General features: G+C 64.9%; 38 protein-coding genes and 1 pseudogene. 24 read left to right on the forward strand and 15 right to left on the reverse strand.

What is annotated here, in order from left to right:
* From NZL82_RS17980 to NZL82_RS17990, 3 genes and pseudogenes are all read right to left on the reverse strand, one after another.
* Nucleotides 1-130, reverse strand: a pseudogene (locus NZL82_RS17980) (IS5/IS1182 family transposase); the annotation flags it as partial.
* Nucleotides 131-173: 43 nt separating this feature from the next.
* Nucleotides 174-419, reverse strand: a complete 246-nt coding sequence (locus NZL82_RS17985) for a helix-turn-helix transcriptional regulator (RefSeq protein WP_261271121.1) — start codon at nucleotides 417-419, stop codon at nucleotides 174-176.
* Nucleotides 419-1,114, reverse strand: a complete 696-nt coding sequence (locus NZL82_RS17990; RefSeq protein ID WP_261271122.1) for a hypothetical protein — start codon at nucleotides 1,112-1,114, stop codon at nucleotides 419-421. The genes NZL82_RS17985 and NZL82_RS17990 overlap by 1 nt, the downstream gene beginning before the upstream one ends.
* 93 nt (nucleotides 1,115-1,207) lie before the next feature.
* Here NZL82_RS17990 and NZL82_RS17995 point away from each other — a divergent pair, with 93 nt between their 5' ends.
* Nucleotides 1,208-2,311, forward strand: a complete 1,104-nt coding sequence (locus NZL82_RS17995; protein ID WP_261271123.1) for a S8 family peptidase — start codon at nucleotides 1,208-1,210, stop codon at nucleotides 2,309-2,311.
* 108 nt (nucleotides 2,312-2,419) lie between these two features.
* Here NZL82_RS17995 and NZL82_RS18000 read toward each other — a convergent pair whose 3' ends face one another.
* Genes NZL82_RS18000 through NZL82_RS18010 form a run of 3 tightly spaced genes read right to left on the reverse strand, consistent with a single transcriptional unit; the run spans nucleotide 2,420 to nucleotide 4,808 of the window.
* Nucleotides 2,420-3,346 (reverse strand): esterase family protein, encoded by a 927-nt coding sequence (locus tag NZL82_RS18000; RefSeq protein ID WP_261271124.1) that lies wholly within the window; start codon nucleotides 3,344-3,346, stop codon nucleotides 2,420-2,422.
* A 5-nt stretch (nucleotides 3,347-3,351) separates the two neighbouring features.
* Nucleotides 3,352-4,500 (reverse strand): hypothetical protein, encoded by a 1,149-nt coding sequence (locus NZL82_RS18005; protein ID WP_261271125.1) that lies wholly within the window; start codon nucleotides 4,498-4,500, stop codon nucleotides 3,352-3,354.
* A complete protein-coding gene (locus tag NZL82_RS18010; protein ID WP_261271126.1) occupies nucleotides 4,497-4,808 on the reverse strand; it encodes a PadR family transcriptional regulator in 312 nt (103 codons plus the stop codon). The genes NZL82_RS18005 and NZL82_RS18010 overlap by 4 nt, the downstream gene beginning before the upstream one ends.
* A 305-nt stretch (nucleotides 4,809-5,113) precedes the next feature.
* Between NZL82_RS18010 and NZL82_RS18015 the strand changes: the two genes are divergently transcribed.
* The gene (locus tag NZL82_RS18015; protein WP_261271127.1) at nucleotides 5,114-6,073 is read left to right on the forward strand and encodes a ParB N-terminal domain-containing protein; all 960 of its coding nucleotides are present in this window, start codon (nucleotides 5,114-5,116) and stop codon (nucleotides 6,071-6,073) included.
* Nucleotides 6,074-6,103: 30 nt separating this feature from the next.
* Here NZL82_RS18015 and NZL82_RS18020 read toward each other — a convergent pair whose 3' ends face one another.
* The 5 genes from NZL82_RS18020 to NZL82_RS18040 form a co-directional block, all read right to left on the reverse strand.
* Nucleotides 6,104-6,424 carry a hypothetical protein gene (locus tag NZL82_RS18020; protein WP_261271128.1) on the reverse strand — a complete coding sequence of 107 codons (321 nt, stop codon included), beginning with the start codon at nucleotides 6,422-6,424 and terminating at the stop codon, nucleotides 6,104-6,106.
* 247 nt (nucleotides 6,425-6,671) lie between these two features.
* Nucleotides 6,672-8,315: a DUF6538 domain-containing protein gene (locus tag NZL82_RS18025; RefSeq protein WP_261271129.1), complete on the reverse strand. Its 1,644-nt coding sequence runs from the start codon at nucleotides 8,313-8,315 to the stop codon at nucleotides 6,672-6,674.
* 108 nt (nucleotides 8,316-8,423) lie between these two features.
* A complete protein-coding gene (locus NZL82_RS18030) occupies nucleotides 8,424-8,594 on the reverse strand; it encodes a hypothetical protein (RefSeq protein WP_261271130.1) in 171 nt (56 codons plus the stop codon).
* 179 nt (nucleotides 8,595-8,773) lie between these two features.
* Nucleotides 8,774-10,471, reverse strand: coding sequence for an AAA domain-containing protein (locus tag NZL82_RS18035; RefSeq protein WP_261271131.1), 1,698 nt, complete (start codon nucleotides 10,469-10,471; stop codon nucleotides 8,774-8,776).
* Nucleotides 10,468-13,299, reverse strand: a complete 2,832-nt coding sequence (locus tag NZL82_RS18040) for an AAA family ATPase (RefSeq protein WP_261271132.1) — start codon at nucleotides 13,297-13,299, stop codon at nucleotides 10,468-10,470. Before NZL82_RS18040 ends, NZL82_RS18035 begins: the two co-directional genes overlap by 4 nt.
* A 184-nt stretch (nucleotides 13,300-13,483) precedes the next feature.
* On the opposite strand from NZL82_RS18040, the gene NZL82_RS18045 reads away from it, so the two are divergent.
* The 10 genes from NZL82_RS18045 (at nucleotide 13,484) to NZL82_RS18090 (ending at nucleotide 22,398) form a co-directional block, all read left to right on the forward strand.
* Nucleotides 13,484-14,062 carry a TerD family protein gene (locus NZL82_RS18045; protein ID WP_261271133.1) on the forward strand — a complete coding sequence of 193 codons (579 nt, stop codon included), beginning with the start codon at nucleotides 13,484-13,486 and terminating at the stop codon, nucleotides 14,060-14,062.
* A 29-nt stretch (nucleotides 14,063-14,091) separates the two neighbouring features.
* Nucleotides 14,092-15,270 carry a TerD domain-containing protein gene (locus tag NZL82_RS18050; protein WP_261271134.1) on the forward strand — a complete coding sequence of 393 codons (1,179 nt, stop codon included), beginning with the start codon at nucleotides 14,092-14,094 and terminating at the stop codon, nucleotides 15,268-15,270.
* Between the two features lie 37 nt (nucleotides 15,271-15,307).
* The gene (locus NZL82_RS18055) at nucleotides 15,308-16,420 is read left to right on the forward strand and encodes a DUF475 domain-containing protein (RefSeq protein WP_261271135.1); all 1,113 of its coding nucleotides are present in this window, start codon (nucleotides 15,308-15,310) and stop codon (nucleotides 16,418-16,420) included.
* A 26-nt stretch (nucleotides 16,421-16,446) separates the two neighbouring features.
* Nucleotides 16,447-17,025, forward strand: coding sequence for a TerD family protein (locus tag NZL82_RS18060; protein ID WP_261271136.1), 579 nt, complete (start codon nucleotides 16,447-16,449; stop codon nucleotides 17,023-17,025).
* A 27-nt stretch (nucleotides 17,026-17,052) separates the two neighbouring features.
* A complete protein-coding gene (locus NZL82_RS18065) occupies nucleotides 17,053-17,628 on the forward strand; it encodes a TerD family protein (protein WP_261271137.1) in 576 nt (191 codons plus the stop codon).
* Nucleotides 17,629-17,699: 71 nt separating this feature from the next.
* Nucleotides 17,700-18,818, forward strand: coding sequence for a phosphoribosyltransferase domain-containing protein (locus NZL82_RS18070; protein WP_261271138.1), 1,119 nt, complete (start codon nucleotides 17,700-17,702; stop codon nucleotides 18,816-18,818).
* Nucleotides 18,809-19,567, forward strand: coding sequence for a hypothetical protein (locus NZL82_RS18075; protein WP_261271139.1), 759 nt, complete (start codon nucleotides 18,809-18,811; stop codon nucleotides 19,565-19,567). Before NZL82_RS18070 ends, NZL82_RS18075 begins: the two co-directional genes overlap by 10 nt.
* Nucleotides 19,557-20,666, forward strand: a complete 1,110-nt coding sequence (locus NZL82_RS18080) for a cysteine protease StiP family protein (protein WP_261271140.1) — start codon at nucleotides 19,557-19,559, stop codon at nucleotides 20,664-20,666. The genes NZL82_RS18075 and NZL82_RS18080 overlap by 11 nt, the downstream gene beginning before the upstream one ends.
* Nucleotides 20,663-21,589: an HpcH/HpaI aldolase/citrate lyase family protein gene (locus tag NZL82_RS18085; protein ID WP_261271141.1), complete on the forward strand. Its 927-nt coding sequence runs from the start codon at nucleotides 20,663-20,665 to the stop codon at nucleotides 21,587-21,589. Before NZL82_RS18080 ends, NZL82_RS18085 begins: the two co-directional genes overlap by 4 nt.
* 17 nt (nucleotides 21,590-21,606) lie before the next feature.
* Nucleotides 21,607-22,398: an AIM24 family protein gene (locus NZL82_RS18090; protein ID WP_261271142.1), complete on the forward strand. Its 792-nt coding sequence runs from the start codon at nucleotides 21,607-21,609 to the stop codon at nucleotides 22,396-22,398.
* A 6-nt stretch (nucleotides 22,399-22,404) separates the two neighbouring features.
* Here the strand turns inward: NZL82_RS18090 and NZL82_RS18095 are convergent, their stop codons facing one another.
* A complete protein-coding gene (locus tag NZL82_RS18095; RefSeq protein ID WP_192808149.1) occupies nucleotides 22,405-22,734 on the reverse strand; it encodes a hypothetical protein in 330 nt (109 codons plus the stop codon).
* Between the two features lie 194 nt (nucleotides 22,735-22,928).
* Nucleotides 22,929-23,741 carry a hypothetical protein gene (locus tag NZL82_RS18100; protein ID WP_261271143.1) on the reverse strand — a complete coding sequence of 271 codons (813 nt, stop codon included), beginning with the start codon at nucleotides 23,739-23,741 and terminating at the stop codon, nucleotides 22,929-22,931.
* Nucleotides 23,742-24,061: 320 nt separating this feature from the next.
* On the opposite strand from NZL82_RS18100, the gene NZL82_RS18105 reads away from it, so the two are divergent.
* Both NZL82_RS18105 and NZL82_RS18110 read left to right on the forward strand, forming a co-directional pair.
* A complete protein-coding gene (locus NZL82_RS18105; protein WP_261271144.1) occupies nucleotides 24,062-26,611 on the forward strand; it encodes a MobA/MobL family protein in 2,550 nt (849 codons plus the stop codon).
* 135 nt (nucleotides 26,612-26,746) lie between these two features.
* A complete protein-coding gene (locus tag NZL82_RS18110) occupies nucleotides 26,747-27,382 on the forward strand; it encodes a hypothetical protein (protein WP_261271145.1) in 636 nt (211 codons plus the stop codon).
* Between the two features lie 55 nt (nucleotides 27,383-27,437).
* Here the strand turns inward: NZL82_RS18110 and NZL82_RS18115 are convergent, their stop codons facing one another.
* Nucleotides 27,438-28,103 carry a hypothetical protein gene (locus NZL82_RS18115; protein ID WP_261271146.1) on the reverse strand — a complete coding sequence of 222 codons (666 nt, stop codon included), beginning with the start codon at nucleotides 28,101-28,103 and terminating at the stop codon, nucleotides 27,438-27,440.
* A 1,074-nt stretch (nucleotides 28,104-29,177) separates the two neighbouring features.
* Nucleotides 29,178-30,260, reverse strand: a complete 1,083-nt coding sequence (locus tag NZL82_RS18120; protein WP_261271147.1) for a S8 family serine peptidase — start codon at nucleotides 30,258-30,260, stop codon at nucleotides 29,178-29,180.
* A 522-nt stretch (nucleotides 30,261-30,782) separates the two neighbouring features.
* Here NZL82_RS18120 and NZL82_RS18125 point away from each other — a divergent pair.
* The 10 genes from NZL82_RS18125 to NZL82_RS18170 all read left to right on the forward strand — a co-directional run.
* The gene (locus NZL82_RS18125; RefSeq protein ID WP_261271148.1) at nucleotides 30,783-31,088 is read left to right on the forward strand and encodes a hypothetical protein; all 306 of its coding nucleotides are present in this window, start codon (nucleotides 30,783-30,785) and stop codon (nucleotides 31,086-31,088) included.
* 63 nt (nucleotides 31,089-31,151) lie between these two features.
* Nucleotides 31,152-31,670 (forward strand): hypothetical protein, encoded by a 519-nt coding sequence (locus tag NZL82_RS18130; RefSeq protein ID WP_261271149.1) that lies wholly within the window; start codon nucleotides 31,152-31,154, stop codon nucleotides 31,668-31,670.
* 59 nt (nucleotides 31,671-31,729) lie between these two features.
* Nucleotides 31,730-32,218 (forward strand): hypothetical protein, encoded by a 489-nt coding sequence (locus NZL82_RS18135; protein ID WP_261271150.1) that lies wholly within the window; start codon nucleotides 31,730-31,732, stop codon nucleotides 32,216-32,218.
* Between the two features lie 507 nt (nucleotides 32,219-32,725).
* A complete protein-coding gene (locus NZL82_RS18140; RefSeq protein WP_261271151.1) occupies nucleotides 32,726-34,270 on the forward strand; it encodes a GIY-YIG nuclease family protein in 1,545 nt (514 codons plus the stop codon).
* On the forward strand, nucleotides 34,156-34,977 hold the full coding sequence (locus tag NZL82_RS18145) for an RES family NAD+ phosphorylase (RefSeq protein ID WP_261271152.1): 822 nt from the start codon (nucleotides 34,156-34,158) through the stop codon (nucleotides 34,975-34,977). Before NZL82_RS18140 ends, NZL82_RS18145 begins: the two co-directional genes overlap by 115 nt.
* Nucleotides 34,974-36,827 (forward strand): endonuclease NucS domain-containing protein, encoded by a 1,854-nt coding sequence (locus tag NZL82_RS18150; protein WP_261271153.1) that lies wholly within the window; start codon nucleotides 34,974-34,976, stop codon nucleotides 36,825-36,827. Before NZL82_RS18145 ends, NZL82_RS18150 begins: the two co-directional genes overlap by 4 nt.
* A gap of 176 nt (nucleotides 36,828-37,003) precedes the next feature.
* Complete coding sequence (locus NZL82_RS18155; protein ID WP_261271154.1) at nucleotides 37,004-37,402, forward strand: hypothetical protein; 399 nt, start codon at nucleotides 37,004-37,006, stop codon at nucleotides 37,400-37,402.
* Nucleotides 37,403-37,522: 120 nt separating this feature from the next.
* Nucleotides 37,523-38,755 carry an ABC-three component system protein gene (locus NZL82_RS18160; protein WP_261271155.1) on the forward strand — a complete coding sequence of 411 codons (1,233 nt, stop codon included), beginning with the start codon at nucleotides 37,523-37,525 and terminating at the stop codon, nucleotides 38,753-38,755.
* An 86-nt stretch (nucleotides 38,756-38,841) separates the two neighbouring features.
* The gene (locus NZL82_RS18165; protein WP_261271156.1) at nucleotides 38,842-39,435 is read left to right on the forward strand and encodes a hypothetical protein; all 594 of its coding nucleotides are present in this window, start codon (nucleotides 38,842-38,844) and stop codon (nucleotides 39,433-39,435) included.
* A partial coding sequence (locus tag NZL82_RS18170; protein ID WP_261271157.1) for an ATP-binding protein occupies nucleotides 39,432-41,265 on the forward strand: 1,834 nt, incomplete at its 3' end. The genes NZL82_RS18165 and NZL82_RS18170, both read left to right, overlap by 4 nt.

Below are 41,265 nucleotides of genomic sequence, written 5' to 3' on the forward strand. Positions count from 1 at the left end.
CATTCTTGTTGACGAACACGATGCCGCTCAGCACCCGCTGGTCATCCACGCGCGGCTTACCATGGCTCTTGGGAAAGAACGGTCGCAGCCGCTCCATCTGCTCATCCGTCAGCCAAAACAGGTCGCTCATTCCAGTCTCCTTGCGGAGCCTGAATCAGATCGCGATGCTCACATCAATGGGTCCTGACCCTAGGATCCGGGCGAAGGTCGTCGTCGGACGCTTCATAGGAGAGGATATCGCCCGGCTGGCAATCGAGGTAGCGGCAGATAGCGGACAAGGTGGAGAATCGCACGCCCTTGACCTTGCCCGCCTTGAGCAAGGACAGGTTCGATTCGGTAATGCCGATCGCTTCTGCCAGTTGCTTCGACCGCACCTTCCGCTTCGCGAGCATGACGTCGAGTTGGACGATCATCGGCATCAGACGAAACGGTCCAGGTCGCGCCGTGCCTTCAACGCCGCCTCGACCGCCCAGATCGCCGCGTAAGCGGCAAAGGCGAGCAGAAGGCCGCCGGCAATCGGGGCGAGCAGGATCGTTGTGATGATCTGGAAGCCGGAGGGCATGCCAGGCGACAGCCATGTCTCCAGTGCACTTTGGTGAACCGGACCGGCGAGCGTCCAGACGATCGCCGCCAGCGAGGCGCGGCGGAGCCACGGCAGCGCCCTTTCGAGCGTATCGGCGCCGCTACCGCCCAGGCGCCGTAGCGCGACCCCGACGCTGCTGAGCAACGCCATGAAGGGCAAAAGGTCGATCGCCGCGATGGCAGTTAGCCCGATGCGAACATCGGTTCGCGCAACATGAGCGTCAAACTGGGCGCGAGCGGGCGGCGACATCTCGATCAACATCCGGCTTTCCTCCGGTAATAACGTCGCAGCCCGGGCGTTCCAGACGCAGCCATAGCCTCCGCCGCAGATCGGCCCGGCGCCTGGCGTCAAGCCTGCGGCCGCGATCACGACCGGCATGACGGCTGCACTCAGGAGGAATAGTACGCCTGCCAACCGGCACAGACGCGCCTTGCGCGGAGGAAGAAAATAACCGTAAGGCATGGACGACTTTCTGTTTGACGAAAATTTATCATCATCATACGGGGTATGCATTGCTTTTAACAGCGTCATGCGACGGGGGCCAATGTGATGATGCGGGACGGCAGCGACGGCGAGGCAACGACAGGGAAAGGAACCTCGTCGGCGGCACCCCGTCACCGTCGCGTGCGCCGCCTGTTCCTCTTCCGGGCAAGATGGCTTCATGTCTCTGCATTGATTCCGGCGGCGCTGCTCGCCGCGTGCGGCGGAGGCGGCGAAGGAGCCAGCGGGACGGTCGTGGTAGTGCCTGGCCCTTCATCCTCCGGCACATCGCCGACGCCTACCCCCTCATCTACGTCGCCCCTCACCGCTCAACAGATCGAGGACCAACAATCGAACTCCGCAGCCTCAGCGAACGCCGACGCCGCCTATCGTGCAGGCGCGACCGGCCGCGGCGTCAAGATTGCGATCATCGACACCGGCATCACCCCAGGTCTGACCGAGTTCAGCAGCCGGATCGATCCTGCCAGCGCCGACATGGCCGGGACGCGCGGTTTGACCGATCCCAGTGGTCACGGCACGCTGATGGCGTCTGTAGCGCTTGCGGCACGCGACAGTCGCGGCATGCATGGCGTCGCCCCCGAAGCGACGCTTGTGTCCTTAAACGCATCAAACCCGGCGACCTGTCGTTCCGCCGACGATTGCCCGGCTTCGGCCGAGTTGCTCATCCGCGCGATCGATGCTGCCATCGACGCGAAGGTCCGGGTCATCAACATCTCGGCGACGACGGACGTCACTCACGAGACCCTCATAGCAGCCGTCCGCCGTGCCGCGGCCGCCGGCATCGTCACGGTGATCAGCGCTGGTAACAACAACGGCGACGCACGTCAGCCGCTGCTCCTCTCGCGTTCCTTCGCCGAAGCGGCTCCAGGGTGGGTGATCATCGCAGGCGGGCACGACATGTCCGGAGCCTTCGACTATCAGCTCGCAAATCGGGCGGGGGGCAGTCCGGCGGCCGCCTGGTATTTGACGGCCTTGTCGCGGGACGTCGTGATGACCGATCGCAACGGTAGCCTCGTCCGCTACAGCGGCACCTCGCCGGCCGCCGCTGCGATCAGTGGTGCGGTGGCTCTGGTCGCGCAGGCGCGGCCCAACCTGACGGGCGCGCAGATCGTCACGTTGCTGCTCGCTAACACCACGGACGCCGGGACGCCGGGTCCCGATAACGTATTCGGCAGAGGCATTCTCAACATTGCCGCTATCTTCACCGCCCTACCACCGGCTGGATGAAAATTCTGGCGGCACACATAATCAAGCCAATCGACGTTTACTTTCCCATAAACGAACGGCCCGCGAGACGGCGCGGGCGTTCTCGGAATCGATCCCGATGGGAAAGCGTCAGGACAAAAGGAATGCTGCGAGCGATGCTGAGTCCGTGACGCAGTGCCCGCCATAGAGCGGGTGCCACTCCGTCTTGATCCCTCGCGCACGCGCCCGGTCGACCAGTCGCTGCGAACCCTCAAAATTGCCATAGGCGTCGTACAGGCCGTTCGAGAGATAGAGCGCAGGGTAGTTCGAACCAGCCCGCTCGATCAGGGTCAGCGGTGAGATGCGTTGCCATTCCGCATCGTTCGCCGCATATTTCCGCGCCAGCATCCATACCCCGAAGATCATCTTGGGGTCGGCACCAGTCCGCTTCGCCGTCGCGCGGATTTCAGCGAACGATGCAAAGGGTGACACCGTGTAGACGCCGGGGCAAAGCGCCGCGACCTTGGCGAAGCGCGATGGATGCGACAGGCCCGCGATCAGGACGTTGAGGCCGCCCATCGACTCCCCCATCAAAAGGCGACGGCGCGGACGGCCCGCCTTCGACTCGATCGCTGGCAGGCGGCGCATCATGTCGTCCAGCAAGCCGCTGTCGGCCTTCTCACCCTTGGGGGTCAGCAGCCAGGTCGGGCCATAGGACAGTTCGACGACGGTGGGCGGCAACGTGGTGCTGCGCTGCCACTCGGCCTGCACCATCGCGGTGAGATAGGTGTCGTCGTTCCAGCTGCGTTCGTCGAGGTTGCGGCCATGCAGATGATAGAGAACGTCGCCGTTCGTCCCGCGCTGGTCATGGTAGATGCAGTAGCGAAGCGGCCCATCGCTGCCGCAGCTCTGCGCGGCGGGACGGAACACGACGACCTGATTGCCGCGTCGCTGAGTCACCTGACCCCAGGCATAATAGAACACCGCTACGACCAATGCACCGATCAGCCAGTATCGGTTGGGGCGTCGGACGGCGAAAGCGGCTACCCGCTGGAGGCTGTTGCTGCGGTTCGACATGGCGATCAGGCCAGCGCGACGAAGAGGTCGAGGTCAGACGGCGATCGCTCCGCCAAATCTTGTGTACGCGCGCTGATTCGAGTGGGCACGGCTGTTAGCTTCGGCAGCGCGACGAGGCTCACCACGTAGCCGACGATCGCGCTGCCGCCGTAGCCGACGACCGGGGTCGGATAATTGCCGAGCGCCGCAGCGACGATCGCGGCAAACCAGGCCGCGCCGAATGCGGCGTACACCATCCGATTGTCAGGATCGCGGCTGAAACCGACGATCCCCGGAACGAGCATCAGTGCCGCGCCGCCCCACACCGCGAGGCCGGCGCCCGCGTGAACGTCGAACGAGGAATAGAGGATATGGTCGACATAGGGGACAGCCGGCAGCGTGTCGGCGCGCATCAGGGTTGCGGCGAACCCGGCTACGCCGGCCGCAAATGCGATGACGGTGCGTCGATCGCGGCGGGTGGCGGCGAGGATGGCGACGGATAGCGCGAGCATTCCGGCCATCGCCCTGTCGGGCTGAAGCGCCATCGCGGCTGCGGCGATGACGATACCTGTCGTCGCGGTCGCGCTGTGGGTGCGGGCGAAAGCGACGAGCAGCACCGGCAGCAGGATGAGGCTCGGTTGGATCGCCAGACCCGCAAGGTTCACCCAGCGCACCGCGCCATCGACCTTTGCACCGAGCAGCGCGGTCGCGAGCAATGCGCCTGCCATCGTGACGATCGCGGCGTCGGCCCAGCGTCGGTCTGCCGTCGTTGCGTGGCCGAGCATTCCCAGCATCGAGAGGCCGATCGCCAGTGCCCCGATGTTGATCCCGAGATAGCGCAGCGGTGCGCCGGCGATCGTCATATAGACGATCCCCAGCAAGGCCGCACCGATCGCGCATAGGACGCCGAGGGCCCGGGGACGGCGCATCGTGGCGTGGAGAAGGTTCATTGTAATCGATCCTTCGGCAAAGGGATGGAGCAGCTGTGCTACGATCGCGCGCGGCAGGAGGCCGCTCAGGCTGTCGAGGGTGAACAGGAGCGCCTTGGTGTCGTCCTGAATGCTGGCTGCCTCATACTGGACTGCCCACCCCCACGACTGCAACGAGGGGGGCAGGACAGCTTGCAGGAGACGGCAGGAGAGGATCGTGAGACCGCGGCGCAGGCCGATGCTCATATCGTTGCCCGCCCGCGGTGCGGCGCCGGACCCACCGCCGGTTCGGGGGGATTGGCACGGGCGAGCTGCACGCCGCTCGCCGTCAGGCGATAGGCGTGCCGTGGCGGCCGTCCCCCTTCGGTCGGCGGCTGCCATTCCGCTTCGAGGTAGCCCTGCGCTTCGAGGCGGATCAGGAGGGGATAGAGCGTGCCGGATTTCACACCGGCGAGCCGAACCAGTTCATAGCCGTGCGACCACTGGCAGCCGGCATCGAGGAGAACGGCCAGGATCGTCCGGGCATGGGGAGAGAGTGTGCGTGAACGAGGCATACGCCATAACTCTACCTAGCTCGACTTAGCGTCAAGTCCGATTCGATTTGTTATGAAAGCACGGACTAGGGGGTAGGTTTTCATGCCGCTCAATGCCGAGAAAAGGCGACGTTTATGAAGGCGTCATCTTTGCGGAACGTACCATCCGGTAAGCGGCGGAAAACATGAAACTACGCCTGTTTGCAGGGCCAAGCCCGGTCGCCTGGATCCGCTTGTCGCACTGCTTTGACATTGGCCATCCCAAGACGAGCACACTGATCCGGTCAATCAATTCCGTGCCGCATGTCGCGGCAAGGAGACGATAGATGGACCATCAGACCGACCTGGCGCTCGATCACGCAGACATCAATGGAGAGATAAGCAACTCTACAGAAGCCATTCCCGACGCTCTGCAGAGGAAGACGGTACTCCCGCTCGTCGACTTCGACATGCCAGAGGCCGGCAGCGTGCTTGGGCCGGTCATGTTCCGCGATCCGACAGTCTGTCATACCTTCGCCGGAGCACCGCGCGCAGGCTATCGGTATGACGAGCGGCGCGATGCGGACCTGGCAGCCGACATTGAGGCCCACGGGATTATCGATCCTCTCATCCTCACGATGATGCAGGGACGAACAGTGATCCTGTCCGGCAATCGTCGCCATGCCATCGTCATGCATCTTCGTTCGCGCGGCATCGAAGTGCGCTTGCCGGTGCGAATCGCAGACTTCAAGCGGCTGGAGGCGGTTGCCTTCGCCACGGCGTGTAATACCGGAAGAGCAGCACCGACAGCGATGGAACTGGCGCGCTCGGTGAAGTGGACGCTCGACAATGTTGAGGAAAGCCAGGCGGCGGTGGCGCGCGCGTTGGCGATGGATCAGGCCAAGGTGTCGCACCTGTGCGTCCTGGCGTCGCTACCCAATTGGGTGACCGACATCGTCACCGATCCCGAAGGCCTGTCCGAAAATTTCGCGGCGATGATCGGGCCGGGGTTGGCCGATGAGGAACAGCAGCAGGTCATGAAAGAGCGGGCTCAAGAGTTGGCGGCGGCGAATGTCACGCTGGCTGGTCCCGCTGTCGCGCGATATCTGCGCACCGGTGAGCGAACTGCAGCGGCGAGCGAAATCCGGGACGTACAGGGCGCTGTCTTCGGGAGCGTCAAGCGAGATCCGCGCAACGGTATCTCGGTGCGCCTGTCGCCAAAATGGCAAAAGGTCGGCGGCGGTCCGGCAGCCATCGTCACGCTGGTCACCGAGGCGCTCGTATCCGCGATGCACGGCGACACGTGATGGTTGATCGACAAGTCACGGCATGCGTCATCACCAATCCGTGATGTCCGGGGTGGCGGGACGCTGACGTCTCGCCGCTTCGCGGTGTTTACGCGCGGCGCGTTCCGCGCGGCGCGCCACCGCCTCTTCGATCAGGCGCAAGCTCTCCACCACTCTGCGGGAAAGGTCGGTGTGGATAAGTGCATCCAGAGCTAGGACGGACAGCGGTTGAGCCGATCTTTGCGCTCGGGGCGGCATGGCGGCCATATCGGGCAAGGGCGCCCATTCAATCGTAATGTCTTCCCTTCGATCGAGGATCGGCAACGGGAGACGGCCAGGAATGGCCGAGATCGACCGCACGACGGTCGGCACTGGAAATGTCCGCGATGTCCGGGACAGGGCTTTAACGAGCGGAGCATGGGGCAGAAGCAGGTCATGCCTCATGGCCCGTCCCACAGAGACAGGCTTGAGCGCCCGACCAGATGGGACCGGGGGTGCCGGCTCGAGTGATGTCGGGACTTGCCGATATCGCTCATCGATCGCCTTGCGTTCGGCACGTCGGCGCGCACGCTCGCGCGTCATAAGCGCTTCATTGGCAGCGATCCGCTGTCGGTTCCGTTCATTCGCTCCAACGATCTCGCCATCGCGCACCGCCTGGGTTAGCGCCGGTCCCAGCGGCGTGAGCGGTAACGCTGGCAACCCCCGTTCCGCGTTGGACAGGTGCGTGTAGATCCGTGCTGACGATAGCGTTGATGTAGCGGTTGAGCCGGCGGCTGGCCTCCTTGGTCAGCTTGCCGAAGGTGCTGGGGCGGAGGTCCGGAAACAGCAGTTCGCTCCCGGCGTCCTTCAGCGCGCTGACATACCGCTCGAAGCCGAGCGTCAGGACATGCTCGTGGATCGGGATGATCCGCCGCGAGCCCGTGGTCTTCACGCTTTTCTCGGGCAGGTTCGGATCGGCCTCGTCATCCATCAGATCGTCGATGTCGATGTAAAGGATCCCGCCATCGGCCTTCACGTCCTGGACGCGCGCCTGGCCGACTTCCTCGAGCCGCGCGCCCGAGGTGAGCCCGAGCAGGAATAGCCAGTAGAGTGTCACGTCCCTGATGTCGGTGCGCCGGTCGAGCAGGCGATCCGGCCGCAGGAACAGATCGGAGGCGAACAGCTGCGCCAGTTCGCCCGGCATAAAACTGCGGCGACCCCGCGCCACCCGGCTGAAGCCGGTGATCTTGACCCCGGTGCCGGCATTCTGGGAAATCCAGCGCTGCTGATGCGCGAAGCTGAGCAGCGCCTGGATCGATCCGACCCGCTTCTTCAGCGTTGGCGGACTGACGCGCGGCGTGCCGCTATGCGCGTGGCGGGCCAGGCGTTCGTTGAAGGGCAGGGCGCGGTCCGCGCGCGGCATGGTCGCGGGCAGATTCTTCGCCTCGTCGCGATAATCCATCAGCATGTCGGAGGTGAAGGATTCGACCGGGATGTCGCCGAGATAGTCGATCAGATCCTCGGTCGCGCGCTCCACCTCGACATAGGATTGCGGCCTCGGCGCGTTCTCCTTGTTCCACAGCTGCAGCAGCTCGCGGAAGCGGAGGTCCGGTCGCAGCCGCGGCTTGACGGCGATGCGGCGGGGTGCAGCAATGTCGGCGCGCAGGCGCTCATTGTCCTCCAGGACGCGGGCGTTCCACGCCTGCATGATGAGGAGGTCGTTGGCCGGGATGCGCTTGATCGGCGGGTCCTGGTCCTCGAACACGTCGACCAGAACCATGCCGCTGGCTTTAAGCCATTCCGCCGGCGGATACATACGGACGACGTCGAGCCAGCAGTCGCCGGGCACGGGCTGCCCACGCTTCGCCGCCAGCGCTTCCGGACTGTCGTCCATCGGTAGCCCGGCGAGGGGAAAGTCGGTGTTGAAGACACGGCGGGCGGTGTCCTCCAGCCACCAGACGAGACCCAGCGTGGGCCAGCGTGACCATCGACCCGACGAATGCCGGTCGCGGATGAAGTCGTCGACGATGATCTTGGCCCGCTCGGGCGAGATTTCGTCGGCGACTTTCTGCGCGGCGATCCGCGCCTCGGCGGCCGCCATCTCCTGTTCGAGCTCGGCATGGGCGAGGACGAAGAGCCGCTTGGCCTCCGCCGGATCGCGCGTCTTGAGCGAGCGGCGGACCTGACGCCGGCCCATCTCGCCCCGCAGATGCGGCGGCAATTCCTTGTAGAGATAGTAGATGCCGGTCTGGGGATGTTTCCAGGGTGTAATCATCTGCACCATGCGCTTCTATACCCGTTCGCTATACCTGCGGACGGTGAAGCTGGCGTAAATCCTGGATTTCCGCGCCTCGATGCGAGGATGATGACCCCTACGGGAGGGATGTCACAGTCACAAAAAGCGCAGATTTGCGGGCTTTTTGCGTCTTGCGATCAGCCACGCTGTACCTGCTTGCTGTACCAACGCGGTTGAGTTGCACAACATAGCAAGGCTTTCGCCTGCGGCAATATCAAAGGCCATATTCCCTTTATCGTCGATGCCATTGGCGTACTGAGGGGTCATAAGCCCTTATTTGTCTGGGATTTGGCAATGTTCAACAATATATCTTGGTTAAAAAACTCCGAAAGTAGGTTCTCTTGAGATCGTTCAAATACGTCGCGGTCAATTTACCCACATGATATTATGAGGAGATGCGAGCGGAAACTCATTTCTTCGAACCGCTATTAATTCTCGAGCAATATTCAGAATATATCCTCCGCAACAAGCCACGCGTAAGGAACAGGGTCCGATTGTTCTGGCGTGCTGCGCCATCGGCGGTGCTCCGTGAAGCGGCTCGGCGGGGCACCTTCCTCCCGTTGTGGCTCAATTCCGCGAGAATCCAGCAAAGCGATCAATTCGGCCATGACACCATCACGTTCGCGAACGAAACGCGAGGCGAAGCAGCGCCACACGGTCCAACCCGCTCGTTCCAGTATGCGTTGGCGGGCCATGTCGTACGGCCATTGATCGGGGCCGTGGTAACGGTCGCCGTCGCATTCGATCGCCAGTCGCCGGTCGTTCTCGCCCTCGACAACCAAGTCGATCCGCTTGGTACCCACCGGCACCTGCGTGTCGACGCGATAACCCCGTTCGACCAAAAGGTCGTACATTTCGATTTCGAATGGCGACTCACAGCGGGCTCGGCGATCGGCGACCATGGCAGTGTCGCCCGCAAATGGCGCATGGAAATGCTCGATCAGGCTTCGGCGGAGTTTGTCGGCCGCACGCAAATCCTCCAACTCCACCGAGCGGACCAGCACCATCCGGTCGCGCGCTCGTGATGCGGCGACGTTGAAGCGCTGCTCATAGCCCAGGCCGGACAGGCCGCTGCTCTTCCCATCCGCGACCAGCGAAATGAACATGATGTCGCGCTCGTCGCCCTGAAAGGCTGCGGGCTCGCCGACGCGAATGTTGTGACGCAGCTGGACTTCGGAGCCCAGCACCTGCTCGATCGCTGTCATGATCGCGACGGCTTGTTCTTGGCCGAGCAACGTGGTCACGCCGATCGAGCGCTTGTGCATCGCCGGATCGTCGGCGATGCGACCGATGGCATCGACGATACAGTCGACCTCGGGCGGATTGACCTTCCCCCGGCGATAGCCGTCCTCGACCAGAATATCGATCAGCGGCGGATCGAGCCGCTCGGACGCCGATGGCAGGCGCAGCGGTACTAGCTGGTGGCTGTAGAATTGCGCCTTGGAGTATTCGATGATCGGCCCGACGCAGCGGAAATGTTCCTTGAGCAGGATCGCTCCACCGGCAAAGACAACCGTACCCAGGTCGTATAGCGACTTTTCCTCGCGTAGCGCCGATCGATAGTCTGCGACCTGTCCACCCAGATGGCGGTCGGCCAGTTGGTTCATCCGTGCCTCTTCACGGAAACCTGCATCCGGACTGACCTGCCGATCATCGCCGACGATTAGGACTTGGCGGGCCCGTAGAAGGGCTGGAAGGGCGGCGACGGTCGATTGCGACGCTTCGTCGATCACCACCAAATCGAACAGGCCCAGTTCGGCGGGCAGCGATTCCGACACGCGGTAATGCGGCATGATCCAGCAGGGCAGGGCGTTCTTGGCGCGGTCAGCTGCGGCACGCGCATCGGCACGATAGCGACCCGCACGGATGCCGGTGCCGCGCCCCAGCTTTCGCATCGCTTGCGCATAGGAAGCGAGCGCCGTGCGAACCTGATCGCTGGCCTTCTCAGCCAGGCGGCACCAGGTGCGAAGTTCGATCGCCTCTTCATACGCGCGGCGCAACAGCGACTCCTGCTCGCCGCGCTCCTGCCCCAGCGCGCGCAGCCGATCGTGCCGATCGACCCGGCGCAGCCAGGTGGACAGCCTGCGTAGCGTCCAACGTTCGCGCCAGTCGCCCGGCGTCAGCGCGTCTTCGCTGCCTGTCACGGCCTCACTGCGTAGTCGCTCCGCCCAACCGGTGCGCCGTTTTCGGCGATCAGCGCGGTCAGATCGCGGATCGTCGCGAAGCTGGGGATCAGTGCACGCAGCACCGCCACCTCGCTCAGCGCCGCGTGCCACCGACGTTCGAGCAGATGAGCGTCGATGCCCTGCTGTCCGACCATGTCCTGCAGTATGGCAAGTATCTCATCACCGATGGCGCCGCCAATGGTGCGCGCCAGCGTCACCAGTCGGTCGCGCTCCTGTTCGGCGGCGGATAGGCGGAATACCAGCAGATGCTGGTCACACAGCATGATCAGCGCCTCGGTCGCGGCATCGTCGCCGGTCAGCGGGCGTCGCCATCCGGGCAGGACTGTCCGAACGCCATCGGCCAATGCCCGCTCTTCGTGCGCCAATGTGCGAAGGGCGGCGATGTGTGCAAGCTGCCGCCGCATGGCTTCGGCAGCGGCTGGCTCTTGCCCGGCCACCGGATCAACTCCGGCAAGCGGTCCCGCATGGTTCCACGCCGCCGCCAGCCGGATCGCCCGATCGCAGAGCGCGAGATAGCGATGAACCTCGGCCCATTCGCTGGCATCAGCGGGTGCGCGGCCCGAAAGCCGGACGGTGGCGACCTGCGTCTTGAGCTGTCGCGCGAACAGGCTCTGAAACAGGCCGAGATCCTCACCCGCCGCCGATCGACCAACGGTCTCGCGGAAAGCAGTATCGGTGAGGGCGTCATCGGGCAAAATAACTGGGCGGACTAGAAAGTGCCGCGCCTCGGCAGCAACCTGCCCGGCTTCCTCTGCCAATCCGTCGAGGGCGACCAGCGCGGCATCGTCGGCATCGGCTAACCAGCGGTCGCGTACGGTGGCCGACCAGGCAAAACCGCCCGCCATCGCCTGCCGCCGAAGGGTAATCAGAGCCTCGGCCTGCGCGTGCAAGGTGGCGACGGCCTCGGCACCGATCTGTCGTCCCAGTGCCTGATCGCCCCCGGTGCGTTCACCAAGCGCGCGGGCCTCGACCAGATCACGGTGTATCGCGCCAATCGCCGTCGCATCGGGCAGGTCGCCGGGCGGCGGCGGCTGGTCGAGCAGCGCGATCCGTTCGCCCGCTTCCTTGCGTGCCGCGCGCAGCCGGATGATCGCGGCATCGTCGAACTCGGGTTCGTGCGAGGCGATGATGTCGATCGCATCGGGCAGCCAATCCGCCAGTTCTCCCGCCGCAATCACGCGTCGTGCGGCATCGGCGGGTTCGATCGCTGCACCGTCAATGGTCGCACCGGTCATGGCCTGTCGACCGATATCCTCCACCTGCCGGTCGATGGTGGCGAGCTGGCGATGGATCGCTTCGATCCGGGCATCGAGCACCGCGATCTGCTGCGCCGTCTCCGTCGGGCGAGTGCGGTGCAGCCGGTCGGCAATGATGTCGACGGATTCCTGGAACTGCTTCAGTCCGTCGCGATCGCTGTCGAGAAGGCTGACAGCAAGCGGGCGGACGGCGGCGGGCAGCTTGTCGCGCAGGACCTTCAGCGCGGGTGCCTTTTGCGAGGTGACCAACACCCGTTTGCCGAGCGCGAGATAGTGACTGATGATGTTCGCGATGGTGTGGGTTTTGCCGGTGCCCGGCGGCCCCTGCACGACCACCCCTGGTCGAGTAGCAAGGCGCTGGATCACTTCCACCTGTTCGCGATTGAACGGCATAGGGAAGAACAGGTCATGGCCCGATCCGTCCGAGGATGTGACACCTGGAACCGTCGAGACGCCGCGATAGCTGGGATAGGCCTCCGTCGTCGCGCTGTCGGCGGGAGGTTGCAACAGGACACGGACGGCGGGGGGCAGAGCTTCCGGATTATCGATCGTGACAAGGGCAGCCTTGAACCGACGCAGATCGTCCATCAACTGTGTCGCCTGCCGCGTGCGTTCGATCAGGACCCAGCCACCATCGACCTGCAGCGTCTCTCCGGTCGGTGGGTGGCGTTCGCCGAGATCGGGCAGATAATGCCCGTCGGGATCGAGCAGCGCGACCGCCCGGCGTAGCGGCGGTGCAAAGCTTTCAGCATCGAAAGGCGATAGGCCTTCGCCCTCCATCGCGTCGAGATAGCGCTGCGTGCCTGCTTGCCACTCATCGACCGAGGGCGCGTCGAGTGCGTCGAGCGGGGCAGTCTCGATTCCCGATGGGGCTTCACTGCGCGGTCGAATGTCGATCCGGTGGGTAACCTCGTCCAGCGTGAGTTCGACCGGGACGGTGAGCAGTGGGTGATGCAGCCGTCCGAATGGCCGGGTCCAGCGTGCGACGCCGATGCCCCATACCAGTTCAACCGGCTGCTCCGACCCGCCGTCCAGCGTCTGGCGAAGTGCGAACAGGCTGTTGTAGAGGTCGATCGCTTGGCGGCGGGGCCGTTCTTCCAGCGCCCAGGCGGACCAGATTTCGCGTTTGTAGCCCTCCAGTGCCGCGTTCAAACGCGCAGCTTCAGGGTGATCGATCAGCGCCAAGCCGGGCGTTTCGATCCCGTCGCGTAGCGCGTCGTCGAGCATCTCTCGAGGCAGTTCGCGGCGCAGACTTGGCACCTGCGCGACATCGTCGCGCAGGTCGATCCAGCGCCGCAATTCTGGGTCGCTTGGCACCGGTGGCAGGCGGCGGACGAGGCGGTCGACACTCAACCAGCGATGATCGTCGCCGTCGCGCACATTGACCAAGACGCCGGGAAGAAGGATGATATCCTCACCCGATCGCCGAAACGCACGATAGTCCGCCATGTCGCTGACCGTGCGCAATCGATCTCGTTCGGTTGCCTCGACATATTCGATCAGTGCCGTCAAGCGATCCCGCTCGATCATAAACCCCCGTCGCCTTTGCTCGATGTCATCCCACCTTCACATGCCAAGCATAGAAAGATGAAGGGGCATTGGTCATCTTTTTTGCATTGAACAAAATGGATGAAAAAATTCGGGCGGTTGCGACCTTGACCTTGTGTCACTGTTCGCGCCACCATTGGTACATCTAACGGGGCGATGATCGTATATGGTTAGCTTGCAAAAGGGACAGACGGTTTCGCTCGCGAAGTCCGATGGTGGCAGCCTGACCAAGGTTGCGATGGGACTGGGCTGGGATGTCCGCAAGGGTAAGGGGCTGTTCGGAATGTTCAGCGGTGGTGGGGATATCGATCTCGATGCCTCATGCCTGCTGTTCGACGGCAACCGCCGCATGATCGACGAGGTCTGGTTCCGCCAATTGTCGAGCAAGGACGGCAGCATCGTCCATAGCGGCGACAACCGGACCGGTGCTGGCGATGGCGATGACGAGACGATCAATGTCGATCTGTCTCGCGTTCCATCCTCGGTTCAGACTTTGATCTTCACGGTCAACAGCTTTCAGGGCGACAGCTTCGAGCGGATCGCCAATGCCTATTGCCGGTTGGTCGACCTGACCACGGGACGCGAGATGGCGCGCTACGACCTGACGGGGGAGGGCAGCCATACCGGCCAGGTGATGGCCAAACTGACCCGCAACGGCCAGGGCTGGGACATGAAGGCGCTGGGCGAGAAGACGATAGGGCGCACGTTCCACGACATGAGTTCCGCGATCAACGCTGTTCTCTGAACCATCGTCCAGGCGGGGAATTGCGGGGCATGACCGAGCTTCAACAGGGCGGCAACACGCCTGTCACCGGCAGCCAGATGTCTGTCGGCTTTTCGTGGGCGATACCATCGGGGCGCGATGTCGAGGCGGATGCGTCTGCTTATCTGCTGACCGCAAGCGGTAAGGTTCGCGGCGATGCAGACATGGTTTTCTACAACCAGCCTGATGGTGCGGCTGGCGCGGTGCGCTTCGGGGATCGTACCGGACCGCGCGGTGGCTTCACCGTCGATCTGGCGCAGTTGCCCGTCGAGCTAGAGCGCATTGTTTTCTGTGTGACGATTCACGAGGCGCAGGCCAAGGGACAGACATTGGCGCTGCTCGCCGATGCCGAAATCTCCGTGACCCCGGCGGGCGGCGGCGACACGATACGCTATCGGCCGATGCTGGCTGGAGCGACCGAAGCGGCGATGGCGTTGGGTGAGCTCTATCGGCGGGGTGACCAGTGGAAGTTTCGCGCCGTGGGGCAGGGGTTCAATGGCGGTCTGGCGCCCTTGGCGCGCTCCTTTGGGATCGAGGTGGCCGAGGACGCCGCTCCGCCGCCTGCGCCTCCGCCACCCCCGCCGGCATCACCTGTCCGTCTGAGCAAAGTTACGCTCGACAAGCCTGGTCAGACGGTCAGCCTGGAGAAGAAGGGCAGCCATTTCGGCGAGATCGTCGTCAACCTGAACTGGTCGCGCGGGCGCAAAGCGTTTTTCGGTGGCAGCACTGCGATCGATCTGGATTTGGGGTGCCTGTTCGAACTGACCAACGGTCGCAAGGGCGTGGTGCAGGCGCTGGGACGGGCATTCGGTGGTTTCGATCAGGCCCCCTATATTGCCCTGTCTGGTGACGATCGCACCGGTGATATCTCTCAGGGGGAGACGATGCGCATCAATGGTGCCCATTGGTCGGACCTGCGTCGCATCATCGTCTTCGCCAATATCTATGACGGTGTCCCGAACTGGCAGCAGACCGACGGCGTGGTGACGGTCACCATGCCGGACCAGCCGCCGATCGAAGTCCGCATGACCGAGGGGCGCAATGACCGTCGTCTGTGCGGCATCGTTCTGATCGAGAATGACGGCGGGCGGCTGAAGGCGACGCGGATCGTCGAATATGTTCGCGACCAGCAGGTGCTCGACGAACGTTTTGACTGGGGCCTTCGCTGGGTCGCGGGCAGCAAGGACTAAGGCCGTCCCACCATGGTCGACGGCATACGGGGGAAGAATGTTTAAATATTTCAAAGGATCGTTCGTGTTCGCGGCGATCTGTCTCGCGATCGGGGCTTGGATCGGCTGGACGCTGACGCACGATCTTGCAGGTACGCTTGGCATCCTGTGGATCGTGTTGGTGCTCGGTGTCCTGGAAGTTTCGCTGTCGTTCGACAATGCGGTGGTCAATGCCACCGTGCTGCGCGACATGACGCCGGTCTGGCAACGTCGCTTTCTGACCTGGGGAATCATCATCGCGGTGTTCGGGATGCGCATCCTGTTCCCGCTGGTCATCGTCGCGATCGCGGCACGCCTGGGGCCGATCGACGCGGTGGTGCTCGCGGCGACCGACCCCGTCGCCTATGAACGGATCATCACCGGCGCGCATGTCGGCATCTCGGGCTTCGGTGGCGCGTTCCTGGCGATGGTCGGGCTGACCTTCTTCCTCGATGAGGAAAAGGATTCGCATTGGATTGGCCTGATCGAGCGGCCTTTTGCCGGTCTCTCGCGGATTTCGGGGCTGGCGATCGGCATCGTGCTGCTGGCGCTCTATGGCATCTCGCGCGCCATTCCTGCGGAGGAGGCGATGACCTTCCTGACCGCCGGGATTTTCGGCCTGCTTGCCTATATCGCGGTGCAGGCGGTCGGTGCGATCCTGGAAAAAGACGACGAGGAACCCACCTCGGGCAATGCGGCAGCGACGGTCGCGGTGGCCAAGTCCGGCCTGGCGGCGTTCCTATATCTCGAAGTGCTGGACGCCAGCTTCTCGTTCGACGGGGTGATCGGTGCGTTTGCGCTGTCGAACAACCTGTTCATCATCGCACTCGGGCTGGGTATCGGTGCCATGTTCGTCCGGTCGATGACGGTTATGCTGGTCGATAAGGGAACGCTGACCGAATATCGCTACCTGGAACACGGCGCATTCTACGCCATCATCGCGCTGGCCGCGATCATGCTGATCTCGGTCCGGGTTGAAGTGCCCGAAACCGTGACCGGCCTGATCGGCGCGGCGTTTATCGGCATGGCGTTGTTCGCATCGGTTCGCGCCAATCGGCGGGAAGGCGATGGCGATGTGGCGCTGGAGGATGCGGTGCCGGTCGCGCCGACCGGCGAACGCCTGTCCATCTGAACGATCAAGAGAGAGGAAGCACATCCATGTCAGTCAGTCTGGCCAAGGGCGGCAATGTCAGCCTGTCAAAGGAAGAACCCGGCCTCACCCACATCTTGATCGGTCTGGGCTGGGACACGCGGACCAAGGACGGCACCGATTTCGACCTGGACGCCAGCGCCTTCCTGCTGGGTGCAGGCGACAAGGTTCGCGGGGATTCCGATTTCATCTTCTACAACAACCTGCGCTCGTCCGACGGCTCGGTCGAGCATACCGGCGACAACCGCACCGGCGAGGGGGATGGTGATGACGAGGCGCTGAAGGTCGAACTGGGCAAGGTGCCCGCCGATGTCCAGAAAATCGCGGTCAGCGTCACCATTCATGAGGGCGAGGCACGGCGCCAGAGCTTCGGCATGGTGTCCAACGCATTCATCCGGGTCGTCAATGATGTCACCGGTCGCGAGATCGCGCGTTATGACCTGTCCGAGGATGCCTCGACCGAGACGGCGATGATCTTCGGTGAAGTCTATCGCCATAATGGCGAGTGGAAATTCCGCGCTGTCGGCCAGGGTTTCAAGGGCGGCCTGGCTCCCATGGCCCGCAATTATGGCGTCAATGTCGGCTGATCGCCGACCCTATCGAGGATAGCAAAAATGGCAGTTTCTCTCTCCAAGGGCGGCAATGTCAGCCTGAGCAAGGAAGCACCGGGCCTGCGCGGCGTGCGTGTCGGGCTGGGCTGGGACACGCGGGTGACCGATGGCAGCGCGTTCGATCTCGATGCCAGCGTCTTCCTGCTGAACGAAGGTGGCCGGGTGCGCTCGGACGCGGATTTCATCTTCTACAACAACAAGAACGGCGCGAACGGCGCAGTCGTCCACCAGGGTGACAACCTGACCGGCGAGGGCAGCGGCGACGACGAAGTCGTGGTCGTCGGCCTCGATCAGCTTCCCGCCGACATCCAGAAGCTCAGCTTCGCGGTGACGATCCACGAAGCCGAGGGGCGTCGCCAGAATTTCGGCATGGTGTCCAACGCCTATATCCGGGTGGTCAACGCGGACGGCGGCACGGAGATCGCGCGCTACGATCTGTCGGAAGACGCCTCGACCGAGACGGCGATGATCTTCGGCGACCTGTATCGCCACAATGGCGAGTGGAAGTTCAAGGCGATCGGCCAAGGCTTCGCCGGTGGTCTGGGGCCGCTTGCCCAGTCGCTCGGCGTCAATATCTGATGACGCGATCCCGCCGGGGAAACCGGCGGGATCGGCTAGTTGTGGCCGTTCATTCGGGACATTCTCACCTCATGTCGGCCGTGCCGGACCTCGCGCCTTCGCCCTATCGCATCGCTCTGCCGACCGGGCAGCTGACCATCCGCGTCGACCACAGCCGCTGGCCGCTGGAGGCGCTTTGTGACTTTGCTGCGCGGGAGAACCCCAAGCGCGGCTATCTGGTCGTGTCGCGCGTGCTGGGGCGGCATCTGCCCGCGCGGCCCAGCGTCATGCGGCGCAGCGTTCGCGACCTGGCTTCCGCTATCCCCGCCGATTTGCCCGGCCCGGTACTGGTCATCGGACTGGCCGAGACGGCGGTTTGCTTGGGCCAGACGCTGCACGAGGAATGGCAGCGTCTGACCGGGCGCGAGGATGCCGGCTTCATCCATTCCACGCGACAAACGGTCGACGCACCGCTGCTGTGTCGGTTCGAGGAACCGCACAGCCACGCCTCGGCACATCTGATCTATCGCCCGCAGTTCGATGCACTGGCCTGTCCCCGATCGCTGGTGATTGTCGATGACGAGATTTCGACCGGCACCACCCTTCGCAACCTTGCCGCCGCGCTGATCGCCGAATGGCCGCAGGTTGAAAGGGTCGTTGTGGCGACGCTGACCGACTGGACGGCGGGTACGGATCGTTGGAGCGCTATGCCCCGCCCGACCGAAGTGGTGTCGCTGCTTCGCGGGCGGTTGGACTGGACGCCTGCCACCGGCCACCAGGTCGATCCGGGCTTCGAGGCGCGGGCGGGATCGCTCGGCACCATGACGACGCATGTCAATTACGGACGGCTGGGGCGGTCGGACTCTCCCGACACGCTGCCGGTCGAGCCGCTACCCGATGGCACCGAGCCGTTGCGGATCATCGGCACCGGCGAGTTCACCTATCTGCCCTTCCGCCTCGCCGAACGCCTGGAGGCGGAGGGACGCGACGTGGTGGTGCAGGCGACCAGCCGCAGCCCGGCGCGGATCGGCGGCGCAATGGCGACCAAGCTGTGCTTCGGCGACAATTACGACACCGGGGTCGCCAACTATCTCTACAATGCCGATTGCGCCGATGGGCGCACAAATTGGATCTGTCACGAAACGCCGATAGCCAGTGTCGATCCGGCGCTGGTCTCTGCGCTCGATGCTTCGGTACTGGGATGGCGATGACGATAGGGGCGATCGCGTTCGTCGATCTGGATGATACGCTGTTTCAGACGATTGGGAAATGTCCCAACGATGTGCCGGTGGATCGGTTGACGCCGCTGGGCTTCACTAGGGAGGGCGACCCGCTCAGCTATGCGACGCCCCGCCAAATGTCTTTCCTGAACTGGCTGGCTCAGACGACGCGTCTGATCCCGGTCACGGCGCGTAGCCTGGATGCGCTGCGTCGGGTTCATATCCCCTTCGCCGCCGCGATCTGCGCGCATGGCGGGGTGATCCTCGACGATCATGGGCAGGTGGACGAGGAATGGGCCGCCCACATCGCCGCCAGCGCCGCTGCGCATGCCGCCGAGCTGACCGGCTATGCCGACGCCATTGCGGCCGAGGCTGAGCATAGCGGGCAGGCGATCCGCGTTCGCGTCCTGACCGAAGATGATGTGCCGCTCTACGTGCTGGTCAAACATGCGACTGCGGACAGCACTGCGCTGAACCAGGTGGTAGACGCCGCCGTACCGGGCCTGCCCGTCGGCTGGATCGATCACCGCAACGGCAACAATATCGCGCTGATGCCGCCCTATCTGGGCAAGCTGCACGCGGTCGAGCGGCTGCTGCTCCGGTTGCGTGCCGAGCATGGCGACCTGCCGGTTCTGGGCATCGGCGACAGCCTGACCGATGCTCCGTTCATGGCGGCCTGCGACTTCGCGATGATGCCGGTGGGATCGCAACTGGGCAAGCAGGTGCTGCGTGACGGCTGATCCCGTCACCGTCCCGGTAGGAGTGCCATTCTCGGGCAGCTATGCGCCCGAGGATGTGACGTTCCTGCTCAAGCCGGTCGCGCTCGACGCGACGGACATTGTGGAGAAAGAGGCGCTGATCCAGTCGGGTCGCCGCCATTACTCCGAGATGATCGCGCCCGAAGCCGTGCCCGGCGATGCCTATCTCTCGCTGTATGACGCGGCTTTGGCGCGTAATGGGGCGCGGCTGGCGCAGGATATCGCAAGCCTTGCCGCGCATCTGGCGGCGCGGCGTCCCGGACGGCCTGTGGTGATCGCCAGCCTCGCCCGTGCGGGCACGCCAATCGGAGTGTTGCTGACGCGGGTGCTGCGGGCCGCCGGGCATGGAACGGACCACTATGCCGTCAGCATTATTCGCGATCGCGGCATCGACCGGAACGCGTTGCGCCATATCGCCGATCGCCACGATCCGGCCGATGTCGTCTTCGTCGACGGCTGGACGGGGAAGGGGGCCATCGCGCAGGAAATGCGTACCAGGCTTGCCGACCAGCCCTTCGGCTTCGCGCCGGTGCTGGCGGTCGTCGCCGATCCCGCCGGACAGGCGGACATCGCCGCGACCGATGATGACTATCTGATCGCCTCGGGCCTGCTCAACGGGATCGTCTCGGGGCTGGTCAGCCGGTCGATCCTGCGGGACGATCTGGTTGGCCCGGACGATTTCCATGCCTGCGTCTCCTATCCGCAGTTCGCCGCGGCCGATCGTTCGCAAGCGTTTGTCGATGCGCTGACGCCGTTGGCGCTACGGGCGCATGCCAGGGCTATAGACGGACATGCGGCACGGCGACCGGCGCTGCGTCAGGCATGCGAGGCGATGGTCACGCGTCTGCTCGCATCGGCGCAGACCATTGACCGCAACCGGATCAAGCCGGGCATCGCCGAGGCGACCCGTGCCTTGCTGCGTCGTATGCCCGAGCGGTTGCTGGTCCGCGATCGCGACGATCCCGATGTCGCACATCTGCTTCATCTGGCCGAACGCGGCGGCGTTCCCGTCTCGGGCCTTGGGGACGACAGCCGTTACCGCGCGGTCGCGATCATCCGCAGCCTGGGGAACGACTCATGATGTCGGCGATGATGCTGGGCGCGACGCTCTACATGCCATGCACCCGGCCCGATCTGTTCGAGCGGTTGTTCGGTCCTGCTGCCGTGCCAGGGCTGCGCTCGGCGGTGCTGTGCCTGGAAGATGCGGTCCTCGCTTCCGACATTCCTCTAGCGATGGTGCATCTGACGGCGCTGCTGCGTCGGCTGGCGCAGCGGGACGCCGCATCAGGCGATCCGATGATCTTCGTCCGGCCGCGCGATGGGGCAATGCTGGATCATATCCTCCGCCTGCCCGGCATCGAGCGGGTCCAGGGCTTCGTCCTGCCCAAAGCCCATGCCGACAACATGCCGGCCTATCTCTCGCTACCCTATGCGCCGGGGCATCGGTTGATGCCGACGCTGGAGACGCGGGAGGCACTCGACCCCTATGAGCTGCGTCGGCTGCGCGATCAGTTGCTGGCGGTGCAGGATCGCATCCTTGCGCTGCGTATCGGTGGCAATGATTTGCTGCAGACCATCGGGTTGCGCCGCGTGGCGGGGCGAACCGCCTATGACGGGCCGCTGGGCGCGGTGATCGGAATGCTGGTCAGCAGCTTTGCGCCATGGGGCTTTGCCCTCAGCGCGCCGGTGTTCGAGCGGTTCGGCGACACCGCGCTGCTCCGCGACGAAGTGCAGCGCGATGTCGAGCATGGCCTATTCACCAAATCGGCGATCCATCCCGATCAGGTTCCGGTCATCCAGGCGGCGCTCGCGGTGCCGTCGCATCAATGGAGGGAGGCGCAGGCGATCCTGGCGCCGGATAGTGCGGCGGTATTTGCCCATCATGGGGTCATGTGCGAACCATCGACCCATCGCGGCTGGGCCGAGCGGATCCTCGCCCGCGCCGATGCCTTCGGCGTGGCGGATCCCATGGCACACCCGGCGTCGATACCGCTGCGCGCATGAGCATAGGGGAGAGTAGCATGAGCGATTATCGGACCAAGATCGACGAGCAGGTCGGCAACGGTGTCCGCTTCGAACTGTATCAATTCGTGCGCAAGAGCCACGCGCTCGGCACGCCGGTGCACGTCCCCAATGCCTCGCCCAACGGAACCGCCGCCACTATCCACCTTCATCCTCCACATCCTGCCACCGCGCGCCAGCTGCGGATCGTGCTCGATGGTGGTGCGGCGCTGCTGGAGCCCGGGGCCCTACAATATGCCAAGGGCCGGTTGCAGATCGACATTCAGAAGAATGCCGGTGCCGGTGGCTTCTTTGCCCGTGCCATCACCTCCGCTGGGACCGGCGAGAGCGCCTTCGCGACCCGCTATGCCGGGCAGGGCGAGGTCTGGACCGAGGCGACGCCCAAGCATTTCATCCTGGCGCAGATGGACGGGCCGCAGGATGCGCTGATCCTCGACGACGGCGCCTTCTACGCCTGCGACGGCAATATCGCGGTGTCGACCCATATCCATCGCTCGGTGCAGGGCGTGCTGTCGGGCAACGGCCTGATGCAGCCCAAGCTGACCGGGGCGGGGGCCTTTGTCGTGGAGTCGCCGGTGCCGGTCGACGAGATCGAGGTGGTCGAGCTGGACGGGCGTGAGGAACTGATCGTCGATGGCGACCTGATGCTGATGTATTCGGCCGGCTTGCAGGTCGAATTGCGCCCGTTGGTCCGGGGGCTGCGCAATGCGATGCGGAGTGGCGAGGGGCTGGTGTTCGTGTTTTCCGGGCGTGGTACGGTTTGGCTCACTCCGACGATGCGGCTCGGCTGAGGGACGTCAGGCGGGGCCGTTGTCGCCATAGCGCTGCTCGATGAAGCGCAGATTGTCGGCGAAGCTGTCGATATCGTCCTGCGCCATCGATCGGGACAGCGTCTCCGCGCGGGTGACCATGCGATCGAGCGCCTCGTTGAGATTATAGCTCGCCGAACGACCCGTCGTGCGGAAAATCTCGGCGCGGTGGGCAGGGGGGATTTCGGCATAGCTGGCGATCAGTCGCGGCAGATGCGTGTCGCGCATCTGGCGAACTTCGGCCAATGCCGAGACCATCAGGCTGTTGTCCCGGGCACGCGCCTCAATATCCGCAATGAGCGAGACGAGCTGGGCCACGCGCGGGCGCGACGCATCGGGGAGGCGTTCGTCGTCGGGGCTGATGGCAGGGGTGCTTGGAACGGGCGCAGGGGGCTGGGTGGCCGACACGTCATCGGGGGCTGAGAGCCAGTTGGCGATTCGATCAAGAAAGCCCGATACCATGTCTTGCGCTTGTCGCCTCCGTCCGGACGCGAGACTACCGCATGCAGCGGCTACAAATCCAGCGGGCTGGTGGAATTGTCACGCGATGCCAGTGTTTCCATCGCCTGGTGTGCCTCGGCCAGGGCAGCACGAAGCTTGTCTCGGGCGCGTTCGGCGGCGAGGCCTGGGTCGATACGCGTCTGATCGCTCATCACCTGCCGGGCCGCCATGGCGACTTGCAGCGCCAACAGCGTTGCGGTGCGCGCCTGGATGATCGCCTTGTCGAGGACGGTCTGATTGGCGATCAGCAGGTCCAACGTCATCACGGCCTGCTGGTGAATGGCCTGCTGCGTGAGCAGGGCCTGTTCGCGTTCCAGCAGGATGGCAGATCCGCGATCCTGCATGGCGGCGGTGCGTTCGGGCTGTTCGACCCGCAACTCCCGCGCCGCTGACTCGATCATGGGCCGCAATAGCTCGATCGTGGTCAAAGCCTGCTCCAATCCGCCAGCAGCCCTGGCCAGGCGATCGCGGGCCGATGTGATGAGGATCGTCTGCCGAGTGGATTCATCCCGTTCGGCATCCAGGCGCATCACCAGCGTGTCGATATCTGTGGGCGATAGGCCGGGGGCAGTCTGCTGACGGCCTCGCAGCCACGGAAAGCGAGGCGGCGGCGGGGGCGCATCCCATGCCGCGATCGACCGCTCGATATCCGCTATGACGGTCTGCGCGGATCGGCCCTCGGCCAGTGCAGGCAGGTGAGCCGTCGCATCGGAGGATGCTCGCATGGCTTCCTCGCCAATCCGGTCGAGTATAACGTCACTGGCATCGCGGACCCACCGTCGGACGATTTCTCTCGCAGCTGTCTTCAATTCGGTTCCTGCCACGACCGGGCTTCGAGAATTGCTGGGCTCACCGTCTACCATGTGTGTCTGCTCATTCTGCCGCGGTGGAACCGACCACAGAATACGGAATATGCATCGGCGCTGTAAAGCTGGGTGACCTGAGGGGCGGGAAAAGGTCCCATCGTGACTGAGGATGAGGAAATTCAGGCGCAATAATGCAAATCGGCGGCCGGGCCGCCAATTTGCCGGTGCGCGCGCTCGATCAGGAGCGATCGAGCGCGGCGTCCTCCAGCCGCTGGCGGCTTCCGGAAGGCGGGAGGGGGTACTTGTCGGCGCCGGGCTGATGCCGGACACTATGAGGCATGACCGGTCCTGGCTTGCCCGACGAACAGCCCGTCTTCGCGCATCATGTGCGTGCGCTCCTGGCGCGTCAGGCGCAAGCCGACCGGGATCTGGTAGGGGCGTCGTACCGTCGTGGACGCAATCGCCAGCCCGAGCTGGAGCGAGGACATTCGCCAGCCCGTCGCAAGGCGGATGCGCTCGCCTCAGCGGTCGGCATCGACTTCCACCGACCCAGCCCGATCCGGCGGGGTAGCCGCCAAACCGGTGGCGGCCGGGTGCCGCACTTCGACATGAAGCCGATGGGTAAGACTCACGTGCCGACAAGCGGAGACGGAAAGGTTCACCACCGCTTCAAGACCAAGGCCAAAGAGGGCGAGCATTTCGACTATCTGCGCGACGGCGCGAAGGTCACGATCATCAGCCATCTCGACAATATCCGGCGCGATCAGGCGGTGGCGGATCTGGCCGAGAACCTCGTCATCGACATGATCGACGAGCAGGTGATCCGGGCTGGGATGAACGCCCGGGCCATCGTCTCGAACATTGGCGGCAGCCCTGAGCGCCAGCGGTCGTTGTTCGTTGCGGCCGAGCAGAGCGAAAGCCAGCCCAGGGTCCATCAGCTCACCGCCTCGACCGCCGAGGTCGGACGATATGATCGGGTGGCGGGATTCGCGACAAGTCCGGACTGGCTGCGCGACATGAGCCGCAGACTGAAGGCAGCGCGACGGGAAGCCGAAGCCAAGGCGGCGGCTAAGGGACGCCTCTTCAAGGACCGGCAGGTCATCGTCGCGGATGTCACGCCCGAGGAGGCGTTCGACCGGCTGACCTGGTTCGATAAGCATCCCACTTTCCCCGCGCCGCGATGGCAGCAGGGACGGACGGGGCGCAGCCACCATCGCTTCGTGCAGGAGCTGCCCGCCGACGCCAGGCCAGACCAGCATGGCCAGATCCTCCGCAACATCGTCGCCATGCTCGCGGCGGATGGCTGGATGGCGGTGGGGGTGATCCACCAGCCCGATCAGCACGGCGACAAGCGCAACTTCCACATCCATGTCGACGCCTATGACCGCCCGGCGAAGTGGCTGGACGAGGAGGGCAAGTGGGATTTCGAGGTGGTCAAGCGCAAGAACGGCAAGAACACCCGGCCCTATCGCCAGAACAAGGTCAGCTACCGCGCGGAGCCCGACGTCAATGGAAAGCGCGCCAAGGTCGATACCGCCGAGCTCATGCGCGGGCGCTTCATCGACATCGTCAACGCGGTGATGGGCGAGGAGCACTATCTCCACGGCACCTATAAGGAAAACGGCATCGCCCTGACCCCGCTCGAGCATATGGGCAATCGCGCGACCGGTCACGAGCGGCGTGGGGTCGCGACGGAGGTCGGCACCCGCAACGCGCGGCGGATCGTGCACGATGAGCTTTCCGCTTGCGATAGGAAGGCGGCCGCTGCGACGGACGTGCTGGCAAGGGACATGGCGCTGATCCTGCCGTCGATCGGTGATCAGCCCGACGCAGTTGCCGCTGCCCGGCGGTATGAGCGATTGTCCCGCCGGCTGATCCAGCGCCGCCATGACATGGACGTCGCCGATGTCGTGGTCGCGGCATCGCGATCGCGGGCGGAGGCGGTGATCGCGGCGCTGGAGCCGGAGCCCGGCCGCCGGACCAAGCCGCGCGCGGGTGACGGTGCGCTGTTGGAGGCGGCGCGCGCGCATCTCGACTGGGCGGAGCAGCATTCGCCCTCCGACGACGAGCGTGCGGCGGAACGGCAGCGGCTCGCCCGGATCGAAGCGCAGGCCGGTGCCGCATGGGACGAGGTCGCGGCGGCGATTGCGACAAAGGGCCAACGCACTCCTGCGGTCACCTATGTTTCCACACGGACGGCGCCCGCCGCGACGATGCACCATCCGGATTATCAGGAGCAGGTGCGTGGACGCCTTCGCCAATGGCTGACGCGGCATGGACGAGATGAGGGGCGGCTGATCTTTGAAGGCGACGCGGTGCGCCTCGCGTCCGATGTGCCGAAATCGATCGACCGGCTGATGCGGCTATTCGTTGGCGAGGAGGAATTCCAGAATTGGCTGGTCGGCGAACGGGAGCGGCGGGCCGATCAAGCCGCGGCTGATGCCAAGCGGCAGCGCGACAAGCAGGCAGCGCTGCAACGCGCCGAGGCGGGCCGTCGCGGGCAACAGGCCGCGAAGGCGGAAGCGGGCGAGGTTGTCAGAACGATACCGCCGCCGAAGGATCGTGCGCGGCCAGCACCTGTCGTTGCCGACATGCCCTCCGCCGAGCCTCTAGGCAGGCCACCCGTGCCGGAAAGGAAATTGCCGCCCGAACCTGTTTCCCCCGCTTCTGTCGATTGCCCCGCTGCCCAGCCCGTTGATCGACGACCGTCTGATCCACCCGTTGTGACCAGGGTTGATCCGCAGCGAGAGGAGGAACGCAAGTGGCAGGTGCCGCCCAGGCCTGTCCCGCGGGAAAGGCCGAACGGCCCACCGCCGGGTATCCGGAGCAAGGGGCCGGACGACGTAGCGGCGCCCCAGCGCCCAATGGATCGCGGCTCAGAAAGATAATGACGGATTTCGGGCCGCCCCGATCGATGCGATCGGCCAGAAGGAAGGAGGGAGATAGCCTGGCGGCTGCACCATGATGGTGAAATGGACCTGAAGGCGACGCGAGCAGCCCCGCGCCGCCGGACTGGGAATGATATGAAGACCAAGACGAACGTGGTGCCGGGTTGGCTGAGCCCGAGCGCCGTGATGGACACGCTTTTCGATGTGCGCGAGCCCGGGTGCGAAGAACTGGGCTATGCTCTGCTCCGCCCCCGCGCCAAGCAGAAGGCGAACAGCGCGGCGACGCTGATCCGTGCGAAGATGGCACCGGTCGAGCCGACCAGCGCCTCGCGCGCGACCGCCTGCGGCATCCCGGTGACCGCCCGCCAGCATCGGCACGTGCTTGCCCGGGGTGTCGGAGACATGGCGTTGGCGCCGCTGCTCGACGAATATGATCGCGCCGTCCGCCCGCACCAGCGGCTGCTCGCCGGCGTGCTGACGATGCGCGGTGCCGTGACTCTGCCCATCCACGATCTGTTCGATATGGCGACCAGCTATGCCGCGATCCATCTTGCCTGCGGGCGGTCCCTGACCAGTGTGGTCGTGGCGCATGCGCCGGGCGATGAACTCAGCCGCGCGCTGCCGCACGTTCATATCTGCATGCTCGCGCGCCAGCACACGCCGAGCGGCTGGGCCGCCGAACATCCCGACCTCGCCGACACGACGCACCGCATGTGGGCGGAGGAATGGAGCGCGTTCCGCAGCGGATGGGAGCAGCTGGCCGCCGCCTGATCCTCTGGACGGGGCGGCAATGCCGCCCCGTCTGCAGCCAGATCGGCTTATTGCATCAGAACGACGATTTCGCGGCCGTACCTCCACCGACCGCACGGCTGACCGCATTCTGCCATGCCCGCTCCGCCGCCACGCCTTGCGAGAGGGAGACGTTCAGCTTGCCATAGACGTCGAGCTTGGCCGCAAGTCCCTGGTGCAGATTGCCCCAGATCTGGCGGCACGGGTCACCGCCCGTGCACCAGCTTGCCTCGTAGATGGAGGCGGCAACCTGCGAGGTGCCGGGTTTGCCGTAGCGCTTGACCATCTCGGCGGCGATCTGCTCGGGCGCCCGTCCGGCGGCAGGCGCGACATATTTGACGATTTTGACCGCGTCACCCGTCGGCATCGGTTGGAACTCGACGATCAGGCTCTCGTCGCTCTTTGTCGCGTTCAGCACCGCCACACCCTGTTTCGGCTCCTCGATCGGGAAGACGCCCCGCTGCCGCTTGGCCTCATGGTCGACGGTCGCGGCCCAATCCTCGCCCGCCGACGTCTCGACCTTCCATCCGGTACGGGCAAGCGTCGCCTGCACCTCGGGCGCGGTCATGCCGATGCGGATGCCGGCGATCGTCAGTGGCACGGCGACCGTCCTGGTCTGCGCGGCGGCCTCCTGCTCGGCAACCGAGGCCGATCCGCAGGCGGTGAGCAACGCCAGCGCGGCGGTGGTAGTGATTTTCGTCATCATGTCATGTCCTTGTATTCCGGACGCGCGGGTTCGTTCGCCGAAATGCGTCCCGGCGTGGCAGGTTCGCCGTGGTGTGTGGTGCTACGGGTGGGGTGGGCTTACCGGTGGCGAACGGGCCCGGACGGCCAACCTCATCGCAGAACCAGCGCGATGAAGCCTGCGGTGTCCTGCGCGCCGGCGACGTGGCCGGCATCGAAGGCGTGGGCGACGCCGAGCCGCAGCGAGGAGGTGGGCGACAGAGCGGCCGACCAGCCGAGTTCGAGGTCCATCTCGCGTGCGGTCGGTGTCAGGTCGACGCTAGTCAGGCGGGTGGCGAGCACGCCGGTCATCAGGTCATAGGCGACGGGCACCTCGACCACTGCGCGGGCGCGCTCGAGCCGGAGCGGCGAGGACAGCCCGAGCGTCATCGTACCGCCGCCAAGACGATGCGCCGCGTCGAGCGCGAAGGCGGTGCTGGTCATCGGGCCGGTGAAGCGCAACAGGTCCGATCCGCCATCGACCCGGGTGGTGGCGGCCGTGGCCCGTGCCGACAGCAGCACGCCAGCAACGGTTCGGCTGGCGGTCAGCGTGGCCAGCGTCGTCCGGCTGCCGGAGAGGGCAAAGCCAGCGGGGCCGCGCAAGCCCAGCACCTGACCGCGTTCAGTCAGGTCGGACAGCTCGACACCTAGCCCCATCGGCGTCGCGAAGGTGACGCTGCGCAAGGTGCCCCGACCGTCGCGCGACGTGCCGGAGGCAAAGCCCGCCGACCAGCCGTCGCCGCTCCACGACGATAACATGCCAACCGGTGCAGCGACGACACCGCGCAGGGCAGAACCGGCGATGCCCGCACCTTGCCCGCTCACGACATTGGCGCTGAAGCTGACGGTCTGTCCCGCAGCGGGCGAGAAGGCGAAGGTGGCCGGGCGGCCGGAACGCGCCGCGGCCCATGGACCGGTGGCAGCGGAGGTGAAACCGAACTTTGCGTCGTTGGCCGTGGTGGCCAGCCAAGGCGGATCGATCGTCCCCAGCATCGCAGCCGCCAGCAACCCCGAACCCCGGCTCCGTGGCCCGGTGGTGCCAGTCATGGCGAAGTCACGGCCATAGCGGCCGAACACCGTCATGCGGGTGACCGCATCCGACAACTGGCCGCCAATACCGAACGGACCCGACAGGCTGAGCGAGGAATAGCGCGCCAGCACCATGTCGGCCGCTGCAAAGGCGCTGACCGGTGCCTGCGCCTTCATCGCCGCCTCGATGTTGAGCAAACCAGCACCGAAGATCTGGTCGGCACCCTTGTCGCCGAGGTCGGTCGCCGTATCGAGCAGGATGCGCGAGGATCGCCTTGCCGCTGAGCTGCGGCCAATATTGCTTGAGGAGTGCAGCGGCCCCGGCGATGGCCGGCGCGGCGAAGCTGTTACCGGTGACGGTGGTCAGTTGCCCGTCCTTGCCGATGACGCTGACGTCCGTCGCAACCACTGCCAGCGTGCGGTCGGCAAGATCGCCAGGCAGGCCGTTGCCACTCGGCGGGCGGAGCGAGCTGTCGACACGAATGCCGAACAGGAAATTGTCCTTGTTCTCCAGATTGCTGCCGACAAAATTGCGGGTGTTTGTGCCGGCGTTGGCACTCTTGTCGTCGACGAAATTGGAGACGGATTGCACCAAAAGCCGGTCTGCTTTGACGACGCCGTCCATCGCCGCACGTTGCTCTGCTGCGGCCTGTCCGCCCGCTTCGCCGTTCAAGCTCAGCGAGATGACGAAGGCGCCTTTCTCCACCGCATAGGTGATGGCCGGGGCGATGTTCATCGGATTAGCGCCATCGGCCTCCTTGATCACGGAGGTGGCGGTGACGTTCTCGAGATCGGGCGCCGCGATCTTGAGCGCGAGCAGCGTTGCGTCGTAGGCGACGCCGTGCATGCCGTTCCCGTTCCTCGCTGCCAGCGCGACCGAGGCGACTTCGGTGCCATGGCCCTGCACATCGGCGAGCGCGAAGGTCACCGTCTCCGGCGCACAGGTGGCGCAACGTGCGATCTTGTTCTCGAACGCCTTGCTGTCGGGCGAGATACGGCCGGCGAACTCGGCGCTGCTGGTGGCAATGCCGGTATCGATGACCGCGATGGTCACACCCTTGCCGGTGATGCCCTTGTCATAGGCATAGGCGGCCTTCGCGCCGACCACCGCACCGGACGCCTTGTACTCGGCGCTATCCGCAGCACTGGGCGGCGGGGTCGGTGTGGGGGATGGCGTCGGTGTTGGGCTGGGCGTCGGCATGGGTGCAGGCGTCGGGATCGACCCTGACGAAGCGACGCCACCGCCTCCACCGCCACAGGCGGCGAGCAGGATTGCCGCCGAAATCACCGATGCCGACCCGAAAGCCGGAAGTTGGAAACTCGCTATTAGACGAGCGCGCACGCCTTTAGGCCCCCGAAGGAGCCCTGGACATCCGCGAGCGCCTCCCGGCCGAAACTGGTTCGGCCCGGGTACACGGCTACTAATAGCGAGGTTTCCACGCCTCGGTCCGCCTGCTGGCGAACGAGGCTGGTGTAAGCGGAACCCGTTAACGAACCAAGTCCCGCCGTGCACGAACGACGTCCGGGTCGCTGCAACATGCGGCAAGCTGGGCCGCTTCTGACTGAACAATATGACGTATTTCGAGATGTTTACCCTCTCCAGCAGCGACAATCTGCTGGAGGAAAGAAAATGAAGCGCCGCCTTCCGTTGTTGTTCCGCGTGAGCGCCATCCTGCTGCTGACCGCCCTGATCGCCGGGCAATGGTGGCAACGTCAGCCCGCCGGCAGCATCGCCGGCTGGGTGCCGGCCATGGCCGAAGTCTATTGCCCGGCTGCCGCGATCCATCGCTCCGGCACCATCGCATACAGCGCCCGCACGCTCGACGACTGGGGCTATGCCGTGATCGGCAACGCCGTCTTTCGCGATGGCCGCGACCGCTGCCGCGTGAGGAGGGGAAGATCGGCCGGGGCCGAGCGAAGCCCTGACGAGCAATGAAAATTGAAGGGGCCTGATCCGGACCAGCCGGTCCGGGGATCATGCTGTTGCGCAGGTAACCCCATGCATTCGACTATCCATGACACGCTGCCGACGACCTCGGTTGCGCTCCTCAACTATGTTCTGACCGCACTCGCTCCCGACGAGCCGTACCCCTATGCGGGTAACACCGGCCTGCCGGGGGGCGTGGAGTCGCTCGAGAACAACCTGATCGTCGTGGCGACCCCGGTCGCCGAGCGTCTCTATGACGACGCAGTGATGCGCTGTGCGGCGACCCGCAAGCGTGATGTCGTGCTGGTGCGGCATGGTTTCCACCCCGAAATTCTCGAACCGGTGCGGGCCGATGTCGCGCTGCACTCGGTCACCGGACCGATCCTGGTGCCGGATTTGAGCTTCTACCGCGATGCCGATGGCGGCCTGCACCTCGTGCCGGCGCGTCCGGACCTCTTCGTCGGAATCACACGGCACGGGTTGAAGGTGTCGATGCCCGCTCCCTGGAACAGCGGGTGGGAGCGGGTGACCGGGCTCGAGCGCGCCGCCGCCGAGATCGTCCGCGCCTGCCGGCGGACAGAACAGGGTTGAGATCAGCGAACACGAGAATGTGCCCCCGGGAATGGGGGATGAAACAAGGAGATATCCAGATGAACACCTCGCCCTTCGAAGCCGCCGTCACCCGCGCCGTCGTGAAGCTGCTGCTCGGTACCCGCAAGCTCAAGCCCGGAGTCGCCATCACCGGTGGCGATCCGCTCGAGATCGAGGACCAGATCAAGATGGGCCGTCACGCGGTCGAGACCGACGCCGACGTCTTGCACCTCGAATATCGCGACCGTCCGACCCCGGCGCTCACCGGGATCACGATGTTCCTGGCGCGCGATGGCCGCTGCCACATCCAGAGCGGTTGCCGCCTATGGCTGTCGAAGTCCGGCAACCGCGGGCTGATCCTGCCGCAAGACCATGTCCGCGGGCATTTCCGCCTCGCACCGCGGGAGATCCTGCACATCGACGGCAAGCCCGCCGACGACCTGAGTGAAGGCATCGAATGCGCCAGCACGTGGCTGACGCGGCAGGTCATGCGGCCGGGCGTCCAATATGACGCCGGGCAGTGCACGCTCTGGGCGCAGGCTGCCTGACAGATCGAGGCGAGGTCTATCACCCTATACGGACGAGCCAGCCAATTCGGACACCTGCCAATAAAATTGTTGCCTTCGTGTCCGAATATCTCGCCTCCTCCGTATAGGGTATGTGGACGTGGCTATCACCATCGCGCCTGAAGGCGTCATTCCAGTGTATTAGCCAGTACCGGGGCGGCGGCCCTTGGGACAAAGCCGTCGTTCGCAGGTCAGATGACGAAAGTCGGCTTTCGATAAGACCGGCCAATCGAGGGATCTCCCATGCCCCGCGCGGTTGCGTTAGGATCGAGCGAATGCGTATCTCATTCCCCTTCCTTGACGGCGGCTTCGCCGCCGCGCTCGCAGCGGGCGGCCCGGTCGCGGCGCGGACCGCCACCGTGCGCTATGTCACCGACGGCGAAACCTTCCGCCTGATGAGCGGCGAACGCATCCGAATATCGGGAATCGACGCCCCCGAAACCCAGCCCGGCTACGCCAAGTCCGCGCACGAGATGGTGCTCGGCAAGTGTGCGGGGGGTGCAGTTGCGCGGCCTGATCGACGGGCGCGCTGTGACCTTGTATCGGGTCGGCCGCAGTTTCGAGCGGACCGTCGCGACGGTCAGCGTCGGCGGTCGCGATATGGGGGCGAGCCTGATCGCGGGGGGGGGGCGCGGCGAAGCCGTGGCCGCGCGGCCTGCCCAAGTCCGACTGGTGCCGCTGATGGACTGGCGCGACCGCTTCGCCGGCGATCTGACGCTCGCCACGCTGCTGACGCCGACGCGCCTCTACACCGCCGCCGAGGCCGACGCGCGCGGCATCGGTGCGCCGAGCCAGCCGGGCATCTATGCTTGGTATTCCGATGTCGTCCTGCCGGGCGTCGATGCCAGCGAGTGTCACCGGCGCGACGACTTGACCTTGCTCTATTGCAGCATTTCCCCCAAGAAGCCGCCGACCAATGGCCGTTCGCCGAGCCGTTCGCACATCCAGCAGCGGCTGCGCACCCATTTCGGGGGAAATGCTGCCGGATCGACGTTGCGGCTGACGCTCGGCTGCCTGCTCGAAGCCGAAGTCGGCACGACGCTGCGGCGGGTCGGCACCACCGGCCGCCTGACCTTCACCAATCCGGGCGAACAATTGCTCGATCGCTGGCTCCATGCCCATGCGCGCGTCGCATGGGCGACGCACCCGGCGCCATGGGAACCCGAGCATCTGCTGCTAACCAGCGGATTGCCGCTGCCGTTCAACATCGACGGCAATCCGTGCGCGGCGTTCACCGCGCCGCTATCGGCGCTGGGCAGCGCGGCGGTAGCGTCGCGCCGAGACGCTACCGCCGATCGCGGACAGCGGCGGACCGCGACGTGCGCGCGATCCGCTGGCATGAGCGGGACCATGGAGAATCCGGTCTGTCTCGAGTGTATCGGCAACGTGCATTTGCGCGCGCGGCTCGCGGCCGGCGCGGTCACGGCCGTGTGCGAGGAATGTGGCGAGAGCCGACCCTCGATCAAACTGGCCGTGCTGGCCGAGCAGATACACGAGGCGTTCGCGCCTCATTTCGAGCTGACGCCCTATGACCAGAACACCAGCGCGGCGGAGATTTTCACGCGCATCGCGGGCATCGACGACGATCTTGCACAGCGGATCGAGGAGCATCTGCGCGAGGTCCATGAGGAGATCGCGTCGTTCCACGATTGTCAGAATCTCTATGACTACTTGACCGGCTTCGCGCCGGGCCGCACGCCGATATTCTGGCAGGACCAGCGCTGGCAGCGTTTCTGCGATTCGCTTAGAAAGAAGGCAAGGCACATCAACGCCGAAGCCCTGGCCTGGCTTGACGAAGTGTTCGCCGATCTCGGCGGCCATCTGACCTATGACGCGAAACCGATCATCAAGACGGTCGAGCCGGCGACGCCCGGCGGTCAATTCTACCGCGCGCGCATCGCCGCCAACGAACCCGAATTGTGCCGCATCCTGTTGGAGCCCGTAAGCAGATCGGGCCGCTGCCGCCCGGCCAGGGCAATGGCGGCCGGCTCAACGCCCCGGGCATTTCGGCCTTCTACGGCGCGGTCGATGTGACCACCTGCATCGCCGAAATCCGCCCGCCGGTCGGTGCGCATGTCGTGGTCGCGCGGTTCGATGTGCTGCGATCCTTGCGGCTGCTTGACTGCGAGGCGCTCGACAGACTGTCGGTTAACGCCAGCCCGTTCGATCCGGATTTTGTCGCGAAGCGCGATGCGGCGTATTTCTTGCGCACGTTCAGCGATCAGATCGCCCGGCCGGTGCTGCCCGGCGACGAGGTCCAGGGCTATGTCGCGACCCAGGTCGTCGCCGAATATCTGGCCGAGCGGATCGTGCCCGCGATCGATGGCATTCTCTACAAATCGACCCAGCGCGGATCGGCGCTCGGCAATGTCATGCTGTTCAACCGCTCGGCGCGGGTCGCGCCTTTCCCGCACCACAGCCATTATATCGACGCCCTTATCCGCGAGATCGATGTCGATTCCGAGGATTTCGACGACAGTATCAGCCTGTCGGTCAAGGAGATCGGCGCGGAAGCGCCGCCCGATCCGCTCGCGGCGCTGGGGCGCACGCCACCGCCCTTGCCCGAGGACTTGCCAGCGACCTTCGCGCAGCCCGATTTCGGCGATGATCGGCCGCTGACCCTGCGCCTCGCGCCCGAAAGCATCGCGGTACATATCATTCGCGCGGTCGATTACGACCGGTCCGAACGCCGCGTCACCGTCACGGCCTGGCCGGATGACGATGATGGAACCGGCGCATGAAGACTATGCCTAACGAAGCGGCGCTCCGCGATTACCTCGCCCAGCATCTCGACATGATCGAGCCGGGCCTGACTTTGGTCGATACCGAATTTCATCTGGCCAATCCGAACGGCGCTTCGGGGTTTCTCGATATCTTCGCGCGCGCCGCCGATGGGCAGCTCGTCATCATCGAGATCAAGCGCACCAATTCGGCGGCGCGCGAGGCGATCCAGGAACTCTACAAATATGCCGCGCTGCTGCGCGAGAAATACCTGCTCAAGGAGACCGAATATCGGCTGATTCTGCTGTCGGTCGAATGGCACGAACTACTCGTGCCCTATTCCGAATTCGTGCCCTCGGCGCCGTATGAGATCTGGGCAGGCGAGATTGTGCGCGGCCCCGATGGCCTGCCGGTCGAGATCAAGCGTGTCGAACCGATAGCGCTCGCGGCGCACCGCAAGCTTGCGGTCCGGCATTTCCTATGGGGCTTTGTCGACGATGCCAGCGCGAGCGCGGCGGTGCCACGTCTTGCCGCACACATTCAGCGCACGGGCCTCACCGACTTCGTGCTCGTCCAGTCGCGACCCACCAGCCCCAGCCTCGAAGGGCGAGCCTTCCTCTATTTCGCACAGCGCGAACTGCGGCTCGACGAGTATCTCGCGCTGATCGAGGCCCATCTCGATGAGGAGGCTCATGCCGAATTCCTCGCCGAGAATGCGGGTTATTCCGAGCTCGAGGACCGGATCGCCGAAGCGGCCGACATGGCCTGGTTGATGCCGCAGGGTGCGCCCGGGCGGCATCAGATCGGGTCGGATACCGCCGAGATCGCCAATCCGGAAAAGGGCGCGCGAGTGTTCGCGAACGGCGCGCAGGACGATATCCGCGTGCACCGCTTCGGGCGTCTTGACGATCCGATGATCAGCGACGAGACGATCCTCGCCGAGATCAAGGGCGATGGCGGCGAGGCGGATTTCCGGCTGCGCTTCACCGCTCGGACCAATTCCGCGCCGCTGATGCGAGCGCTAACCAACCGGGTCGAGAATATCTTCTTCTACAATGAGGCATGGCAGGGCACCGTGCTGCAGTTCATCCGTTATGCTGAGCGCAAGCCGGGTCCGGCGACAATCGAGCTGATCGCCTATAGCCCCGAGGATATCTTGCGTGCGATCGCCAGTTCGGCATTCGGCTTTCCCGGCTATGTGCCGACCTTCCGCCTCGACATTGTCCATGACGGCGAGACCGAGCGGTTCATCGGCCTGCCGGAATGGGACGGCACCAAGCCCGATTTCGCCAAGGTGATCGCGCAGCATTTCAACGGCAACGACTTCTCCTATTTCCTCGCCTGCCATTTCGGCAAGAACCGGACGATGAACCGCGACATCATGACCGATCTCGGGCTGCGCTATTCGGTATTCCGCGACACCGACGCCGGCCCCGAGCGCGTCCGCGTGCAGGGCTCGATCATCGTGCCGGTCAAGGGCGAGATCCGCTCGATCAACCATCTGATCAACGCCCATGTCGACGAGGTCCACCAGATCGTTGCGCCCTTCATGCGGATCGATCAGGGGTTCGCGCAGACGATCCAGGCCTTCATCAACAACGACATGCCGCTGGCCGAGCGGCGGCTGGCCGAACTGATCGCGGATGCGCCTGCGCAGGAAAAGATCTCCTATTGGATGGGCGATCTCGACGCCTGCGATGTTTGCGAGCATCCGTTCGCGCCGCTGCGGTTCATGGTCGATGGCGATATCGGTCCATGCTGGGCCAATATCTGCGCCCGCTGCTTCAACCAGCACGGCGTCGGCCTCGGCACCGGCTATGGCCAGGTGTATGAAAGCACGTCTGAAGGCTGGCTCTGTGTCGCTGGATGATGCTGCGCGCGGGTGCGGCGGAACGGCGCAATTCACTCACCGAATTGTTAAGCTGGATCACGGCTTTGCAGGTCCGGCGCATCTACTCGCCGCATACCTGCGCCCGATGACGCGTGACGCGGCATTTAGTTCACGCTAAGGTTCCTGTCCCTAAAATGTGAGTACAGTCCCACTACGTGCCCGACGTGACTCTCCATTTTTCCGAACGCGTCACGCGAGTAGATGTCGCAGCTTCGCTGCTGGCAGCCAGCCGTCTCGGGATTTGTCTGCTGCAATTGCCCTCATCGGCCTCCGTCGACGGCGATCATCCCCGGCCCCTGGCGATCGGCGCGGTGCGCGATCTGCTGGTTGGGGGCCCGGACCATGCGGCGCCAGCTTTGCAGCGTATGATCCCCGGCGCGGATCCGGTTTTGGTCGTCGCTCCAGAATATACATTTGGGTCGAGCGATTGGGCCCAGATCGACGCGCTGGTTCGGGCGGCGACGCGCCCGATCATTCTACTGGCCGGGTTCGGCGCGACGATCGGCCAATCAGTGCTCGATTGGCAGGCCGCTGGCGCAGGTGAAGCCACGTAATGCCACCTCGGCTGGCGCGAAGCCGATGGGGCAATCAGCGATATCCAGCGGGTCAATGGCGGATGGTGCTGGCTGCATGCGCCAGGCGAAATTACGCACTGCATTGCCTATCTCAAGAATGTGCTGGAGCAGTCGGTCGAAGCGGTAAACCTGCCCGATCTTCAGGAAGGCCGCGCCATCCTCCATCTCGCTTTTGGCGACGTCGATATCTTTCCGCTGATCTGCGCGGACCTGTTGCAGCCGGCTGCACAGGATGCAGGCTCGCCGCAAGCGCGGATCCTGCACGCGCTTGAAGCGACTGCCGCTGATCGACCTGCGCTGGTGGTCGGATCGCTGCTGCAGAGTGGATACAACGTCAACTGGGTCGCCGCGGTGAATTCGCTGCTCAACATGGTGCTCGCTGGGCGGTCGGGAGCAGTCGCATTGTGCAACATAGCTGCGGATGCGCCGAAGGCCGATGAAGCACATGATAAATGGCGCAGTTTGAGCGGTCTTTACGTTCCGTTCGATGCATTGCCCAAGGGGCAGGACAATCTGCCGGCAGTACGTGCGCTCAATGATATGGGCATCGCGGGCGGTGTTGTCCGGGTTACAGAAGCCTGCGCGACCACCGGGCATGTTACATGGGGACCGTTCACGCCGGTGAAGGGCAAGTTCGCCTGGCGCGGCAATATGAGTTGCCCGATCGGCAATGCCGGGCTTGCCACGCTTGCGGGCCCGACACCGCCGCCCGCGGCGGGCGAGATTGCACGTTTCCTGCGCCGTTATCCGCCGGTCGGCACAGTTGCACCGCGCCTGCAGCTTGGTCTCAAACTGGTCGTCGAGCAGTTGCATGCAGCGGCAGCGCCGACCCCGGCAGCACTGCTCGACGCGACGTTGAGCGGGGTTGCTCCCGCACAGCCACAGGATCCTGACAGGCTCCACGTCGCGGAGACGAGCGTGGCGTTCAAAGCGGGCATCCATGCCGTTGCCACACTCAAGTCGATCGACGGAATAGTCTGGCAGGCCAATCCCAAGCTAACCGGCCAACTGCGGATGGCGAATGCAAAGCATCTGCTGATATGGCGTTCGCCCGACAAGTCGCGGTTGGCGATGCGACGCGATCTTGCCGCGTGGCGCATGCTGCCCGGCGGCGAACATCCTGATCTGATCGTGCTGGGTGCGGGGCCGAACGGCGATCTAGTCGAGGGCGAGATCCCGCAGGACCGCCGTGACGATATCAGCGCCGCGCCTTCGTCGGGTGCCGAACTGGCCGCGGGCGGATCGCTTGCCGCGCGCGAGGACGACTTCACGGCGGCGCGAAGCTTGCGGCGGGTTGCGGGTCTCGGCCTCGCCAACGTCGCGGATGTCTAGGCCGATTTCGAGGAAGGCACCGATGCCGGGCGCGTCGCGAAGTTGCTCGGGCAGATCGATGCATGTTTTGCTGAGGATGGTGCGGAATGACGGATATGCAGCCTGCCGTTGGCAATCTCGACCTCGCGGTGGCGCAGGTCGATGAGCTTTGCGCGAAGGTTGGGCTGCAGCAAACCGGGTTGCCCGTCGCAGCGGGCGAGCATGCGGTCCCGGGGGGGACGACATTGTGGACCTCAAGCTACGCTCGACTTGTCCTGTGGCCGTGCGATGCTAGCGACGCTGTGGGCGTGATTGCCGCCGCCCGCGACGGACAAGGCTGGTTCGACGAGATGCTCGTACGCGGCGAGGCGCAGTCGCGTGGGCCGATCGACCGCTATCTTGTTCTTGCGTTGCCGGCCGCACCGGCAGCGGACGCTAGTGAGGACGTTCGGCGCCTAGAACTGTCGTCGCAGGTCTGCCGCAAGCACTTGATCTGGCCAGCGGGTGAAGCTGATCCTGAGGAGGCTGCGGGTACGTGGCTGCGCGTGGCCGACGTGACCGTGGTCGGTTTACCCGAAACGATGCCGACGAGTGGTGGCGAGCTGGTATGGCCCAAGATCGACAGTGAAGCCCAAGCGGTATGGGAAGACCTTTCCGCACTGGGCCTGTCGGCGACGCTGATCCAGGATGAAACGGCATGACGCGGGGCGTTCGCCTTTCGTCGCTCACGGTCGGTGCGTTTCGCGGAATCGGCGAGGTCCTCGAGTTCGATCTGCGCGCACCGCTGACGCTGGTGTTCGCGCCCAACGGGACCGGCAAGACAACGATGTGCGAAGCGGCGGAGTGGTTGCTGACGGGTCAGGTCGACCGGTTGAAGGACAAGAAGGATTTCGACGCCGAGGTGTTGCGCTCGAAGTTCACCGGGCCCGAGCACAAGCCGCACGTCGCTGCGAATGTCCGGGTCGGCGGTACGGCCTATCAACTTTCGCGCATCGCCGAGGGCAGCCAATCCCCGGCCGCGTTCCAGATCGACGGGCTCGCGGTGCCGCAGAGGCCAAACGATCTCCTTGCGCTGCTGGCACCGGCCGCCGCTGCTAATGAAGCCCATCACCTGACCGCGATCAGCCTGCGCCAGCGCTGGCTTAAGGGCACCCGGTTTTTGAGCGCGGAGGCACTGGCGGCCCTCGTCGATACCGACGATGAGACCATCGAACGGCGCACCCAGGTCTTTGCCGACCTGTTGGGAATCAGGCATCTGCTCGATGCCGAACGGCAGTTCGAGAAGTATGCGGCCGAGCTTTCGTCGCGGCTGCGTGCCCAAGTTCAGCTAACCCAACAACGCTTGGTCGAGGCCGATGCACTTGAGAAAGAACTTGGCCGTGATATGTCGCCGGATACGACGGCGGCGTCGGCGATTGGCGAGGTCGCCCAAGCCGAGATTCTGCTCAAACCGACACCTGCGGATATGCCCCCTCCCGATGCACCGTTTCCAGATAGGCTGGAGGCGTTGACGGCACTGCAACGCCGCGGCCGGCATGAGAACGAGCGCCGGCGCAACGCCCTGAGCGCGGTCGAGGTTCGTCGCACCAGCCGTGCCGCGCTGGAGCACGCCGTTGCCGCGGCAAAAGTGACAGAACTTAAGCTCGATGCCGAACTTGCTGAGGTGGGCAAGAACGGCCAGGCGGCGGCTGCCAAGGTCGCAGCGAGCGAATCCGAACGCCAGAGCGTCACCGCGGCGAGCCAGGCGCTCGCGGCGGCTGGCGACCGGCTGGCGCGGCGGGCCGCTGCGATGCTCTCGATTATACACCGAGCTCAAGTGTTCGATCCTGTACCCGTCACACTTGGCTCTCTCCGCGCCGGTCTGCCCGAGACCGGGTGGACCATTGATGCGCGTGCCGAGCGCCGCGCACTGTTGATTGCCCTTTCCGCCGGATTGGAACAGGCCGATCGCGAGGCAGAACGGCTGCGTCTGCTCGACGTCGAGCGCGAGGCTGCCAGTGCAGCCACAGTCTCCGAAGCGGCGTTTGCTGCCCTACGGGCCGATGCGGCCGATGCGGAACGCCGGGCGGCTGTGGCGAACCAGCAGCGCGACGCCGCGGCTGCCCCTTTGTCCAGGCTTCAATCGGCGGCACGCGACCTGCTCGCACATGAGCGTAGCCATGCGGCGAGCAGCTGTCCGGTATGCGCCCATGACTGGCAGACAGCGGGCGCGCTTCGCGCTGCGATTACGGCGGCGCTCGCGACTATTCCCGAGCTTGCAAGCCAGGCCGAAGCGGTAGCGCGGGCCGCTACAGAGGCGGCTTGGACAGCGACCGAGAGGCAAAAAGCCGCGCAGGCGGCAAATGCCAGGCTCGCAACGCTGGATCGCGAGCGTGCAGCGCTTGCGGATGCCGCAGAACGCCGCGTGCTTTCGCTGCGGAATGTTGGGCTGCCGGCGTCGGTTTCTGCCGGCGAACTGGGCCAGCAGCGGGGGGGGGGGGGGAGAGGCGGGGCCCCCCCCGGGGGGGGCCCGGCGGAGGGGGGAGGCCGGG

The sequence above is a fragment of the Sphingomonas sp. LC-1 genome (genome assembly GCF_025371035.1).
In the GTDB taxonomy this organism is placed as follows: Bacteria; Pseudomonadota; Alphaproteobacteria; order Sphingomonadales; family Sphingomonadaceae; genus Sphingomonas; species Sphingomonas sanguinis_E.

Bases quoted from the DNA above. Each gene is read 5' to 3' on its own strand.
- NZL82_RS17985 (WP_261271121.1), bottom strand. From the start codon at position 419: ATGCCGATGATCGTCCAACTCGACGTCATGCTCGCGAAGCGGAAGGTG.
- NZL82_RS17990 (WP_261271122.1), bottom strand. From the start codon at position 1,114: ATGACGCTGTTAAAAGCAATGCATACCCCGTATGATGATGATAAATTT.
- NZL82_RS18000 (WP_261271124.1), bottom strand. From the start codon at position 3,346: ATGTCGAACCGCAGCAACAGCCTCCAGCGGGTAGCCGCTTTCGCCGTC.
- NZL82_RS18005 (WP_261271125.1), bottom strand. From the start codon at position 4,500: ATGAGCATCGGCCTGCGCCGCGGTCTCACGATCCTCTCCTGCCGTCTC.
- NZL82_RS18010 (WP_261271126.1), bottom strand. From the start codon at position 4,808: ATGCCTCGTTCACGCACACTCTCTCCCCATGCCCGGACGATCCTGGCC.
- NZL82_RS18015 (WP_261271127.1), top strand. From the start codon at position 5,114: ATGGACCATCAGACCGACCTGGCGCTCGATCACGCAGACATCAATGGA.
- NZL82_RS18025 (WP_261271129.1), bottom strand. From the start codon at position 8,315: ATGGTGCAGATGATTACACCCTGGAAACATCCCCAGACCGGCATCTAC.
- NZL82_RS18030 (WP_261271130.1), bottom strand. From the start codon at position 8,594: ATGACCCCTCAGTACGCCAATGGCATCGACGATAAAGGGAATATGGCC.
- NZL82_RS18040 (WP_261271132.1), bottom strand. From the start codon at position 13,299: ATGATCGAGCGGGATCGCTTGACGGCACTGATCGAATATGTCGAGGCA.
- NZL82_RS18045 (WP_261271133.1), top strand. From the start codon at position 13,484: ATGGTTAGCTTGCAAAAGGGACAGACGGTTTCGCTCGCGAAGTCCGAT.
- NZL82_RS18050 (WP_261271134.1), top strand. From the start codon at position 14,092: ATGACCGAGCTTCAACAGGGCGGCAACACGCCTGTCACCGGCAGCCAG.
- NZL82_RS18055 (WP_261271135.1), top strand. From the start codon at position 15,308: ATGTTTAAATATTTCAAAGGATCGTTCGTGTTCGCGGCGATCTGTCTC.
- NZL82_RS18060 (WP_261271136.1), top strand. From the start codon at position 16,447: ATGTCAGTCAGTCTGGCCAAGGGCGGCAATGTCAGCCTGTCAAAGGAA.
- NZL82_RS18065 (WP_261271137.1), top strand. From the start codon at position 17,053: ATGGCAGTTTCTCTCTCCAAGGGCGGCAATGTCAGCCTGAGCAAGGAA.
- NZL82_RS18070 (WP_261271138.1), top strand. From the start codon at position 17,700: ATGTCGGCCGTGCCGGACCTCGCGCCTTCGCCCTATCGCATCGCTCTG.
- NZL82_RS18075 (WP_261271139.1), top strand. From the start codon at position 18,809: ATGGCGATGACGATAGGGGCGATCGCGTTCGTCGATCTGGATGATACG.
- NZL82_RS18085 (WP_261271141.1), top strand. From the start codon at position 20,663: ATGATGTCGGCGATGATGCTGGGCGCGACGCTCTACATGCCATGCACC.
- NZL82_RS18090 (WP_261271142.1), top strand. From the start codon at position 21,607: ATGAGCGATTATCGGACCAAGATCGACGAGCAGGTCGGCAACGGTGTC.
- NZL82_RS18105 (WP_261271144.1), top strand. From the start codon at position 24,062: ATGACCGGTCCTGGCTTGCCCGACGAACAGCCCGTCTTCGCGCATCAT.
- NZL82_RS18110 (WP_261271145.1), top strand. From the start codon at position 26,747: ATGAAGACCAAGACGAACGTGGTGCCGGGTTGGCTGAGCCCGAGCGCC.
- NZL82_RS18115 (WP_261271146.1), bottom strand. From the start codon at position 28,103: ATGACGAAAATCACTACCACCGCCGCGCTGGCGTTGCTCACCGCCTGC.
- NZL82_RS18125 (WP_261271148.1), top strand. From the start codon at position 30,783: ATGAAGCGCCGCCTTCCGTTGTTGTTCCGCGTGAGCGCCATCCTGCTG.
- NZL82_RS18130 (WP_261271149.1), top strand. From the start codon at position 31,152: ATGCATTCGACTATCCATGACACGCTGCCGACGACCTCGGTTGCGCTC.
- NZL82_RS18135 (WP_261271150.1), top strand. From the start codon at position 31,730: ATGAACACCTCGCCCTTCGAAGCCGCCGTCACCCGCGCCGTCGTGAAG.
- NZL82_RS18150 (WP_261271153.1), top strand. From the start codon at position 34,974: ATGAAGACTATGCCTAACGAAGCGGCGCTCCGCGATTACCTCGCCCAG.
- NZL82_RS18165 (WP_261271156.1), top strand. From the start codon at position 38,842: ATGACGGATATGCAGCCTGCCGTTGGCAATCTCGACCTCGCGGTGGCG.